The sequence below is a fragment of the Williamsia limnetica genome, from assembly GCF_003217475.1.
GTDB lineage: Bacteria > Actinomycetota > Actinomycetes > Mycobacteriales > Mycobacteriaceae > Williamsia > Williamsia limnetica.
Genome location: NZ_QJSP01000010.1, coordinates 57,672 through 114,808, shown reverse-complemented (window position 1 = coordinate 114,808; position 57,137 = coordinate 57,672). Strand labels below are relative to the sequence as shown.

Sequence of the window (57,137 nt, the reverse complement as noted above, 5' to 3'; positions counted from 1 at the left end):
GAACGTCAGCCCTTCGTGCTTCTTGCCGGATCGGTCGGTGCGGGCCACGAGCAGGATGCTCTTGGCGAAGTGGGCGTTGGAGCACCAGGTCTTCTGTCCGTTGATGACCCAGCCGCCGTCGACTTTCTCGGCCCGGCAGGTCAGGGCGGCGACGTCGGAACCGGCTTCGGGTTCCGACATGGATATGGACAGTGATTCGCCGGCCACGACGTCACCGAGGACCTCTTTCTTGAGCTGATCGTCGGCGAACTTCTGGTAGGCCCCTGCGGCGATCAGGGTCGGGCCGATGCCGCCGATGGGTGCGTTGCCCCGCATTGCCTCTTCGAGCAGGATGCACATCTCGACGTTTCCGGCACCGGCGCCACCGAACTCCTCGGGAACCAGGATTCCGGCCCAGCCCAGTTCGGCCATCTTCTTGTACAGCTCGACCGAGTGTAGTTCTGCACCTCCTGCGGTGAGGGCGTCGCGCTGCTCGCGGGATCCGGCCTCGCGCTGACAGAAGTCGGCGACCGACTTGGCGAAATCGGCCTGCTCGGGAGTGAAGGTTGTCATGACAGTGCTCCTAGATAAGAGTGTGCGGCTCGTTGCCGACGGTATCAGATCACATATATGTGATGGGATTCTTGAGGTGGCTAACAGCGTGCTCGGTAGATGCGACAGGTGTGGCCTCGGGCACAGGGCCTACATTGGCTGTCATGAGTCCGAAAGCGAAGGTGGCGCGAACCGGCGACGGTGACGACGCAACACCGGCCGGCGCCGCCTCCACCAGCCAAGATGAACACGAGACCGAGCTCGCGCTCGACCCTCCGGCAGCTGCGCCCTCGCCGGAGGAGGGCGGAAAGAAGTCGATCGCGGAGCCATCGCCGTTCGATGCAGAGGAGTTCTTGGAGGCGAATCGCCGAAATCGCGACAAGATGCGCGCCGCGGCTCAGGCCAAGCGTGCGAAAGAAGCCGCGCGGGCGCGGCGGCGTGAGTCGCCCTGGTGGAAGCGGGCACCTGGGGCAGACGCCGGCGCATCGCAGACACCGGTCGGAGAAACCGACGCCGTCGCGGCGCCACCCGAGTACGTCGATCCGGTCAGAACGCGCTCGCGATGGGTGGTTCCCGCGTTGTCGGTGTTACTCGTGGCGGCACTGGTGGCGGCGGGTGTTTTCGCCTATCTCTATCGGGAGGCGAACGACCGCGCGAACGCCGCGGATCAGATCAATCAGTTGCGTCCTGGCGCGGTCGAGAGCGCGAAGCAGTACGCCGGTGATCTCATGACCTACGACTCGGCGGACTTCGGCGCACTCGATTCGCGGATCACCGACATCTCGACCCCCGAGTTCGCCACAGATTTCATCGAAGGTTCGCGGCAAGCGCGCGAAGGTTCTGCGAACGCGCAGGCGGTTGCCACCGCGCTCGTCAAAGATGCCGGGGTGGTGTCGATCTCGTCGACCGAGGCGGTCCTGATCGTGGCCCTCGATCAGACGATCACGTCACCGCAGACGGCCCGCGAGCTCCCGGGCGGGATCCCCTATCAGTCGAGGGTGAAGATAACCCTGACGCGCGAGGGCGACCGCTGGCTCATCTCGGATTTCGAGGTCATCTGACCAGGGCGTCCTCGCCGAGCAGGATCACCGACATGACCGCCTGGATGCGATCGCGCGTCGACGGCCTCGGGTCGTAGCGCTCCCAGTTACCCAGATCCAGTACGGCATTCGATGCAGCATGCACCAGGTATCGGGCTTCCACCGAGTTCATTCCCGGACGTACCTGCACGACCAGCTGAGCCCATTCCTCCACGTTGCGACGTTGCTGATCGCGCAGGTCGACCCGCAAGGACTCCGGCAAGCTGCCGAGTTCCGACAGGTAGAGGTTGAGCAGATCGCTGTTGGCGAACGACAACTCGACATATCTGGTGACCAGGTTGTCCAAGGCCTCCCGGGGGGTCGCCGACTCGGCCAGCGAGTCGTGGATGCTCGCGGTGATCCGTTCACTGGCGCGCGCAAAAGCCGCGGTCAGCATCGCGACCTTGGTGTCGAAGTGTCGATAGACACCGGATTGGTTCATCCCGACGGCCGCACCGATCTCTTCCATCGTCACGTCGTGGAAGCCGCGGCCGCGCATCAGCCGGATCGCCTCGGTGAGCAGTGCCTCGCGCTTCGAGGCCATCTGCAAGCCAACGGTTCCCGTGGCGACCTCGGTGGCGGGTGAGTCGGCTGTCGCCGGTAGACGCGTGTACGCGACCGTCAGGCTCGTGCCGAGGATGACAGCCTCGATCCTCTTGCGTGGCAGCGACGCGCGGTGGGTGGTGATCGAGCCGATGACACTGAGGATCGAGCCCGCCAGGTATTTCGCGTCGTTGTCGAGGCGTCCGCCGGCGGTGGGCCGGGGCTCGGTCAGTTCGGGTCGCAGGCGCCCGAGTGGCGCCGCGAACCGATCGTGCATCCGGGTCACCAGCTCGCCGAGGGCGCGCCGGTCTTCGGTGTTGAGATAACGCGCTTCCCATCGGTAGAGCGCGCCCCGGGAGCGGTTCTCGATGGTGGTGCGGGTGAGTTCGGTGATCAGGGTGCGGAGCTCTTGCTCTGGATCATCGGCGAGTTCAGGGACGTCGGCCACCGCACGTTCGAGTCCGCCGCCGAGGGAACGAACCGTCTCGGAGAACAGGGCGTACTTGTTCGGAAAGTGGCGGTAAAGGGCAGGTCCGCTGATGCCGACCTGTCCGGCGATCTGGTCGACCCCGGTCGCGAAATATCCTTGTTCGCTGAACGACTCGGCCGCGGCCTTGATGATCTGCTCACGCCGGTCTTTCGGGCGCTGGCGAGTTTTCGGCGGCGCGCTGGTGGTCGTGTGGCCGCCATGTGTGCGCCCCTCGGCAGATGCCATTTGTCCATGTTAGCGGCAGTGCGCTGCGTCTCGCAGCCTGGTCGACAATGCCGGCGCGCTCTGCCGAGCGAGCGTTCGGTGAGCACTTGACGCGCGACGTCCGAATCTGACAAGTTAATGTGGATTCACGTGATCTGTGTCGCAATAGCCAGATCTGAGCCGAGGGTGGCATACATGCAAGCGCGCAATGGTCTCATCGCGACGATCGACGACAGGGGCGTCGCCCGAGTCCTCATCGACCGTCCGCACCGCAAGAACGCCATGGACGCGGCGACCAGCGAGGCCTTCATCGAACTGCTCGGTGAATGGGCGGGTGACGATGCCATCCGGGTGGTCGTGATCGGTGGGGGAGGCAGAGACTTCTGCACCGGCGCCGACATCGTCGACATGGCCACCGCGCCCGCGCCGCGATCGGACGCCGAGGCCGGGGATCGGGCGACCAAGACGATCGAAACCGGGTGCCGCGTCGTCCGGGCAATCCGGGCGCTCGAAGTGCCCGTGGTCGCGGCGGTGGGCGGCGCCGCGGTAGGGATCGGCGCGTCGATCGCGTTTGCGTCCGACCTGATCTACGCATCCGCCGATGCCTACTTCCTGCTGGCGTTCGTCAACATCGGGCTGATGCCGGATGGCGCTGCCACCGCAACGGTCGCGGCCGCAGTCGGCCGGGCGCGCGCAAACGAAATGGCGCTCCTCGGCGAGCGGTTGCCTGCGGCCCAGGCATACGCCGACGGTCTGGTGACCGCGGTCGTCGACGCAGATCAGTTGGACGCCAGGGTCGATCGCGTCGTCGACAAATTGCTCGGCGCCTCGCCCCGGGCTCTGAAGATCACCAAGAAGGCCCTCGACGCTCAGACCTTGGCAGGCTTCGACCTCGCGCTGGAGCTGGAGAGGAAAGGCCAGATCGAGTTGTTGCAATCACCTGAGTTCGCTGCGCTGATCGCGGCATTCGCTCGCGGAAAAGCGGCTGAACCGACACCCGTACCCCGGTAGACCGACTCACCACCGGCGCCTGCAAATGCAGGTGGTCGACAACAAGGAAGCGCACCATGACGAGTACCACGCTGACCCAGTCCGATCCCCTCCTCGACGAGCCGTTCCGGTCACGCCGGAACAACTGGAACACCCACATCCGTCGGCACGCGACGATGAAGCCGGACGCCACGGCGTTGCGATTCATGGGTAACGAGACCTCGTGGTCGCAGCTCAACGATCGATCCACCGCGTTCGCCGCGGCGCTGTACCGCCGCGGTGTGCGCTTCGGCGATCGGGTGTTGGTCCTGATGCTCAACCGCAGCGAATACGTCGAGGTGATCTTTGGTGCCAATCTGATCGGCGCGATCGCGGTACCGGTCAACATCAGGATGACGCCGCCCGAGGTCGGTTTCCTCGTCAAGGACAGCGGCGCGAAGGTGATCGTCACCGAATCTCTGCTGGCACCGCTCGCGGATGCGGTTCGCAAGAGCACCGACGGGGTCGAGAACCTGATCATCGTCGGCGCATCCGATGTCGATGACGCGCTCGATTACGACACCCTCATCGCCGAGGACGCGTCCGACCTTCCCCCGATCGACGTGCCCGAGAACTCGATCGCGTTGATCATGTACACCTCGGGGACCACCGGAAATCCCAAGGGATCCATGCTGTCCCATACCAACATGCAGGCTCAGGCGGTCACCTGTATCTCCGCGCTACAGATCCGGAACGACGATGTGGGATCGTGCGTCGCACCGATGTTCCACATCGCCGCGATGGGCGCGATGGCGCCGCTGTTCTACCTCGGGGTTCCGACGGTCATCCATCCGCTCGGCGCCTTCGACCCCGAAGCGTTGCTGAATGTGCTGGAGGCCGAGGGCATCACGTCGATCTTCCTCGTGCCCGCCCAGTGGCAGGTGGTGTGCGCGGTTCAGAAGGCCAAGCCGCGCGACGTCAAACTCCGGGTCATCTCCTGGGGCGCCGCACCGGCGTCCGACACCGTCCTGCATGCCATGGCCGAGACGTTCCCCGACGCGATCAACGTCGCGGTCTTCGGGCAGACCGAGATGTCACCCATCACGTGCGTTCTCGAGGGTAAAGACGCACTCCGCAAGCTGGGCTCGGTCGGCCAGGTGATCCCCTCGGTGCAGGCGCGAGTCGTCGACGCCGAGATGAACGACGTCAAGCCCGGCGACATCGGCGAGATCGTCTACCGCGGACCCAACATGATGGAGGGTTACTGGCAGAACCCTCAGGGCACCGCCGATGCCTTCGCGGGCGGCTGGTTCCACTCCGGCGACCTGGTGCGGATGGACGACGAGGGCTTTGTGTACGTCGTCGACCGCAAGAAGGACATGATCATCTCCGGCGGTGAGAACATCTACTGCGCCGAGGTCGAGAATGCGCTCTTCTCGCATCCGAAGATCGTCGAGGCCGCAGTGGTCGGGAAGGCGGACGACCGGTGGGGTGAGGTGCCGGTGGCCATCGTCGTCCTCGCCCCCGGCGAGGAGTTGACGTTCGAGGCGTTGATCGAGTTCCTGAATGACCATCTCGCACGGTTCAAGCAGCCCAAGGAGATGATCGTCATCGATGAATTGCCCCGCAACGCGTCCGGCAAGGTGGTCAAGCCGGCACTGCGCAAGGAGTACGGCGGCAAAGACGCCGGCCTGCAGCACTGACCTCCCCCGCCGGTTTGGAACCGATTCGCGAATTCGTTCCAAGGTCGTCGATCGATCGATAGAATCAGGGCCTGTCTCTACCGGCCGATCGAGAGGTCACCATGGTCACGCAGGCCGCATCGCGCGAGAGCGCCCGGCGGGCGAGCGATGTCCGCCCCGAAGTCATCGCCGAGTTCCGTAAACACACGGGAAGTGTGCTCGCCGGGGTCTTCGGCGGCGCGGCCTTTGACCAGGTGGCCCTGCCGCCCGTCGCGGCGGCTGTCGACCGTACGGGGCGCTTCGCGGAGAACTTCGCCGATCGGGCAGTGCGTAGCGGGTTCTCGGCTCTGTTGGCGGTGTGGGGCGATGCGGCCGATCGGGCCGACGAAGCGCGATGGCTCAAGATGCGGCACCGCGATGTGCGAGGTCGCGGCACCGGCGACTACGGCGACGTCCGCTACAGCGCACTCGATCCGGAGAATTGGAAGTGGATCGCGGTCAGCGGAATGATGCTCGTGCTCAACACATTCACCTTCTGCACCGGCACCGAGATGCGCCGCGGCGAACAGGAGGCGGCCTATGAGATGGTTCGGGAGAGTTTCGCCGACCTCGAACTGGAGAGCAAGGCAGGGAAGCTGCCCGACACCCTCGCCGATGCAGAGGCGTACTACGACCGTATGGTCGAGACCCGCTTGGCGTCGACGCCCTTCCTCGTCGATCAGTTCGCCGGCCTGAATCGATTGCCGTTGCCGACGCTGATGCTGCCGGCGGCCGCCCGTACGGCACTGACCCCGCTGTGGTGGATGGTGCGACCGGTGGCCGGACACGTCATCCAGGTGTGCTCGTCGAAAGCAATGAACCCGCGGGTGCAAGCGATGACGGGGTACCGGCTCACCCGGCGACACGACGCCGAGTTCGCCCTGTACGTGGCGACGCTCCAAACGATATGGCGGGTCCTGCCGGATCGGATGTTGTTGGCTCCGTTGGCTTACAACCGCCTCCAGTACGAGAAGTTGGTGCGCTTGCACCGCAGGGTCGCCCTCGACACCTTCGCTGCGCCGCAGCAGAAACGGGGCCGTTGTCCCGTCTGATCGATTGTCCGTGGAGCAGCGCTCGCGTGTCGACACGGTCCGACCGTTGGAGTTGAAACTGAAACACGTTACAATTCTGGGGAGCAGTGACTGATGTCACTGCGAACTCAAAATCCCGGTGAGCTGTTCGCCGGCGACGCAGGTTGTCGGTGCGTGACTCACGTGCCGCGAGTGGAGGGTTTCGATGAAGACTAAAGGCGCTTTGCTCCGGAATTTCAACGAGAAGTGGGCGGTCGAGGAGATCGAGATCGGTGACCCGCGCAAGGGCGAGGTCAAGATCCGGATGGAAGCCGCCGGGATGTGTCACTCCGACCATCACCTGATGACCGGTGGTATCCCGATGGCCGGCTTCCCGGTGCTCGGTGGCCATGAAGGCGCGGGCATCGTCGAGGAACTCGGCGAGGGTGTCACGGACTTCGAGGTCGGCGACCACGTCGTGCTCTCGTTCATCCCATCGTGTGGCAAGTGCCCCTCGTGTCGATCCGGTCTGAGCAACCTGTGCGACATGGGCGCGATGCTCTTGCAGGGTGAAGCGGTGTCGGACCACACTTTCCGCGTCCACACTGCCGCCGGCGAGAACGTCTACCCGATGACCCTTCTCGGCACCTTCGCTCCGTACATGGTGGTGCACGAGACGTCGGTGGTGAAGATCGATCCATCCATTCCCTTCGAGGTCGCCTGCCTGGTCGGCTGCGGTGTTCCGACCGGATTCGGTTCGGCAACGCACAGTGCGAAGGTGCAGCCGGGTGAAGACGTCGCGATCGTCGGTATCGGCGGGGTCGGCATCTCAGCGCTCCAGGGCACCGTGATCTCGGGTGCCCGCTACATCTTCGCCATCGATCCCATCGAGTGGAAGCGCGAGCAGGCGTTGAAGTTCGGTGCGACCCACGCGTTTGCCAGTGTCGAAGAAGCGGCGATGACCATCGCGGAGCTGACCGAGGGGCAGATGGCCAAGAAGGTGATCGTCACCGTCGGCGAGGTCCACGGCAAGGATGTCGATCTGTGGATGGGCATCACGGCCAAGGCCGGAACCTGTGTGCTGACCGGCATGGGCAGCATGATGGAGTCCGACGTGACGCTGAACCTTGCAATGCTCACGCTGCTGCAGAAGAACCTGCAGGGAACGATCTTCGGGGGTGCGAGCCCCAAGCTCGACATCCCGCAGCTGCTGTCGCTGTACAAGATGGGCAAGCTGAACCTCGACGACATGGTCACCCGTCAGTACCGCCTCGATCAGATCAACGAGGGGTACCAGGACATGCTGGACGGCAAGAACATTCGGGGAGTCATCCGTTTCACCGACGAAGATCACTGAGCCGATCGACTGATCTATCGGTGTCCCAGCGAAGCCGGCGAGCAATTGGGTGCTCGCCGGCTTTGCTGTCTGTGCTCGCGGTCGACAAGCCGTGTTTGCTCCGTCGGTGTCGCCCGTGATGCGATGAACCGGTGTTGAAAGAACTAGAGAACTGGCCGGCGGACAATGTGTCCGCGGCGATCGTTTCCGACACGGATGTGACGGAACAATTCGGCGACCAGGAACGCGTGTTTTCGCTTGCGTCGGTCACCAAGCTGCTCACGGCGCACGCTGCACTCGTCGCCGTCGAGGAAGGTGCCATCGCACTCGACCAGCCGGCGGGCCCACCGGGTGCCACTGTTCGACATCTGCTGGCACATGCCTCCGGGTTGAGCTTCTCCGGACCTGATGTGGACGCGGGTGTGGGGGAGCAGCGGATCTACTCCAGTGCCGGGTTCGAGGTCCTGGCCGATCTCATCGCGGCGGAGACCGGCATCGATTTCGGCGACTACCTGACTCAAGCCATCTGCGAGCCGCTGGAGATGACTGGGACGTCGCTGCAGGGTTCCGCGGGACACGGTGCGGAGTCGACGGTGGCCGATCTCAGTGTGTTCGCGCGGGAGATGCTGTCTCCGGTGCTCGTGTCCGGGGAGGTGCTGTCGGAGGCGACGTCGCTGCAGTTTCCTGGTCTCGACGGCTTCGTGCCCGGGTACGGAAAGCATCGCCCCTGCGACTGGGGACTCGGCTACGAGCTGCGGGCCCACAAGAGCCCACACTGGACGGGGTCGCAGAACAGCCCGCAGACATTCGGCCACTTCGGCCAATCCGGAACGTTTCTGTGGGTGGATCCCGCGCTGACTGCGGCGTGCGTGGTGCTCACGGATCGGCCTTTCGGACCCTGGGCGAAGCCCCTGTGGAGCGACTTCAACAACGCGGTGGTCAGTGCGTTGTCACATTGAAATCAGCCTCCACTAGCGCAACACGGGTCACTTAAGGCACAATAAACAACAAGAGTGTGATATCTGCCGTTGGTTTCGCCAGGCCGTTGGGGAAGACGTTCCTCGTCGAAACCGGAGGTGGAAAGTGCGCAACCTTAACCAGTTTGCGGACGTGACAGCAGGTGTGGTGTTCATACACTCCGCACCTGTCGCGTTGTGCCCACATGTCGAGTGGGCTCTTTCGTCGACCCTAGATGCTCGCGCGAACCTGAAATGGTCCGCGCAGGATGCAGGGCCGGGGTTGCAACGTGCCACGGTCGACTGGGTCGGCCCTGTCGGTACCGGAGCCCGTCTGGCCAATGCCCTGCGCGAATGGTCGACCCTGCGTTTCGAGGTGACCGAGAACGCCAGCGATGGTGTCGACGGCGAACGCTTCTGCTATGTGCCGGGGCTGGGGTTGTGGCGAGGTTCGATGAGCGCCAACGGAGATGTGATCATCGCCGAAATGCAGTTGCGGGCTTTGATGGAAGCGCACTCCAACGGCGCAGAACTCGCGGGAGCGCTCGACGCCGCGTTGGGCACCGCGTGGGACGAAGCGCTCGAAGACTTCCGCATGGGCGGCGATGGCGCCGAGGTCACCTGGCTGCATCAGCGCGTCGGCTGATTTCGATAGACAAACGAAACCGGCCCGGACTCAATGAGTCCGGGCCGGTTTCGTATGGCTACACGAAAATCACAACGGTATGTTCTTGTGGCGGCCCCGCCTTGCTGGTGCCGAAGCGAGTGCTTCGGCGACGATGCTGCGGGTCTTTGCCGGGTCGATGATCTCGTCGACAACACCGATCGACTGGGCGCGGCCGACGCCGCCGGCGATGGCTTCGTGTTCGACGGCGAGGCGTTCGTGCAGTGCTTCACGCTCGTCGTCGGGTGCAGCGGCAAGTGCCTTCTTGTGCAGGATGCCGACAGCGGCCTTGGCGCCCATGACGGCGACCTCTGAGCCGGGCCATGCGAATACCGCGGTGGCACCGAGTGCGCGCGAGTTCATCGCGATGTAGGCGCCGCCGTAGATCTTGCGGGTGACCAGGGTGACGCGGGGGACCGAGCACTCGGCGAAGGCGTGCAGGAGTTTTGCGCCGCGGCGGACCACGCCGTCCCATTCCTGTCCCACACCCGGCAGGTAACCCGGGACGTCGGTCATGACGATGAGTGGGATGCCGAATGCGTCGCACAACCGCACGAAACGTGCGGCTTTTTCGGCACTCTCGGAGTTGAGGCAGCCGCCCATGCGCAGCGGGTTGTTGGCGATGACGCCGACACTGCGACCGGACAACCGGCCGAATCCGATGGTGATGTTCGGAGCCCATTTTGCTTGCAGCTCTTCGAAACTCGAGATCTCGGTTTCACCGTCGGCAGCGACGTCGGTGTCGAGGAGGGCCCGCACGATGGGGTGCACGTCGTAGGCGCGGCGGTTCGACTCGGGCATGAGGGCGCGCAGGTCGGTGTCGCCGGCCTCGGCCTTCTGCCTGCTGAAGTGGCCCTGCTGTCCGAAGGTGCCGATCAGGCGCCGGGCCCGCCAGTAGGCGTCGGGCTCGGAGTCTGCGGTGATGTGCGAGACACCGGACTTCTTGCCGTGCGTCAACGGGCCGCCGAGCGACTCCATGTCGACGACCTCGCCGGTGACACTCTTGACCACGTCGGGGCCGGTGACGAACACGCGACCGGCCGGGGCCATGATCACGATGTCGGTCAGTGCCGGTCCGTATGCGGCGCCGCCGGCGGCGAAGCCGACGACGACGGAAATCTGGGGGATGTAGCCGGAGGCACGCACCATGGCCTCGAACACCTCGCCGACCGCGTGGAGCGCCTCGACGCCCTCAGCGAGTCGGGCACCGCCGGAATGCCAGATACCGACGACCGGTGCCTGTTCGGCGATGGCGGTGTCGATGGCGTTGACGATGTGCTTGCAGCCCACGATCCCCATGGCCCCGCCCATCACGGTGCCGTCGGTGCAGTAGGCGACGGTGCGGACACCGTTGACGCGGCCGACAGCGGCCTGCACGCCCGACTTGTCGCGGGGGTGGAGCAACGACATCGACGCTTCGTCGAAGAAGTTGGTCAACCGCAGCAAGGGATCTCGGGGATCGATGGACTCTTCGTGCTTGGTGATCGGGGCCATGGTGGTCATGGAATCTCCTAAAGGTAGATCTTCAAGCGCCAGGGGAGGCGACGGGATCAGTAGCGCCCAAAGGCGAGCGCAACGTTGTGCCCACCGAATCCGAACGAGTTGTTGATGGCGTAGTCGATCTGGCCGTAACGCGGTTCTCCGTGAACCACGTCAAGGTCAACTTCCGGGTCCTGATTGTCGAGGTTCAGCGTCGGGGGGATGACCCCTTCTTCGATGGCCTTGATGGTCAGGACCGATTCCAGCGCGCCCACCGCACCGATGGAGTGCCCGAGGGCGGACTTCGGTGCGTACACCGCCGCGTGATTACCGACGGCGATGTTGATGGCCAGGGCTTCGGCGGTGTCGCCGACCGACGTCGCAGTGGCATGTGCGTTCACATGCTTGATGTCGGATTTGCCCAGACCTGCGGTCTGCAGGGCCCGGGTCATCGCGCGCGCCGCTCCGGTTCCCTCAGGATCCGGCGCGACCAGGTGGAATCCGTCCGAGGTGATTCCGCTCCCGAGGAGGCGTGCGTGGATGTGCGCACCTCGGGCTCTGGCGTGGTCTTCGCGTTCGATGACCATCAGCGCGGCTGCCTCACCCATGACGAAGCCGTCACGGTCCTTGTCGAACGGACGTGAGGCTGCCGCGGGATCTTCGTTGCGCGTGCTCATCGCACGCATCATGGCGAAGCTGGCGATCGGCACCGAGTCGATGTGGCCTTCGACGCCACCGGTGACGACCATGTCGGCGTCACCCATGACGATCTGTCGCCATGCGTGTGCGATCGCCTCCGAACCCGACGAACAAGCGGAGACCGGGGTGATGACCCCGGCCCTCGCGCCGATCTCCAGACCGACGACTGCGGCCGGCCCGTTGGGCATGGTCATCGGTACCGCCAGCGGCGACACCTTGCGGTAGTTGCCGGTGGTGTGCATGACGTTGTACGCGTCGATCAGCGCATCACCGCCACCCAGACCGGTACCGATGACGACCGCGAGGCGTTCTTTGTCGACCTCGGGCTCGTCTGCCTGCGCCCACAGGCGTTTGCCCATGACGTAGGCGATCCGCTCGACGTAGCTCATGCGCCGGGCCTGAACCCGGGTGACCTCCGTCGAGGGATCGTTGACCAAACGCCCACCGAACCGGACCGGGAGATCGAACTCCTCGACCCAGTCATCGGTGAGCGTCTTGATGCCACTCTCTCCGGCGAGAAGACCTTTCCACGTGGAATCGAGGTCTTCGCCGATTGACGTGGTGGCGACCATGGAGGTCACGACGACGTTCGGGAAATTCCCGCCGAGGGTGGAGTAATCGCGAAGAGAGTTAGTCACTACTGGTCACTCACCGGTCTTGTCGGAGTCCAGCTTGGCGCGGATCGCGTCAGCGGCCTCGGAGTTTTCGGCTTCGAGCTTCTGGATGTAGGACACGGCGTCACCGACGGTGCGCAGTCCGGCGAGATCCTCATCGGGGATCTTCACGCCGTACTTGTCTTCGGTCTGCACCGCGATCTCGACCATCGACAGCGAGTCGATGTCCAGGTCGTCGACGAACGACTTCTCTACAGTCACCTCAGAGGGTTCAATGCCGGTGACCTCCTCGATGATCTCAGCGAGTCCGGCAATGATTTCTTCCTGGGCGGCGGCCACTATGTGGCTCCCTTCTTGTTCATGTATCGAGTGACTTCCGGAATCGCGACGCTTGCGCGCCGCTTTGGACGGGTGCAGACCAGATGGTGACGCGGCCGGTGCACCTTTCCGGGGATGTCGACGCAGGCGCGTCGACATCGCTATCCAAGTTCGGTGATGCCCTCGAGATCGTCGGGGGTCTTCAGCGCGCGGGTGGGGGTTCCCTTCAGTTCGCGCTTGGCAATGCCGGTGAGCGTACCGGCAGGTGGCAGTTCGATCAGGCCGGTGGTGTCATTCTCCCGCATGACCTGCGAGCACAGATCCCAGCGCACCGGGCTGGTGACCTGGGCGACGAGCTTGTCGAGCGCGTCGCGGCCGGAGGTGACCGGTCGGCCGTCGGAGTTCGACAGCAGCGTCTTGGTGGGCTGCTGCGGGGTGATGCCGGATGCGGCCTCGGCCACGGCGGCCTGTGCGGGCGCCATGTACTCGGTGTGGAAGGCACCTGCGACCGCGAGCTTGCGGATGCGGGCCTTCTCCGGTGGGTTGGCGATCAGTTCGTCGATGGCCTCGACGGAGCCGGCGGCCACGATCTGTCCTGCGGCGTTGCGGTTGGCCGGCACGAGGTCGAGTTCTGCGAGACGGGCCAGCACCGCGGCTTCGTCCCCACCGAGCACGGCTGCCATGGTGGTGGGCTCGAGAGCGCACGCCTTGGCCATCTCTGCACCGCGGACCGCGGCCAGCGATACGGCTTCGTCAGCGGTCAGCACACCGGCGATCGCGGCTGCTGCGAGTTCGCCTACCGAATGCCCCGCGATGAGCGTGTCGGCGGGAAGGGGCGAGCGCTTGGCCAACTCGTCGTAGGCGAGCAGCGCGGAGACGACGACCAATGGCTGGGTCACAGCCGTGTCGGTGATCTCGTCCGCCGTCGCGGTCGTCCCGAGGCGCTCGATGTCGAGCTGTGTCAGTTTCGACCAGGTCGAAACCTGGTCGCGGGCGCCGGGTAGCTCAAGCCAAGGGATGAGCATGCCGACGGTCTGGGAGCCCTGTCCGGGCGCAAGCAAGGAGAGCACCTGACAAGAGAACACCTTATTGAGCGTCGGTGAGGGTGTTGTACGGGTTAAACCTCAAGCGATGCCTTTGTAGGGTTCCCACAAAATTGCACGACAGTGTGGCTGCATCGTCACCGCACCGATATCCGTTACCCCAGTGTGAATTGATGCACAACTGTCACCTGTCGCCGTCGGAGCCTGTTGCACGAGTGACTGTTGTGAAAACTGTGCGCATGTCGTGTCTTACTCGTGTCAGTCTTCCTACCGTCGTCGCGATCCTCAGGACGTAGGCATCTCGCGGATTCATCGGGTCGCGGCCCGTGATGTCCGAAATCCGCTTTAGTCGATATCTAACAGTATTGGGGTGGACGAAGAGCTCGCGAGCGCACGACTCCACCGACCCTCCGGAATCGAGGTAGGCGTCGAGCGTGGTGGTCAACGTGTCGCCGCCCTTCTCGAGCGGCTTGATCAAGACGTCGTTGAGCGTCGTCATCGCAGCTTGATCGCCGAGCAGGGCGCGCTCGGGCAGCAGTTCCCAGGAATGGACAGGCCGCGGAGCGCTCGGCCACCCGGCGACCGCCTCGACCCCGGCCATGGCGTCGATCGCGCTCGTGTGCGCCATGCCGAGATTCGGCGTCGTCGGTCCGATGACGACCGGGCCATCGGCGAAAAGGTTGAGCAGATCGATGATGAATGGCTCGTCCAGGGACACGGGGCCGCTCACGATCGCGACGAGCAGGCTGCCCTGGACCACCGAGAGCGCCGCGCGATCGTGCTGTCGGGCGGTGTTGTGCACCGCCAGCGGCACCGACACGTTGCGTTCGGGCGGGGGCATGCCGACGAGCACGGTCGCGGTGACCTCGGCGTCCCAGTTCAGGGCCGCCGCGCGGGACAGCAGGGTCGGGCCGGTGTCGCCGCGGACCACCGCGTCCACGACCAGGGCTTCCAGACGCGAATCCCATGCACCCCGTGATTCGGCCGCCGACGCGTAGATCGAGGCGGCGGCGAATCCGATCTCACGGCCGTACCGCAGTACCGCCTCGGTCAGAGCCCGTAATTGAGCGTCGTTGCGGGCGAGCAGAGGGAGCCACTTCTCGAAGAACTCCATGGCCACGCGGACCATCTCGACCGTCTGCAACAGGCTGATGCGCCGCGCGAGATCCTGAGGTACGACCTGAAAGGCCTGGACCGTGAACTTGACGTTGCCATCGGGGTCCTGCAGCCACTCGACGAAGCTGACGACGGCCGTCTGCACCACGAGCTGCACACTGGCGCGCTGGCCGGCTTCGAGGTCGGAGAAGTAGGGGAGTTGCTCCTCCATCGAATGCACGGCCTCGGTCGCGAGCCGACCGCTGTACTGCTTGACCCGGCGCAGCAACGTGTCGGGCAGCGCGTCATGGACATTGGCCGGTGCCGGCACGTGCGCACCACGTGGCCCGAAGAGGTCGCCCGCGGACGACTCTGCCCCGCGTGACTCATTCATTGGTTCAATCTATGCCAGAGCTGACCTGGCGTGGGAGATTCTCGGTGCCCTGCACAAGCAGCCACCCACCCGTTGTCGGATGGCCCGCCGGAAATATCCGAGGGACCACGCGAGAACGGGTGGGTGGCAGACGCGGGGTTCAAGCGTTATGCGCCGGGGCCCGGGTCGCTGGTCTGCTTGGGTGCGGCCAACACGTCGTCTATCTGATATTTCGCCGCCGCATCGGCCGCGACCTTGATGTCGATGTGACCATCGCGGGCCAGCGCCGACAGGACGCCAACCGCGATGGACTCGCCATCGACGTTGAAGTACCGGCGCGCGGCAGGACGGGTATCGGAGAATCCGAAGCCGTCGGTGCCCAGGGTGAGGTAGGTGCCCGGCACCCAGGCCCGGATCAGCTCCGGTACCCCGCGCATGAAATCGGTCGCCGCCACGAAGGGCCCCTCGACGTCGGCGAGTGTCTCGGTCAGGTACGGCTGCGGATGATCGCGGCCCGGTTCACGCAGCGACGCCTTCTCGAACTCGATGCCGTCGCGGGAGAGCTCGTTCCACGATGTCACCGAGTAGATCGACGCACCCACGTTCCAGTCCTCGGCGAGCAGCTCCTGGGCCTTGAGGGCGCTTGCCATCGTGATGCCCGACACCAGGATGTTCGCCGGATACTCCTTGCCCTCGGGGGCGTCCGAGTACCGGTACAGACCCTTGAGGACACCGGCCACGTCGAGGTTGTCGGGCTGCGCCGGCTGGCTGATCGGCTCGTTGTAGATGGTTATGTAGTAGTAGATGTTCTCGGGGTCTTCCCCGTACATCCGGCGTAGGCCGTCGGCGATGATGTGCCCGAGCTCGTATCCGAACGCGGGGTCGTACGCCACCACAGCCGGGTTCGACGCCGCGAGAAGCAGCGAATGTCCGTCTGCGTGCTGCAGGCCTTCACCGGTGAGTGTGGTGCGCCCGGCGGTGGCGCCGAGGACGAATCCCCGAGCCATCTGGTCGGCCGCCGCCCACAGTCCATCGCCCGTGCGCTGGAAACCGAACATCGAATAGAAGATGTACAGCGGGATCATCGGCTCGTCGTGCGTGGCGTACGAGGTGCCGACAGCGGTGAACGAAGCAGTCGATCCGGCCTCGTTGATGCCCTCGTGCAGGATCTGGCCGACCGAGCTCTCCTTGTACGCGAGCATCAGCTCGGCGTCGACGGAGGTGTAGAGCTGCCCGTTGCGGTTGTAGATCTTGAGCGACGGGAACCACGAGTCCATACCGAAGGTGCGGGCTTCGTCGGGGATGATCGGCACGAGCCGCTTACCGATCTCCTTGTCGCGCATCAACTCCTTGAAGATGCGGACGACGGCCATGGTGGTGGCGACCTGCTGCTTGCCCGAACCCTTGGCGGCCAGTTTCAACGCAGGCGCGGTGTCCGGCTTGAGGACCTTGCTCTTGGTCCGGCGAGCGGGCAGGAAACCTCCGAGCGTCTTCCGGCGATCGAGCATGTACTGGATTTCGGGGGCATCGTTGCCGGGGTGGTAATACGGCGGCAGATAAGGATCCTTCTCGAGCTCGGCGTCGCTGATCGGGATGCGCGTGCTGTCGCGGAAGTCCTTCAGATCGTCCAGGGTCAGCTTCTTCATCTGGTGCGTGGCGTTGCGGCCCTCGAAGTGCTTGCCGAGCGTGTAGCCCTTGATGGTGTGCGCCAGGATCACCGTCGGCTGGCCCTTGTGCGCCAGTGCTGAGGCGTAGGCCGCATGCACCTTCTTGTAGTCGTGGCCGCCGCGCTTGAGATTCCAGATCTCGTCGTCGCTGAGGTCTTTGACGAGTTCCTTGGTACGCGGGTCGCGGCCGAAGAAGTGGTCGCGGACGTAGGCGCCGTCATTGGCTTTGTAGGTCTGGAAGTCGCCGTCGGGGGTGCTGTTCATCAGGTTCACCAGAGCGCCGTCGCGATCCTTGTGGAGCAGCGAATCCCACTCGCGACCCCAGACGACCTTGATGACGTTCCAACCCGCGCCGCGGAAGAACGACTCGAGTTCCTGGATGATCTTGCCGTTGCCGCGCACCGGACCGTCGAGGCGCTGCAGGTTGCAGTTGACGACGAACGTGAGATTGTCGAGGCCCTCGGTCGCGGCGACGTGCGCCAGACCGCGTGACTCCGGCTCGTCCATCTCGCCGTCCCCGAGGAACGCCCACACGTGCTGGTCGCTGGTGTCCTTGATGCCGCGGTCGTCGAGGTAGTGGTTGAACCGGGCCTGATAGATCGCATTCATCGGACCCAGGCCCATGGACACGGTCGGGAACTGCCAGAAGTCGGGCATCAGCCGGGGGTGCGGATACGACGGCAGGCCGCCGCCCTCACCGGCGTGGGAGTGTTCCTGCCGGAACCCGTCCATCCGCTTCTCGTCGATGCGGCCCTCGAGGTAGGCACGCGCGTAGATGCCGGGGGAGGCGTGCCCCTGGATGAAGATCTGATCGCCGCCACCCGCATGCTCCTGGCCGCGGAAAAAGTGGTTGAAGCCGACCTCGTACAGCGCGGCCGAGGATGCATAGGTGGAGATGTGTCCGCCGACGCCGACGCCGGGCCGCTGTGCGCGGTGCACCATGATCGCGGCGTTCCAACGGATGAACGCGCGAAAGCGGCGTTCGACTTCTTCGTCACCGGGGAACCAGGGTTCGCTCTCGGTGGGGATGGTGTTGACGTAATCGGTAGAGGTCAACGCAGGTATCGACACACGTTTTTCGCCGGCACGTTCGAGCAGACGCAGCATGAGATAGCGAGCCCGGCCGGGACCGGCATTCTCGAGGAGCCCATCGAACGATTCGAGCCACTCGTTCGTTTCGTCCGGATCGATGTCGGGGAGGTAGGAGGCCACCCCTTCACGGATCACCCGGACCCGCGGCTGATTCTTGGATGCTTGCGTGCTGTCAGTCACTGCGCTGCTCTTTCTCCTCGAGTCACTCGGCAGCGGTGGCTGCCGTAACCGAAATTGCGCCGGAACCGGGGTGTGGTGTCGGCGTTACCCCAATCGTGCCGTAAGTGATGTGTCTTGGCATCGGCAACCTCCCAAACGGGGACGAGCACGGCAAAGTCACCCTACCCACGGGCGTTTCGCACGAGGGTTTACGTACATTTCGTGCAAGATCGGCATGTGAACTGGAAGTGGGTGGGTGCGGCCGCCGTGTGCGGGCTGTTGTTCACCGGCTGCGCCACGACCATCGACGGCTCGAGCACGGTGGACGCCGGTCAGGTGAGTGCGTATCAGAGCGATGTGTCGGTGACGGCGGAACAATCCCGCATCGCCGAGTCGTCGCGGGCGGCCCAGGCGGCGCGCACGCTCACCCTCGCGCTGTGCTCGCAGTTCACGACGACTGTGGTGACCATGCTCAACAGTTACAACCAGTTCGTTACCAAACTCAATGAGTTGCAATCGTATTCGGCCATCGGCGACGGCGGGCAGGTGGTGATCGACCAGCTGACGGCCGGTGAGCAGGCCATTTCCGCCAAACTGGTGCCCGGAATCGAAGCCCCCGTCGAGGCGTTGGTTCGTACTTTCTTGACCAGAAACACCGAGCTCATCGCCGCGGTTCGCGGGGAGTTGCGGTCCGGTTTGAACGACCCGGCCGACCGGTGGATCGACGCCAGGAACAAGGCCGTGGAAGCGTGCGGAAAACTTGCCCCTTGAAAAATCCGGCATTCAGCTTGCAACTTGGGGGTTTACCCTGTTCGCTTGAGTGATCAAAGCGGGCACGAACAGTGTTCGCATAATTTCTTTGACAGGAGGTCGTCGCGTTGGTTGCCGCTTCAGATGGTGATCGCGTCCAAAAGCTAGGTGTGAGCGCGGGCATGATCGTGCAGGAGCTGGGGTGGGACGAGGACACCGATGACGACCTGCGTGCCGACATCGAGGATGTGATCGACGCCGAAATGGTGGACGAGGACACCGATGAGGTCATCGACATGGTTGTGCTCTGGTGGCGCGACGGTGACGGCGATCTCGTGGACGCTCTGATGGACGCCATCACCCCGCTCGCCGACGACGGCTTTGTATGGGTGCTTTCTCCCAAGACCGGAAGTGACGGTTACGTGGACCCCAGCGAGGTCGCCGAGGCGGCCCCCACTGCCGGGCTCACCCAAACCAGCGCGGTCAGTTTCGGGGACTGGCTGGGATCTCGGTTGGTGCAACCGAAGACGCGTGCCGGCAAAAAGGCATGACCACTTCGCTTGGACGGGAGCTTCCGGTGGGTACGGAAGCTCCCGACTTCACGTTGCGTGACCAGAACAATCAACCTCTCACGCTCTCGGAGTTCCGGGGCAAGAAGAATGTGCTGCTCGTGTTCTTCCCGATGGCATTCACCGGGACCTGCGAGGGCGAGCTGAGCATGGTGCGCGACCGCCTACCCGATTTCTCCAATGAGCACTCCGAGTTCGTTGCGGTGTCGGTCGGCAGCTCGCCGACCCACAAGGTGTGGTCGTCGGCGCAGGGTTATCTCTTCCCGATCCTCGCCGACTTCTGGCCGCACGGCGAGGTGGCGCAGAACTACGGCGTCTTCAACGACGACAAGGGCTACGCCAACCGAGGTACCTTCGTCATCGACAAGAACGGCATCATCACCTTTTCCGAGATGATGGGCGCCGGGCAGGTCCGTGACCAGTCGCTTTGGGAGAAAGCTCTGGCCGCGCTAGATTCTTGAAGGTGTCTGACGCCTTCGGGCGGTCGGACGGGCGGCGAGTCCTAACGTTTTCTCTCGCCGCCGCGGCTGGCGAACTCGCCTTCGTCCAGCCGCCCCATGCGCGTATAGCTCAGCGGTAGAGCTCTGGTCTTACACACCAGCGGTCGGGGGTTCAAATCCCTCTGCGCGCACCGTATTTCTACAGTCCTGCGACGATCGATATGACGGCGTCGCTCAGGAGCCACGCAACCAATCCCAGCACCGGGACGAGCGCGACTGCGACGACGACTCGCGGTCGGGGCGCAAGCTTGCCGAGGACGTGGCGGAAGGCCAGATACGCGACGTAGACGATCACCAGCGGTATCAGCGCGATCAGAAGGCCGCGAATGAGTTCGGCGGTCTCAGGTCTGCTGATGTACCCGGATCCGAGTGCGAACAGATACGCCAGACCGCCGGCCACCAAGGTGGCCAATGAGCGCGCGGCGACGTCGCGCCAGAACGAGTCGTCCCGGAACCACTGCGCCGGCCACTCCCACCACGGTCGCGCGGCGGGCTCCTCCTCGTTCACGCGATCATTGAATCATTGGGAGTGGGCGAACGCTGGGCACGATGGGTATCAAGCGCAGATGGCAGCGAACACGATCGGCAAGGTGGTTCGGATCGGGCAGTTCATCGGTCCATCGCCGGGGTCGAGTTCGGCCAGTACATGTGCGTAGTTCGGTAACTCGTCCACATTCATGTTCATCAAAGCCCGCTCTCGCTGTGTCGGGCGCGGGCCCACCAGTTGGGGATGGCGGTCGAGAAGCTCGCCTAGTACGAAGTGCCAGAGCATACCCAGCCGCGTGATCGCCTCTGACGCAGAGAATCCGAGTTCGAGAAGGTCGCCGATGGTCGCGTCGAGCGCCGCGAACGAGTTGGGTGGGACGAGATCTCCACGGACGAGTATGTGCAACACCCACGGCCGGGGAGCCAGGAGATCGTGTTGGCCGAGAAACCGCCTGGTGATCCGCTCCAGGGGGGTGGGTGCGTCGATCACGACCGGGAAGTCGGCCGCAACGGACTCGAGCATCCGGACGAGCAGATCCTCGCGATCGTCGACGTGGCGGTAGATGGCCATCGGTGAGGCTCCGAGGCGTTCGGCCACCGCGCGGATCGTCAGGGCGTCGACGCCACCTTCATCGGCGACCTCGAGGGCCGCCTCGACGACCTGCTGCGGGTTCAGGGAACCTCGTTTTCGCCGCTCACTCATGTCCGACCGATTCTAGACAATTTCCCCGATACCTCCACCATAAGTCTACTTAGTACGCTAATTTCGATATGGGTGGGACAGACTCTGGCGGCACCTGATTGGGGAAGATCGTGAAAAACACCGTCAAGCAACAACATCGATGCGACCTCGTACGTAAAATTCCGCCGCCGGGCCTCTCCGCCTTCCGGTTGATGGCCATCGGAGCAACCGCGGCCTGCGTCGCGGCGACCGCAACGTTTGCTACAGGCACCGCGTCGGCTGCGCCGTCGGGATCGGAACGGTTCCATATGACCCGCTCGGTCGAGTACTTCTGTGTGCCCACAGGGGTCACCACGATGACGATCGAAGCAGTGGGCGGCGCCGGAACCACACTGGACAATGGCGGAATCGGCGGGGACGGAGCTCGCGTGGTCGGGACCTTCCCGGTCGTGCCCGGCACGGAACTGGCAGTGACCGTTGGTCAATGGGGCCATGACGACGGAGGATATGGGGACGGCAGAGGTGGGCGGCACGGCACGGCCGACGGCCTGTCGGGTGCTTATTCGGGCGGCGGCGGCGGTGGGTCGACGGCAGTCAAATCCACGACGCATGCGTGCGGAGTGCGTGACGCCGATGGGGCGACATACCTGGTTGTGGCCGGCGGTGGCGGAGGCGCCGGGGGCAACAGCGACAACACCGGCGGTCGAGAAGGTGGGCATGGCGGCGACGCAGGCCGGGTGGGGTCTGCCGGACACAAGGGTGAAGCAGGTGGGGACGGCGGCTGCGGAGGACGCGCACCCGGAAACGGCTGCAACGAGTCCAAAGACGGTGGGCGTGGGACCGACGGCGCAGAGAATCCCGAAGGCGGCGCCGGTGGCGGTGGTGGCGGCGGCGGATTCAACGGTGGCGGCCGGGGTCACGCCGACGGTCTCAGTGGTGGGCCTGCCGGGGGTGGCGGCGGGGGCGCCTCGTACGCGGCGCCGACGGGCACAAATGTCTTCTTCAGCCCACAGGTCAACCCCCGCAGGAACTCCGACGGATTCGTGCGGCTCAGCTGGGGTGACGGCGCAACCGCCCCGGGATCCGGCGGCAGCAGCGTCATCTTCGATGGAATGTTCGGGAGCAGCTGATCATGGCTGACATCCATCCGTCTCCGGCGCCGCGGAGGACGCGACCGACGAATGAACACAACAAGCTTCGGAAACTGAGCGTAGCGGCGAGTATCGCCGTGACCACGAGTCTCGGCGTCCTCGCCGCGGGCGCAGTCCCAGCCCAGGCGGCACCAGGTGCGCAGCGGTTCGGCTACGTTCACAAAACCGAATACTTCTGTGTGCCCGCCGATGTGACTGCCATCGACATCACTGCGGTCGGCGGTGCCGGTGGGACCTTTCGGCACACCGGACGGGGTGGCGCCGGTGGGCTCGTCACGGGCACCTTCACCGTTGTACCGAACACTGAATTGGCCATCACGGTCGGCCAATCCGGTCGCGACAGCGGTGGCTTCGGTGATGGGCATGGCGGTGAGCACGGGACGTCTCCCGGAGTGTCGAGTGCCTACTCCGGAGCGGGCGGCGGCGGGTCAACAGCCGTCAAAGGCACCGGTAGAGCGTGCGGAGCGGCGCGCGTCGACGATGGCCCCTATCTGGTCGTCGCCGGTGGTGGTGGCGGTGGGGGAGGTGACTGGAGCTCGAACTCCAAAGGTGGTGCCGGCGGCGCCGGAGGCAATCCCGGTGGTCGAGGAGTCAACGGCGACGGCGTCGACGATCTGATCGGCGTCGGAGGTCACGGTGGATGCGGGGGCGAGCACCCGGGGCGGGGTTGCAACGGCAGCAAGAACGGTGAAAAAGGTTCGGACGCAGGCGGAACCATAGTGGCCGGTGGTGGCGGTGGTGGTGCGGGCGGCGGTTACAACGGCGGTGGCAAAGGCCACGGCGCCAGTGTTGTCGGGGGCGACCCGGGTGGCGGCGGTGGCGGTGGTGCCTCGTACGCGGTGGCCACCGGGGCCAACGTCGAGTACTCCGTCGGATCGGGCGAGAACACCGATGGTTACGTTCAGCTCAGGTGGGGCGGTGCCACAGCTCCCGGATCGGGCGGCAGCAGCGACATCGTCAGCGGATTGTTCGGTAGCAGCTAACCGTCAGGGCCGGCGGTTCAACCGGTACAGCTGCACGCCATTGAGGATGGCCACGATCGGCCAGCACACGATGGACAGCCATACGCTGACATTGCGCTCGCCGTTGGCGATGTCGTAGATCGCCATTGCCGTCAGCAGGACGGCGATGATGGTCGCCAACCAGATGAGGTTTCTGCGCAGCGAGTCGTTGGTGGATGAGTTCGTAGTCGACACCGACTGAATATAACCGGCGCTATCGAAGTGGCCTTATAAACACCGCCAATTGTCGCCGACACCTGAACATCGGAGTTACGAGAATTGGCGATGTAGCACTGGTGTCGTGCGTCATCGAGGAGTGTCTGTACGCGGCCGGGATTCAGTGCCGCTGGCAACGAGGATGTCGGCGCGAGTTTCTTCGATGCCGAATAGTCACCAGTATCGTCCCCGAGAGGCCTGGCCGAGGGCGCATTTCCCTCGGCGCCCCTACCAGGGGACGAATTTGGTGACGAGAATGTGTAACGCTGCGACCACCTGGCGCTATAGGTGTGTGAATCTCGCATCCGGTGGTGAATCTCGCTGGTGGCAGGCGATTTTCGTTACCTCGTGAAAGGTTCTCCTTACCCATGACGCAGCAATTCTCCATGCCCGAAAGCTGGGACCGGCCGTCTTCGGGATCGCCATACCCGCAGCCACCGAAGAAGAAGCGAAAATGGCCCTGGGTGGTCGCCGGGTGCGTGGCGTTGCTGATCATCATCGGCCTCGTGGCACCGGGATCGGAAGAGAAGGAGGAGCCGAAGGCTGTCGTCGAGACGTCGACCATTGCGACGACCACGGCGCCAACGCCGACGTCGACAACCATGAAGACGCCGACCTCGACGACTGTCGTGACGTCAGTGGTCACGTCGATCGTCGAGGTCCCGCCTACCCGCGACGAACCGGGTACCGCGACCCAAACACCTATCCCACTGGTTCCGCAGACGTCCACACCCGTTTATGTTCCGCCGGCGCCTGAGCCTGATCTACCGTCGGCGTCATTCTCGAACTGCACTGAGGCAAAGGCGGCCGGGGTGGCACCGATCTACAAAGGCGAACCTGGTTACAGCACCAGCCTCGACCGTGACCGAGACGGCATCGCCTGCGACAAATAGTCGCCAGGATCGTCCCCGTGAGCACTCACCGAGGGCATACTGCCCTTCGACCCCTCAGAATCGGACGATCTCGGGGCGAACCCGCTCAGCGGCGCCACTGATAGCGGATCTTGGGTCGTCCGGCGTTGCCGTAGTCGGTGTGGCGCAGCAGTGTTCCGTCGTCGGCGAGGCGTTCGAGATAGCGCCAGGCGGTCACCCGCGACACACCGACTACCTTTGCTGCATCGGCAGCGGTGATGCCGTCGACGGCGTCGCGGACCACACGTGCGATTTCATCGGTGGTTGCCGGTGCAGCGCCTTTGGGTGCAGCGGATCGATCTGTGCCGGTACGTAATTCGGCGAAGGCGCGGTCGACCTCGGCCTGGCTGGCCGCATCTGTCCCGGCGGGAAGCGCCTCCCGGTATCGCTGGTAGCGCTCGAGTCGGTCGCGGAACGCCGCGAAGGTGAACGGTTTGAGCAGATAGGCCAGTGCCCCGTTGGCGACTGCGGCCCGAACCACCTCGAGGTCGCGCTCGGAGGTGATGGCGATGATGTCCGGCGCGGGCCGAAGCCCTGACAGCGCGGACGCCAGATCGATACCGCTCGCGTCGGGAAGTCCGATGTCGAGCAGCACCAGGTCGACGGGGGCGTCGCTCGCTGCCGCGCCTGCGGCAACGCGCATCGCTTCCCGGGCGGTATTGACGGTAGCGACCGCGGTGAAACCGGCGATCCTTCCGAGATAGGTATGGTGCGCCTCGGCGATCAATGGTTCGTCTTCGACGATGAGAACGTTGATCACCGGTGCTCCTTACCAACTCTCACGGTCACGACCGAACCGTAGGTCATCTCGGCGGTGAGCGTGCCGTGATGACGATTTACCACCTGTGCGACGAGCGCCAGGCCCAGCCCCCGTCGACCCTGCTCACCTCCGGACTTCGTCGAGTATCCGCGTTGCATGGCCCGGGCGAACTCGTCGGGGTCCATTCCGTGGCCGCTGTCGGCGACCTGGATCAACAGCTCGTCTTTTTCTTGTCGCACAGTCACTTCCACCCAGGGGTCGTCGCGGTCGCAGGCATCGAGGGCGTTGTCGATCAGGTTGCCGACCACGGTGATCAGCTCTTGCCCCGAGAGCGGCACATCTTCGGCATCGGCAGACAGTTCGGTGTCATCGGTGATGGTCAGATTGATACCGCGCTCGTCGGCCTGCGAACTCTTGCCGAGCAGCAGAGCGGCCAAGGCAGGTTCGCCCACTGCCTCCGACATACGGTCGACGAGCCGTTGGGACAGTTCCAGTTCGGTGGTCGCGAACTTCACGGCCTCGTCGCCGCGGCCCATCTCGACCAGGGTGACGATCGTGTGCAGGCGGTTGGCGGATTCATGGGCTTGCGAGCGAAGAGATTCGGCGAACACCTTCATCGAATCGAGCTCGCCGAGTGCTCCCTGCAACTCGGTGCGATCACGGATCGTGACCACTTCGGTGTCGGGAGAACGCTCGCCGGGAACGTGCGACCGGTTGACCACCAGCACGCGGTCGCCGGTCACGTGTACCTCGTCGCGTGCGCCGGGGGAGAAAGAGCGCAGGAAGGGCGGCAAGACGTCCTTGTCGATGTCGCCGTCGGGTAGTGACAGGAGCCGGCGGGCCTCGTCGTTCGCCAACGCGACCCCGCGACGGTCGAGAACGATCAGGCCTTCGGACACAGAGTGCAGGATGGCGTCGTGATGCTCGTACATCACCTGCAGTTCCGTCGGCCCGAGCCCGTGGGTCTGCCGGAGCACTCTGCGCCGGATCGCCCAGATGCCGATCAATGAGACGCCCAACGCTGCGAGGGCGATGAGGATGATCTGCGGGAGTTCGTCGCGCCAGCGCTGGGCGAGTGTCTGCTGCGTGATACCGGCGGACACCAGGCCGATGATCTCACCGGACGACGAGCGGACCGGCGCCACCGCGCGGACAGACGGTCCGAGAGTTCCGGTGTAGACCTCCGTGAATGTCTCGCCCTGCAACGCCGGTTCGATGGTGCCGAGGTAGTCCTGCCCGATGAGGGTCGGGTTCGTGTGGGTGAAGCGGGTGCGGTCGGGCGCCATGATGGTGATGAAGGCGACGCCGGTGTCTTCCCGGACGTCCTCGGTGACCGGTTGCAGAACCGGCGTGGCGGCGCCTGATTCGATCGCGGCGGCGGTCGAGGGCGATTGGGCCAGGGCGCTGGCAATCCCGACCACCTGCTGCCTGGCAGCGGAATCGCCATCACGACGGGCATCGAGCAGGGCCAGGGTGCTGCCGGCGATCACGATCACCGCGACCACGACGAGCTGCAGCACGAACGCCTGACCCGCCAGTGAGCGCGGCACCAACTTCGTCATGAACAACTCCGTCTGAACGAAATGAACTTAAGCGTGACCTGGCTCACTCTGGGTATCACCATTCTTTCAGACCCGTTCCTTCCGCATTCACAAAGGAAGTCGATCATGACTACAGCAGCAGACCGTTCGACAGCCGCGCAGCCGCCGGCTCCAAAGAAGCGTGACCGCACGCACTGGCTCTACATCGCGGTGATCATCGCGGTCGTCGCCGGTGTGATCGTCGGCCTGGTGGCGCCTGGTGTGGGCGAGGACCTCGGTGTGCTCGGCACCATGTTCGTGAGCCTGATCAAGATGATGATCAGCCCGGTGATCTTCTGCACCATCGTGCTCGGGATCGGGTCGGTGCGGGCGGCCGCGACGGTCGGCAAGGTGGGGGGACTCGCCTTCGGCTACTTCTTGCTGATGTCGACGGTCGCGCTCGCCATCGGACTCGTGGTGGGCAACCTGCTCACCCCGGGCAGCGGACTCACGATCGATCCGTCAAAGATGGGCACCGGCGAGGACCTGGCAGACAAGGCCCACGAGGCCGGCGGCACCCTCGACTTCCTGCAGGGGATCATCCCCACCTCGATGTTGTCCGCACTGACCGAGGGCAGCGTGCTGCAGACCCTCTTCATCGCGCTGCTCGTCGGCTTCGCCATCCAGGCCCTGCCCACCAAGAGCGGTGACCCGATCCTGCGGGCGATCGAGCTGATCCAGAAGGTCGTGTTCAAGGTCCTCGGTATGATCCTGTGGCTGGCCCCGATCGGTGCGTTCGGTGCCATCGCCAACGTGGTCGGGCAGACCGGCTGGAGTGCGATCACCGAACTGTTGACGCTGATGCTCGGCTTCTACGTGACCTGCGCGATCTTCGTCTTCGTGATCCTCGGGCTCCTGCTGCGCATCGTCTCGGGAATCTCGATCTTCAAGCTGGTCCGCTACCTGGCCCGCGAATACCTGCTGATCTTCGCCACCTCGTCGTCCGAGTCGGCCCTGCCACGACTGATCGCAAAGATGGAGCACCTCGGCGTCGAGCGCACCACCGTCGGAGTTGTTGTCCCGACCGGTTACTCGTTCAACCTCGACGGCACCGCGATCTACCTGACCATGGCCTCGCTGTTCGTCGCCGAGGCGATGGGCGACCCGCTCTCGCTGAGCGAGCAGATCTCCCTGCTGGTGTTCATGATCGTCGCCTCCAAGGGAGCGGCCGGCGTCAGCGGTGCCGGACTCGCGACCCTCGCCGGCGGCCTGCAGAGCCACCGACCGGAACTGCTCGAGGGCGTCGGACTGATCGTCGGAATCGACCGGTTCATGTCCGAGGCCCGCGCGGTCACCAACTTCTCGGGCAATGCTGTTGCCACCATGCTGGTCGGTTCGTGGACCAAGACAGTCGACATGGACAAGGTCAACGGCGTTCTCGCCGGCAACGACCCGTTCGACGAACTGTCGATGGTCGATGACGGAGACGACCGGTGGGACAAGGTCGAGGTCGACGACAAGAAACCAGTCGCCACGGTCTGACCGAACGCTCCACTGTGCCGTGGATCCCCACCGGATCCGCGGCACAGTGCTGTCCGGGTGTCTGAGTTCACCGATCACCGCCAGATGAGCCCTGGGCTGCGGTGTACTGACGCATCGACAACCGAGGGGAAGACGATGAGCACCGACACCGATCGTGTCTCGCACACGCGGCCGGCGATGACCCAGGAGCGATGGATCGCGCTCACCGAGTGGCCGCTGGCGGCCGTCGGCGTCCTGTTCATCGCGGCCTACGCCGTCGAGGTGCTCGACGAACCGGTAGGCCTCAACGGCCGACTGCTCGACATCACGATCTGGGCTTCCTGGGCGGTGTTCGTCGTCGACTACGTGATCCGGTTGGTCTTGTCGGACAACAGGCCGCGGTGGTTCATCCGGCATCTGCCGGAGTTGCTGATCGTCGCGCTGCCGGTCCTGCGTCCGCTGCGGCTGCTGAGATTGCTCGCGGTGCTGGCGGTGCTACATCGCGTGACCGGACGGGCCATCCGTGGACGAGTGTTGATGTTCACGGTGGTGACCGTCGTCGTCCTGATCTTCGTTGCCTCGCTGGCGATCCTCGACACCGAACGCGACCAGGCCGACGCGACGATCCGAACCTTCGGGGATGCGCTGTGGTGGTCGATCACGACCATCACCACCATCGGGTACGGCGACTATTCGCCGACGACACTGACCGGTAGGTTCATCGCTGTCGGGTTGATGATCGGGGGGATCAGCCTCATCGGCGTGGTCACCGCGACCATCGCGACCTGGATCGTCGAGCGAGTGAACGAAGAAGACGAGGCGAACATGGTGGCGACCCGCAAACAGATCAACGCGCTGCATTCAGAGATCAGGGAATTGCGCGCTGACCTCGCGCGCGAGCCGGGCGTCTCGGCGAGTTCGGACGATTCTGCGGTCCCTGCCGTCGACGGCCGCGCAACGTAGTGGTCGCGCGCGGTTTCGACTCACCCGTCTGGGGGTAAGCCACCTCACGAGTGGCGGCTGTGCCTGACGAGCCCTGAAGGTGCATTGCCGGTACGCCCGCGAGACCGTCGGCCCACTTGCTTCGACCGGCGGTCCCACCTGGACGACGACGGTCGGAGGCCGATATGCCAGATGAGCAGATTTACACCACCACGGACGCCGGAGCGCCTGTATCGAGTGATGAGCATTCGCTGACGGTGGGCGCCGGCGGACCCATTGTGCTGCACGACCACTACCTGATCGAGCAGATGGCCCAGTTCAACCGCGAGCGGATCCCGGAGCGTCAGCCGCACGCCAAGGGCAGCGGAGCCTTCGGTTCGTTCGAGGTGACCGGCGATGTATCCGGTTACACCAGCGCCGCGGTGTTCCAGCCGGGAACCACCACCGAGATGGCGGCGAGATTTTCCACCGTGGCAGGCGAGCGCGGCAGCCCCGACACCTGGCGTGACCCGCGCGGCTTCGCGCTGAAGTTCTACACCACCGAAGGCGTGTACGACATGGTCGGCAACAACACGCCGGTCTTCTTCATCAAGGACCCACTGAAGTTCCAGCACTTCATCCGATCGCAGAAACGACGCGCGGACAACAATCTTCGCGATCACGACATGCAATGGGACTTCTGGAGTCTGTCGCCGGAGTCTGCGCACCAGGTCACCTGGTTGATGGGTGATCGCGGCATCCCGCGCACCTGGCGGCACATGAACGGCTACAGCTCGCACACCTATCTGTGGGTCAATGCCGAGGGCGTCAAACACTGGGTGAAGTACCACTTCATCACCGATCAGGGACACCAGTTCTTCACGCAGGACGAAGCAGACCAGATGGCCTCGGCCGACACCGATTACCACACGCGTGATCTGTTCGAGCACATCGACAAGGGTGAGTTCCCGTCCTGGACCATGAAGGTGCAGTTGATGCCGTTCGACGACGCGGCTGCGTATCGGTTCAATCCCTTTGACCTGACCAAGGTCTGGCCGCACGGCGACTACCCACTCATCGAGGTCGGCAAGATGACGCTCAACGAGAACCCGACCGACCATCACACCCAGATCGAGCAGTTGGCGTTCGAGCCGAACAACCTCGTTCCCGGAATCGGATTGAGCCCGGACCGGATGCTTCTGGCTCGCGGATTCGCGTACTCCGACGCCCATCGCTACCGCATCGGCGTCAACTACAAGCAGATCCCGGTGAACGCGTCGAAGTCGCCGGTACATTCGTACTCGAAAGACGGTGCGATGCGAGTACAGGCCGTCTCCGATCCGGTGTACGCACCGAACTCCAAGGGTGGTCCTGCCGCGACGCAGGCCTTCCAGGTGGACCCTGGCTGGGCTGCCGACGGTCAGATCGTCCGGAGTGCCTATGTCGATCATCCCGAGGACGACGACTTCGGTCAGGCGGGCACCCTCGTGCGGGAAGTGCTCGACGACGGCGAGCGAGAGCGGCTGGTCGACAACATCGTCGGGCACCTGCTCAACGGTGTGAGTGAACCGGTACTCGGGCGGGCCTTCGAGTATTGGAACCGTGTCGATGCCGACCTCGGCAAGAAGATCCAAGAAGGGGTGCGCGCCAAAGCCGACGAGACCGATCCGAAGGCTGCGGATCAGGGGAACCCGGCACGCAGCGGCATGCAGGAGAAGGCATAGGCGTGAGCGATCGGGTCGCAATTCTCTTCGATATTGATGGCACACTTGTCGATTCGGTATATGCCCACGTGATCGCGTGGCGCGACGCCCTGTCCGGAGTGGGACTGACGGTGCCCCTGTGGGAGATTCACCGACGGATCGGAATGGACGGATCGATCCTGATCGACGAACTCCTGCAGATCGCGGGGGTGGACGACAACGCCCCAGGTCGCTCCGACCTCGCGGACTCGGCGTCATCGAAGCACAAGGAGGCCTACCTGGCACGCGGGGACACGCTCGCATTGCTTCCCGGTGCGCGGGAGGTCGTGCGACGGTCGAAGGAACTGGGATTCGTCACGGTCTTGGCGACGTCGGCGCCTGAGGCGGAACTGGCGTTGCTCCGAGACCTGCTCGACGTGGAGGAGCATGTCGACGCTGTGACGTCCGGAGAGGATGTCGACACCGCCAAACCTGATGCGACAGTGGTGAAAATCGCCATCGAGCGCGCCGGCGTCCAGCCTGCGAACGCCATCATGGTGGGCGACGCGACCTGGGACTCGATCGCAGCCACGAAGGCCGGTGCCCGGTCGGTGGCAGTACTGACCGGTGGGATCAGTGGTGATGCGTTGCGTGGCGCCGGTGCCAAGCGCGTATTCCAGGACAGTCTTCATCTCGCACACGATCTCGACGCGACAGTGGAGAGCCTGATCGGTCGGCCCGGACGAGGACCGAGTTGACGGAGAAGGGTCGAAGACCTGACAAGATCGTCGTGGTGGTGCCTGCTCACAATGAGCAGGCACTATTGCCCTCGTGCCTCGATTCGATCAGTGCCGCTGTCGCGGAAACCGCCATCCCCGCTGAGGTGATCGTGGTGCTCGATGACTGCTCAGATGGCACCGCCGCGTGCGTGATGCCGCCGACGACTGCAGTGGTGGCGACTGGCCGATCGGTCGGACAGGCCCGAAAAGTTGGTTTCGAGTCGAGTAGGTGGACCGACGAAACGTGGTTTGCGACCACCGATGCAGACTCGGTGGTCCCCATACATTGGCTCACTGCGCAAATCGAGGCTGTCGCCGGAGGTGCTGATGCGTATGTCGGCACCGTGGTCGGCGACGACTGGGCGCGCTGGCCCGCCGAGGTGGCCGACCGTTTTTCCGCTGCGTATCAGGCGACTGACGGACACCGCCACGTCCACGGCGCCAATCTCGGATTGTGGGCGGACGTGTACTTCGGTGTCGGTGGCTTCGCACTGGTCGACCACGACGAAGACGTCGACCTCGTCAACAGGTTGCGGGTCGCCGGGGTGCCCATCGAGTGGAGTGCACGCGCACCGGTGATCACCTCGACCCGGCCGCACGGACGTCTGTCGGGCGGGTTCGCAGACCACCTGCGTGGACTCGCGGGCGAGGAGGCATCGTGACGCCATCGGCGGCGTACCGGGCCTTGCAGATCGTCGATTCAGACGACATCGTCGCCCCTCTACCGGGTTCCGGCGACACCGCGACCCGCTTCCGTACCTTGGCCGAGCTCACGCGATCCGACATCAGCGTCGGACGGATGGTCGAGGCCCACCTGGACGCCGATGCAATTCTGGTTGAGATCACCGGGTGCAGGGCCGGGCAGGGCGAGTTGTGGGGTGTGTGGGCGGCAGAGCCGCCGACTCACGTCGTCACAGCCCACCGGGACGGCAATCGGTGGAGGCTGCACGGCACCAAGCCATGGTGCTCGGGAGCGGTCGGCTGCACACACGCACTGGTGACCGCCCGCGACGGTGACCGACGCCGACTCTTCTCGGTGGATCTGGCTCAGCACGGGATCCATCCGCAATCGGGCGGTTGGCGGTCTGCGGGCATGTCCGGAACCGACACCGAAGCAGTCGAATTCGAGAACGTGGCTGCGCGGCCGGTCGGTGAACCGGGGGACTACCTGGCGCGTGCGGGATTCTGGCACGGAGGTGTCGGGGTCGCCGCGTGCTGGCTCGGTGGCGCGGCGAAGGTCGCTGACGCGCTGTACAACAGGGCCCGCACCGGGGGCGACGACATCCTCATGATGCACCTCGGCGCCGTCGACGCTCTGCTGGCCGACGGCTGGTCGCAGCTGGTCTACGCCGCCGACGCCATCGACAAGGCTCCACGCGAGGAGGCTGCGGCGCGGCGCCGGGCGTTGCGCGTGCGGTGGGCGATCGAACAGATCGCGACGGCGGTGATCGACCGGGTGAACAGGGCGCTGGGACCGGCGCCTCTCGTGCACTCTGGAGAACACGCGCAGGCGGTTGCCGACCTCGCGGTGTACATCAGGCAGTCCCACGCCGACAACGATCTGATGGCGCTGGGCCGACTCGTGGCGGGCGACACGCCCGACTTCTTCGGAGACCGATCATGACGAGTACGGAACGATTCGAGGCGTCACCCGTGGCTGACCGCGGAACCGACGAAACACAATGGCAGCAGTGGTTTTCAGTCTGCGGTGATCTCCCGAGGCTCGAGATCGACGTCGAACGCCTGGTGGTGCTCGCGGCGCACCCGGACGATGAGATCCTCGGTGCGGCAGGCGTGATGATCGCCGCCGCGGCTGCCGGCGTCGACGTGGTCACCGTGTGCCTGTCCGATGGCTCTGGGTCGCATCCCGGATCGCCGACCCACTCACCGCACGATCTGGCGGCGATCAGGCGCGCGGAGCTGGACGCGGCCACCGACATCCTGGGTTTGGAACGTTCGGTCTGGGGCGGGCTCCCCGACGGTGCGCTCTCCACTGCGGATGCCGCGATGACACGCATCGTCGAAGCTGTTCTCGATGAGCGAACCGACACGGTCACAGGTGTGTTGTCGGTCTGGGAAGACGACGGCCATCCTGATCATGAAGCGGTGGGCCGATGCGCGTCGCGGATCACCGCCGAGCGCGGGATGATGCTGTGGCAGTATCCGATATGGATGTGGCACTGGGCGATTCCGGGCGAGGAGACGATCGCCTGGGACGCACTGCGGGCGCACGGTCTCGACGATGCGGCATTGGCAACGAAGAAGGCGGCAGTGCAAGCGTTCTCCTCCCAGATACATCCCTTGTCCGAGGCCGATGCCGATCAGGTCGTACTGCCGCCACACGTGCTCGAACGGCTGCTGCGTCGCGACGAATACGTGTTCGTGCGGTGACACCCATGGAGGAGAGTTACTTTCATGAGATGTATCGCGACAGCGACGATCCCTGGGGTTTCACCAGCCGCTGGTACGAGCAGCGCAAATATCAGGTGACCATGGCGGCGCTCTCGGCACCCCGATATCGCAGGGCGTTCGAGGCGGGCTGTTCGATAGGCGTACTCAGTGAGCAGTTGGCAAGCCGATGCGAGCAGCTGCTCGCTGTCGACCTCAGCGACAAGGCGGTCCAGATCGCGGCCGAGCGGTTGAAAACTGCAGGTGGGCAAGCCATTGCCGAAACCCGTGACTTCGTCGCCGACTGGCCGCCGGGTTCTTTCGACCTGATAGTCCTCAGCGAGGTCCTCTACTATCTCGACCACGCGCAACTCGACGCGGTCATCGCACATGCGTCGGCTGCCTTGACCGACGACGGCGAGCTGATAGCGGTTCACTGGCGATGGCCGGTCGAGGAGTACCCGCAGACCGGAGACCAGGTCCATGACCGACTGCGAGACTCCGACCTGGTCCACACCGCCGGATACCTCGACACCGATTTCCGTCTGGACGTCTTCGCACGGGTGGCCCGGCAGTCCGTGGCGCAGCGAGAGCACCTCGTCTGACCCTTGCGTATGGTCAGGCGTTGCGGTAGCGGTCGGCGATCTGCAGGTGATGGTCGGCCAAACCGGTGCACTCCTCGCGGAGCTCGACGGGGCTGATCACGGTGAAGTCGGCGTCGAACGCGTAGAGCCACCGCGCTATTGCGCTCACGGATTGTCCGAACAGTGACACCTCGCAACTGTTCGCGTCACCGGTCTCGACCACACCCCAATCCGCGTCGACCATCTCGGCGACCCGCTCGAGCGGGCTGTGGATCTCGACGCGCGCCGTGGCCTGCCGGTACACCGACCCCAAGCTCCGGGCAATGTACGCGGCAGCACCGCCTTCGGGCAGATCTCGTGGGACGAACCGAGGGCCGGTCGGGATCTTCGGGGTCAACCGGTCGACGCGAAACGACCGCCAGTCGTCCCGGCTGAGATCCCACGCGAGCAGATACCACCGTAAACCACTGCGTACCAATCGATATGGTTCGACCTCCCGGCGACTCGCAGCGCCGTCGCGGGCCAGGTAGTCGAAGCGAAGGCGTTCGTGGCGGTGACATACCGCCGCGACGTCGGACAGCACGGCAGCCTCGACCTGTGAGATCGGTGCCCGGGTCGGGGTGGCATCGACCTGGAGTGAGTCGAGCCGGTGCCGCAGCCGCGACGGCATCACCTGGCGGAGTTTCGACATGGCCCGGACCGACGCCTCGTCGAGTCCGGCCACCGAGCCGGTGGCGCCCGCGCCCAGCCCGAGCGCCACGGCCAGTACTTCCTGGTCGTCGAGCAGCAGCGGCGGCATCTCGGCGCCTGCGCCCAGCTGGTACCCGCCACCGACGCCGACACTGGCCTCGACCGGGTAACCGAGCTCGCGTAATCGGTCGATGTCTCGGCGCACCGTTCGAGTGGTGATGTCCAGTCGCTCCGCCAGATCTGCGCCTGACCAGTCTTTACGGGTTTGCAGCAGGCTCAGGAGCCGAAGCAGTCGCGCTGAGGTGTCCAACATGTTTTCAACAATGCCAGAGATTGAGGACCGTTTCTGTCCTCGATCCGTCATAGCTTCATGTCGACGCATTTCACGGGCACCACATCGGAGGGAAATCATGACGATTACATCCAGCAGCACCGCACCGGCCATCGAGGTAGCGGGGCTGACCAAGACCTTCAAGCAAGGCAAGAACACCGTCGAGGCCGTCAAGGGCATCGACCTCGCGGTGGCGGAAGGGGAGCTGGTGGCCTTCCTCGGACCGAACGGCGCCGGTAAGTCGACGACGCTGCGGATGATCACCACGCTGCTCCGGCCCACCTCAGGGTCAGCGTGGCTGGCCGGCCACAACATCGCAGAGGATCCTGATGCAGTCCGGCGCAAGATCGGCTACGTCGGCCAGGGCAACGGCGGAGGGAACAACCAGCGCGTCCGTGAGGAATTGGTGACCCAGGGTCTGTGCTACGGCATCAAGAAGTCCGAAAGTTCGCGTCGCGCGGACGAACTCATCGCAGCGCTCGATCTGACGGGGATGGAGAGCCGCAAGGTCAGCACCCTCTCCGGTGGGCAACGTCGTCGCCTCGACATCGCGCTGGGCATCGTGCACCGGCCAACGGTGATCTTTCTCGACGAACCGACCACGGGCATGGACCCGCAGAGCCGGGCCAACCTGTGGGCCCATATCCAGCGGTTGCGCGCCGAGACGGGCGCGACGATCGTCCTCACCACCCACTATCTCGACGAGGCCGACGCGATGGCCGAACGCGTGGTGGTGATCGACAAGGGCACCGTGATCGCGGACGACTCCGCGGCTGCGTTGAAGGACAACCTGGCAGGCGATCGTGTCGAACTGTCCGTCGGCTCGGTCTCCGACGCCGACGAACTGGTGCGTCTGGTCGCAGGTCTCGAAAATGTCCACGGAGCAGAGGTCACCGGCACTTTGGTGGATCTGCAGGTCGCCGGCGCCGATGTCATGTTGCCGCGCCTGATCACGGCGGCCGCCGAACGAGGTATCACCGTCACTGCGGCGCGCTCGTCGCGCCCGACCCTCGACGACGTCTTCCTCACCCTCACCGGTCGCAGTCTGCGCGAAACCGCGGCGGCCTGAAGTCCTTCGAGATCACACCCCCGAGATCGCACCCCCCGAGACCAAACCCACGAGAGTGAAGGAAAACCCCATGCTGACCACCATTGTTCGAGACAGCTCCATAGTCATGGTCCGCGAACTGCGGCCCACCATCCGTGATCCGTTCACCGTCATATTCTCGCTCGTCCAACCGCTGATCCTGCTGGCGCTGTTCGGTCCACTGCTCAAAGATGTCCCTGGTGCCGGTGATTCAGGCAATGTATGGAACTGGTTCATCCCCGGCGTGCTTGCCATGATCGCGATCTTCGGGACCTCGATGACGGGTGCGAACCTGCTTGACGAGATGCATACCGGGTCGCATGAACGGATGTTGGTCACGCCGCTGCGCCGCAGTTCCCTGTTGCTCGGTCGGGCGCTGAAGGAAATGGTGCCGTTGGCGGCGCAAGCGGTGATAATTTTGCTCATCGGGTTACCGTTGGGCTTCGACATCGATCTCGGTGGCGCGGCGATCGGGATCGTCATCCTCGGAGTGTTCGGGATCGGCCTCGGTGCGTTGTCCTACAGCCTGGCATTGGCCGTCCGCGAACAGGATTGGGTGTTCTGGACCGTTCAGCAAACGCTGATGTTCCCGCTGCTGATCCTGTCCGGCACGATGCTGCCGCTCGGTGATGCACCGCGGTGGATGCAGTTCCTCGTCGACATCAACCCGCTGCACTACGTCGTCGAAGCCGAACGAGTCCTGTTCGTCGGGGACTTCGACGTCCAGACGGTGATGAGCGGTGTGCTCGCTGCAGCCCTGATGGCATGCGGCGGACTCGCAGTCGGTGTCCGAGCTATGGGCAAGGCCTCCCGCGCCTGACCCGAAACCCCGATCTTGGGGCCTTTTGGCGAAGCCCACCTGGGCGTTTGTTCGCCAAAAGGCCCCAAAATCGGGGTCAGGGGAGGATGTTGGCGCGTGTGGCCGCGGCGAGCCAGTCCGGGAACTCGGAGAGCAGCCGCTTGTACAGTTCGTCGTCGGATACCTTGTCGATGTCGTCGAGAGCGAAGAATCCGGCGTTGTCGACGGTGCGGCCCTCCATCTCGTCGAGTTGTTCGAGCACACCGTAATTGGCCTTGCCGATGCCGACGAACTGCCAGAAGACCGGTGCCGCCGACGCGGCCCGCATCAGCTGTCCGATCGGACCCTTCTTTCGGAAGCCCCCGTCGGTGAAGAACAGCACCAACACCGGCCGGCCGGGGACCACGGAGCTGAGGATCTCGTTCATGATCGGCAGCTCGTCGTTCGACTGCCCGATCGCGTCGTAGTCGATGCCGCGGTGCGTGCCGGTGAGATGCAAGAACTCCTCGGTCCACGACTCGACGTTCTCGACGCTGATGTCGGGCACCCGCGCGAAACCTCGGGCGTACATGTACGGCTCGAGCTGACCGTCGTCGTCGATCTGGGTTGCGACAGCGAGCATGCGCTCGACCACCCGATGCACCACCTTGCCCCGGTACTGGGCGGTCATGCTGCCGGTCTTGTCGATGACGATGATCACCCGGGCCCGTACTCCGGTCGCGTTCTTGCTCAGCAGGACCTTGTGGACCTCACGCTTGCGCATGTCGAGCTTTTGTCGCTTCTCGAAGGAGAGCTTCTCTTCTCCGGCAACAGTTCTCACTGCCGGCTCCGATGACGCCGTGCCCGCCGTGGCGGGAGCTGGTTCGTCGTCGACGCTGACACCGTGCTCGCGCACCAAGTCTGCGAACCCCCGATCCCATCCTGCGCTGACGTTGCGGACCTTCCATTGACCGCCGCGCCGGTATATCTCGCCGAGCACCGCGGCCCGCTCGGTCGTCAGACCACTGACCGGCAACTCCACATCGACGCCGGCACCGCTGATCGTCGAACCCAGCCCCGGCAGGGCAGCCAATGTCGAGGTGAAGCCCTCGTCGCAGGCGACCGCGAACGCGATGGTGTCGACGTCCGTGGGGACTCGCGCGAGATCCACAGTCAACGTGGTCCCTGCGGACAGGACCACACCACCTTCAGGGGACCTCGGCTGATTGAAGAAGATGAAGTCGGCATCGGTGCGAGTTCTCCGATTGTCCGCCAGCTGAAACGCCATCACGTCCACCGAACCGGGCGCAGCGCCCGAGACGGCGACGCTGAGCAGACCGGTGGGGATCGTGGTGTTGGCGCCACGCGAAAGAGAGACCATCGCCCCATTATCTATCGGGGATCCGGAGCCACACCGACATGTGTCATTCAGGCGGCAGGCAGACCCGCGAGCGGTTGCACGGTCTTCGCGATGCCGTACCCCGCACTCCACGGGTATTGACCGGCAGCATCGGGCCACACCAGCTGCCACGCCGACACCGAGCCGTACACCGATGTGGCAACCCGCAGATCCGAGGTGGTCAGGGCATCGATGACCATCAGATCCCGATCGCCGTCGATGAACCCGGACAGGAGTTCGCCCTCGACGAGGCGGCCCCCGCCACGCGCGATCCGGTGGCCGACCGTGTTGAGAATCGATCCGGCCACGCCGGGCTCGAGACCATAGATGATGAGCTCGGGATGGCCGAGCGAGGTCAGCCCGGTGGTGTAGGCGAACGACGGGAACCCGGCCCGCTGCGCGGCACGGACGGCGGTGACCGTCCAGTAGCGCTTGGCAATCGCCCGATGTGCGAACTCGACGGGATCGGACTGTGTGCGCATGGTGCCCCCTTGTGGCTGGTGGTGCAGAAATCGATTGTGGCGAGAGGCTAGCGCGAGGCACCGACACGCTCCCGGCCCGATAAAGTTCGTGGATGCGCGACGTGGCGGTGGTGGTCGGACTACTGGCGCTGATCAACGTGCTGGCCCACTTCACCGTGGAGCACGCGATCTCGGTCGCGGTACCGCTCGGCGCCCTGGTAGCGCTGCTGTACGTGCGCCGACGCGGGTTCTCTTGGAAAGAACTCGGTCTCGCCCGCAGCCAGCACCGCCGGGGTGTGCGATACGCGGCGGTGATCCTCGTGCCGGTGGTGGTCATGGCGATAGGCGGTGCACTGCTGCCGCTGACCAGATCGCTGTATCTCTCAGACCGCTACGACAGCGTCTCCGTGGCGTTGTGGGGTGCCCTGGTGATCATCCCGCTGCAAACGGTGATCCCGGAAGAATTGCTGTTCCGCGGCGTCCTCAACGCTTCGCTCGTCCGCGTCGCCTCGGTACGGGTGGTCTACCTCGTCGGCGCCGGGCTGTTCGGGCTGTGGCACGTGGCATCGTCCACCGGGCTCACCGCCGGGAACAGTGGTCTGACCGACCTGCTCGGCGCAGGGATCGTGGCCCAGATCGCCGGGATCGCCGGTGCGGTGGTGGTGACTGGCGCGTCCGGGCTGCTGTTCATCTGGCTCAGGCGGCGCAGCGACAGCCTGCTCGCCCCGATGGCGCTGCACTGGGCGGTCAACGCGAGCGGGGCGCTGGCCGCCGCACTCGCGTGGCAACTCTCAGGCTGAGGAGTTCTCCGCGCGGGCTTTCGCCTCGGCCGGATACCACCGTGCGAACACGTCGGGGTGCGCGCGGGTCCGGCTCTTCCACGTGTTCTCGCCGTACGTCGTGAACAGCGGATTGGCCGGGTCCTGTTCGACTCCACGGGCTTTGTCCGCCAGCGCCCTCGGTAGCTCGATGGTGGGGATCACCGCGTCGAGGGCCGGGCTGTAGAAGTACGGGATCGACAGACGTTCGGCCGCGCCCGGCGGGGTGAGCACCCGGTGGCGGGTCGCCCGGAGGTAGCCGCCGGTGGCGACTTCGAGCATCTCACCGACATTGACGACGAATGCGCCCGCGCGCGGTGGGGCGTCGATCCAGCTGCCGTCCGTGGCCTCCACCTGCAGACCCGCCGAACCGGGTTCGAGGAGCAGCAACGTCAGGACGCCCGAATCCTTGTGTGCTCCAACGCCTTGATCGCCGGCGACCGCGGCCTCCGGCCGGGCGGGATAGCGAACGAGTTTGATCAGGGTCGCCGGGAGCTCGGCGAACGCATTGTCGAAGATGTGCCGGTCGGCACCGAGACCTGCTGCCCAGTTCTGCAGCAACCGCAGGGAGACGTCGGCGAGCGCATCACTGTATTCGTTGACCGCAGTGCGCAATTCGGGGAGCGCTGTGGGCCACTGATTGGGTCCCTGTAGGCGCAGGTACCCGTCTGCGCCGGGGACGGGTTGGCGTTCGGGCCCGATGTCGATCTGCTCGCGCCAGTCGACCTGACCGTTGGTGAACTCACCGCCGAGCCTGTTGTATCCCCGGAAATGCGGGCTGTTGATCATGGCAACCGAGAGCTTGTCGGCCTCGGGTAGCGCGAAGAACGCCCGGGCCGCGGCCTGGACCTGCGAGATCAGATGCTCGTCGATGCCGTGGCCGACGAGGTAGAAGAACCCGACCTCGTGCGTGATGTCACGAAGGCGTGCCCGGCCCTCTGCGGTGGCCAGCTCAGCGAGGTCTATCACGGGAAGCACGGTTTTCACCCTAGTCACTCACCCCGGTCGTCGCCCGGGGTCAGTCCCGCAGGACCTTGGCCGACGCCGCGAAACTGCGCACCTTGGGATCGAGCCAGACCTGAGCCGGGACTCCACCGAGGAGATTGCGCGTGAGCGTGGGGGAGTCGCCGAACGGCACGTCACTGCCTGCGATGACAATGTTGCCGTAGCGACGTCCCTTCAGCATGGCGGGATCGGCGATGACGGTCAGCTGCTCGAAGACCGCGCCGAGGGTGGCGGCTTCGGCGCGGGCCAGCGAGAGATCGCGGGTGTCCCCGCAATTGATCACGTAGATGCCGCCGGGCGCGAGAACCCTGCGGACCTGCTGGGTGAACTCGATAGTGGTCAGCGCCTGGGGGGTGCGGGTTCCGGCGAAGACGTCGCGGATGATCAGGTCACGCGTGGAATCGGTCAGCGACTCGGTGACGGCGCGGGCGTCGCCGACCCGGAGCCTCAGCAGCGGGGCCCGCGGCAGGTCGAACCACTCACGGACGAGTTCGGTCAGCCGCTGGTCGATGTCGACCGCGACCTGCCGGGCGTCGGGGTAGGTCGCCGCGATGTACCGGGCCAATGTGCATGCTCCGGCACCGAGATGCAGGGCACGCAACCGGGCATCCGATTGCCAATGCTCTTTCGCGAGTTCGGCAATCCACTGCATGTACTCGAAATCGAGTTGGGCCGGGTCCGCCAAGTTGATGTGCGAACTCTGAGCCCCGTTGACGGTGATTATCCAGCCATCGGTGAGATGGTCGCGGATCAGCTCACAGATGCCGGTGTCGATCGGATAGGTGCCGGCCACCGGGCCGGCGGCGTCGCTGCCGGAGCCGCGGGTGCGCGAAGCCTTACGTGCCCCTTGATTCTTTCGTGAACTGGCCACCGGCGAACTCAGTACACGTCGCGCAGATAACGCTTTTCGCGTTTGAGAGTGTTCACATAGTCCTCCGCGGCTTCCTCGCCGAGGCCGCCGTGTTCGGCGATCACGTCGTGAAGCGCGGAATCGACGTCCCGCGCCATCTGCGCGGCGTCACCGCACACGTAGAAGTAGGCGCCGCCCTCGATCCAGCGGAACAACTCTTCGCCGTGCTCGCGCATCCGGTCCTGCACGTAGATCTTCTGTTCCTGATCGCGCGAGAACGCGAGGTCGAGGCGATGCAGGACGCCGTCGCGCTGAAACTGCACCAGTTCGTCCTCGTACATGAAATCTGTTGCACGGTACTGATCTCCGAAGAACAACCAGTTGGTACCGGTGGCCTTGCGGGCTTTGCGTTCGTAGAGAAAAGAACGGAACGGCGCGATTCCGGTGCCCGGGCCGACCATGATGACCGGAGCGGCATCGTCCGCAGGCAGGCGGAACGAGCGGTTCTTGGACAGGAACACACCCGCGGTGTTGCCTGCGCCGACCCGGTCGGCGAGATACGTCGAACACTGTCCGCGTCGGTCGCGTTGGGCGGAACGATGCCTGACCGCGGCGACCGTCAGGTGCACCATGCCCTGATGTGTGAGGGGCGACGACGAGATCGAGTAGACGCGATGTGCCAGCGGCCGCAACAACTCGAGGAGTTGGGACGCGGTCATCTCGAGATTCGGATCGAGGTCGAGCAGGTCGAGGACATCTTTGCCCCACAGCCAGCCCTCGAGCGCTTCGCGCTCCTCGGTGGAGAGCACGTGCACCAACTCCGCGTCGCCGGTGCGGTCGGCCACGTGATCGATGAGCTCGCGCGTCGGTAGCGAGATCTCGTAGTCGTAGGTCAGCAGATCGAGCAGTGTCGACTCGCCGGTGCGGGTGGTGATCGACTCCTCGGGATCGGCGCCGATCCGGGCGATCAGAGCTGCGACGAGATCAGGATCGTTGACCGGGCGGATACCCAGCCCGTCGCCCGCCTCGTAGTCGATGGCGCTGTCGCCGAGGTCGAACACCACGTGCCGGACGTCTTTGCCCGATTGGGCGCCACGCAACGGCCGGTTGGCTACGAGCTTGGCGGGATAGGGATTCTTCCGGGTCCACGGCGATCGTTTCGGCTTGTCCGAGACGCCGGGGGACTCGTCGGCCGGCGCGACCTCCGGAGCAGCTACTGTGTCGAGTTCGCGGAGTGCCTCGAGCGCGGTGGCCAACACATCGTCGCGGTTGGCCCCGGCAGCGGCCGAGTCGAACCCTGCCAGAAATCCCGACAGCCACAACCGCTGGTCCCCGGTGTACTGGGCGTCACCGGGCAGATTGGAAGTTTTCATATGCCTGCCATTGTTCTCGATGTGTTCGCCCGCATCTGCAGTGGGCCGGGCACCGCTGCGACGTTGAAGCGGCACCAGGCGAGAATGAGGGTACCCTCACCGGCCGGCGATGGTTCGCGCCCGTGGCGGTCGGAGCGGGTGGTCGGCGTCTGAGATATTGACCTACATGGCATCAGTTGCATGGACGCGAGCCGCAGGTATGGCCGCCGGTTATCTGCTGGACCGCGGGTTCGGTGATCCCGTGCGACTGCATCCCGTCGCGGGGATGGGGATGGCCGCCGGGTACCTGGAAAACCGGATGTACCGCGACTCCCGCTGGTCCGGAGTGGTTTTCACCACGATCTGCGTCGGCGGCGCGATCGGTACCGGTTACCTGTGCCGCCGCGGCGGCGTCGTGTCCACCGCGGTTGCGACCTGGATCGCCCTCGGTGGCACCTCGCTCGCAGCGGTCGGTGAGCGACTCGGTGACGCCCTGGCAGCAGACGAGGTCGAATCCGCGCGTGCCCTCATCCCGAGTCTGTGTGGGCGCGACCCGGCAAGCCTGGACAGCGCGGGGATGGCGCGGGCGACCGTCGAGTCCGTCGCGGAGAACACCTCCGATGCTGCCGTGGCACCCCTGTTCTGGGGTGCGGTCGCCGGCGTGCCGGGACTGCTGGGCTATCGCATGGCCAACACCCTCGACGCGATGGTCGGCTACCGAAGCGACCGCTACCTCCGGTTCGGCTGGGCCAGCGCCCGATTCGATGACGTCGCCAACTACCTGCCGGCCCGGTTGACCACCTTGCTCGTACTCGCGGTCGGGCCCGATCGCCGCGCCGGGGTGGCCGCCGTCCGACGCGATGCCGCCGCCCATCCGAGCCCCAACGCCGGCGTGGTGGAGGCATCGTTCGCCGGTGTCCTCGGGGTGAGTCTGGGCGGGATCACCGTGTACCGGCACGGTACGGACTCGCGACCCGTGCTGGGCAGGGGCGGTCCCCCGTCCGTTCAGGATGTGCACCGGGCGGCGATGCTCTCGCGCCAGGTGCAGCTAGGTGCGCTCGCGGCCGTAACGGTCGGTCAGCTTCTGGTTCGCACCGTGCTCGCCCGTCGGGCCCGAACCGATGACACCACGCGCGGCCGCACTCTGATGGTGCGTCGACGAGGCCGCGAGCGCCTCCCTGGTCTGCTTGCCACGTTCCCGCGGCTTACGGGCCGGCACGTCGGTACCGCTCGCACTCGCCCGGCGCTGCTTGACCTCTGACCACGCGAAATATCCGAGCCCCAGCGGCGCCATCAGCCCGAAGGCCAGCCACTGCAACCCATAGGACAGGTAGGGGCCGGTCTCGAGTTGGGGGAGCGAGATCACCCCGAGCGCGCCCGGCTGTCCGTCGGTCAGCTGGAGATAACCGGCGGCCAACGGTTCGTCCACCGTGCGGCTGATCAACGCGGGATCGATCGAATAGACCTGTAGCGCCCCGGCCTCGACGCGGGGCTCGCGGCCCGGCATGGTGCTCTCGGACGCCCTGATCCGCGCTTGCACCGTGACCTGCTGCTCCGGCGCCGGTGTGATGGGCGGCAGTGCCGTGCCCTGCACGGGGCTCACATAGCCGCGGTTGACCAGGTACGTATTGCCCGAAGTCTCGACAAACGGCGTGAGGACCTCGTATGCGGGGGAGCCGTCCACCGACCGCAGCCGGACCACTACTTCCTTGTCGGGCAGATACGTCCCGGTGAGCAGGACCCGACTCCATTCGGCGTCGGTGATCGGACGGCCATCTCGATACAGTTCGTCCACCGGCACCGGCTCCGCCGATTCGGCCCGCTTGATCAGGTCGTTCTGATGTTCGTTCTGCGAATTCTTACCGAGCTGCCAGGGAGCGAGCACCCAGAAGCAGGCGGCGGCAAAGCCCACGACCACCAGGGCGAGCGCAATCCAGCCCGGACGTAGGAAGTTCCGCAGGGTTCGCACACCCACACGGTACCGAGCGCACCGAGGTGGAGTTGTCAGGTGGCTGTCCCAGTGCGGCTCGGTTGCGTAGCGACGTCCGATGCGCAACCGAGCATGGTTATTGTTGACCGCAGTGGGGCAGTCGAGAATCTGCCGTCCCCCGGCGGGCGACCGTTGTCGCGCCACCCCTCATCATCTGATCGGAGAGTCCTGATGCGCGATCTGGTCTGCCGCAAGTGTGGCCAAAAGTTGTCGTTCGAGAACACCCTTTGCCTCAATTGCAAGAGTCCGCTCGGGTTCCATCTTCCCGCGCGGACCATGTACGTGCTCGATGAGAACGCCGTCACCGAGGTCGACGGTGAGACGTTGGTGCGCTGCGCCAACTTCGACCTCATCTCGTGCAACTGGTTGATCCCTCCAGTCGAGCCCGGTGCGAGTACGCCTGAGGGAGAACCGGACCCGTCGGCGCTGTGCGAGTCGTGCCGGCTGACCCGAACCCGCCCGGCCGACACAGACACCGATGCGATCGCCGTCTTCGGGGACGCCGAGACCAACAAGCGCCGGGTGATCCTCGAACTCGACGAGCTGGGCCTGCCGATCCGGGGCCGCGACGTCGACCCGCAGACGGGGCTGGCATTCGACCTGCTCTCGAGTGCGGTCAATCCGGTCATCACCGGACACGCTGACGGAGTGGTCACGCTCGACCTGGCCGAAGGCGACGACGTCCATCGCGAACAGCTGCGGGTGTCGATGGATGAGCCGTACCGCACCCTCATCGGACACTTCCGGCACGAGATCGGGCACTACTACCAGATGGTGCTGGTCGGAACCGGCGAGCATCGATCACGTTTCGAGGAGTTGTTCGGGAATCCGGACGACGACTATCAGGCAGCGCTCGATCGCCACTACAGCGAGGGGCCGCCGGACAACTGGAAGAGCGACTACGTCTCGTCCTACGCCACGATGCACCCGGCGGAGGATTGGGCGGAGACCTTCGCCCACTACCTGCACATTCGTGACACCCTCGACACCGCAGCGGCCTTCGCCATGGCGCCGAGCGGGGCGACGCTCGACAGCGTGCTCCTCGGCGACGTGGGTTTCGACCAGATCATCGATCTGTGGCTACCCCTGACCTGGGCGCTGAATCAGATCAACCGGTCGATGGGCCATCAGGACCTGTACCCGTTCGTGCTCCCCGCGAAGGTCTTGGAGAAGATGCGGTTCATACACGGCCTCATCTCCCCGGCCATTCTCTGACCCTCGATCACAAACCCACCCGCTCCCGGCACAACCAGTTGTTGCAACAACTGGGTCTGCCTGGGACGGGTGGGTTTGTCGTCGGGGGCGCCTAGAGCCGGGCGCGAACCCAGTCGAGTAGCCCGGGCATCGCTGCCTCGATTTGTGTGCGGACATCGGTGAAGTCGGCGTCGGACCCGAAATAGGGGTCGGCGACGTCGTCGCTGTCGGCGTCGGGATCAAAACTGCGCAGGAGTGCCGAACGGTCCGCAACCCCGGCATTCCGCAGCGCCGTGAGGTGGCCGGTGTCCATGGCGAGCAGCAGATCCGCGGACAGATGTTCGCTGCCGAGCTGGGCGGCTACGTGGTCGTCGTCGTATCCGGCGGAGGTCAGTTCGGTTCGGGCGCGGACGTCGGCGCCCTCGCCGACGTGCCAGTCACCAGTCCCGCAACTGCTCACGCGAACCTGATCGGCCAGGCCGGCATCGGCGAGGGCGTGTCGAAAGATGTTCTGCCCCATCGGTGATCGGCAGATGTTGCCGGTGCATACGAACGTGACGTGCAGCGGCTCAGACATTGACGAGCTCTCGCAGCGCCGCCACCGATTCGACGGTCCAGGCAGCGTCGGTGTCCTCGTCGTCCAGCGCATATCCCCAGGTGACGAAGACCGCCGGGATGCCGAAATCGGCGGACCCGTGCACGTCGTGGTGGCGATCGCCGATCATCACGACCGGACGTTCCGAGACGTCGGTGATCCCGAGCGAACTCAGCGCGTGTTCGATGACGTCGGATTTCGTTCGCCGGCTCCCGTCGTCCGACGCCCCCGCGATGTAGTGGAAGTGACCGTCGAGGCCGAAGTGTTCCAGGATCCGGCGAGCCGTCGTCTGGTTCTTCGAGGTGGCCACGGCCATGGGCCGGCCGGTGGCGGCCAGGTCGGCCAGCAGGGACGCCATCCCGTCGAACACAGAGTTCTCGAGCCATCCGGTCGCGACATAACGTTCGCGGTAGGCCAACATCGCTGCGTCCACATCGGCGTCGGAGAGCTGGAGGCCGCGCAAGCTGTCCACCATCGGCGGGCCTGCGATGCCCGCCACCAGCGCACTGTCGGGCTCGGGGGCTCCGACTACGGCCAAAGCGTGCCGGAAGCTGTTCTCGATACCGGCGAACGAGTCGGTGATGGTGCCGTCGAGGTCGAACAAGAGGACGGTCGCGGGGTCGGCGGGGTCGGGCAGGGAAGGAATGTTGGGCGAACTCACCCGGCCCATCCTGCCCGTAGGCTCGACAACTGTGAAATCACCGAAGCCAACCGTGGGACAGGAATGGACACCGGACTCGCTGGCGGACCTCGGAAGGCATGGCGACGTCGACGCGGAACCCGGTTTGGTCGACTTCGCGGTGAACGTTCGTGGTTTGACCCCCGGCTTCGTCCGGGAGGTACTCGCGAGCCGCCTCGACGACCTGGCCGGCTACCCGTCCGCCGACGATCAGCGCAGAGCAGTCGCCGCCATCGCAGACCGCCATGGCCGAGACCCCTCCGAGGTGCTGCTGCTGTCCGGGGCGGCCGAGGGATTCGCGTTGTTGCCGCAGCTCCAACCCCGGCGTGCCGCACTGATCCAGCCCTCGTTCACCGAGCCGGAAAGGGCCCTGCGCGCGGCGGGTGTCGAGATCGAACACGTGGTGCTCCCGCAGCCGTGGGAGCTCGAACCCCACCTGGTTCCCGACAGCGCGGACTTGGTGGTGCTGGGCAATCCGACGAATCCGACGTCGGTGCTGCATCCGCGTGCGGCCATCGAAACCCTGCTGCGGCCCGGCCGGGTCGTGGTGGTCGACGAGGCGTTCGCCGACGTCGTTCCGGGCGAACCGGAGAGCCTGGCGGGCGGTGCTCCGGATGGCGGTCGCCGCAGCGGATTGCTGGTGCTGCGCAGCATCACCAAGACCTTCGCGCTCGCGGGGTTGCGCGCCGGGTATCTGCTCGGGGATCCGGCTCTGCTGCAACGATTGTCGGCTCGGCGTCCGCACTGGCCGCTCGGGACCCTGCAGTTGGCGGCCCTCGAGCTGTGTGCGGGCGTGCAGGCATCGACCTACGCGCACGAGCAGGCGTTGTCCGTAGCCGCCCAACGATGCTCGATGGTCGACGCGCTGCGATCGGTCGGTCTCGACGTGGTCGGGTCGCCACAGGGGTCATTCGTGATCGTCGCCGTTGCCGACGGCACCGCAGTCAAGAACGGTTTGCGTGAGCACGGTTACGCGGTGCGCAGTTGTGCGAACTTCGTCGGGTTGGGCCCAGACCACCTCCGACTTGCCGTCCGAGACGAAGACACTGTCGCCGGTTTGATCACGGCACTGAGAAAGGTGATGTGATGACCGACCTCGCTGAGGTGATCGACGTTCTCGAGCGCGCCTACCCGGTCCGGCTCGCGGAGAGTTGGGATTCTGTCGGCCTGGTGTGCGGCGATCCCGCCGAGTCCGTTGACCGGGTGCTCTGCTGCGTCGACGTCACCGACGAGGTCGTCGACCGCGCGATCGCCGATGGCGTGACACTCATCGTGGCGCATCATCCGCTGCTGCTGCGAGGCGTCGACACGGTGGGCGTCCACACCGCCAAGGGGCGCTTGGTGCATCGATTGATCCGCAACGGGTGCGCGCTGTACACGGCCCACACCAACGCCGACTCGGCTAACCCGGGGGTGTCCGATGCGCTGGCCGACCTGCTCGGTCTCACTGCGGTCCGGCCGCTGGACCCCAAGTCCACTGCCCCGATGGACAAATGGGCGGTGTTCGTGCCGTCCGCGGATGTGGGGACCGTTCGCGAGGCGATGTTCGAGGCCGGGGCCGGTGAGATCGGGGACTACAGCCACTGCTGTTGGAGTACCGCCGGCACCGGGCAGTTCCTGCCGGGAACGAGTGCGAATCCGGCAGTGGGAGCGACCGGGAAAGTGACCCGGGTCCCCGAAGATCGCGTCGAGATGGTGGCTCGCACGGCCGTGCGCCGCGACGTCCTCGCCGCTCTCCGCCGCTCGCATCCCTACGAGGAACCCGCGTTCGACCTCCTGGAGCTCGCCGCAGCCGACAGCGATGAGGGACTGGGCCGGATCGGCGAACTCGCCGAACCGATGACGCTCACGGACTTCACCCACCTCGTGTCCCGGTCACTGCCCCACGCGCCGGTCGGAATCCGCGCTGCAGGTGATCCGCAGCAGATCGTCCGGACCGTCGCGGTGTGCGGTGGGGCGGGGGATTCGCTGCTCGACACCGCGCGCGCCGCGGACGCAGACGTCTACGTCACCGGCGACCTCCGGCATCATCCGGTGGACGAACACCTGCGCGTCGGACCGCCCGCCCTGATCGACGCCGGGCACTGGGCCACCGAGTTCCCGTGGTGTGCGCAGGTGAGCAGGTTACTGGCGGAGACCGTGCCCGGCTTGCGGACCGAGGTGTTCGATGTCCCGACAGACCCTTGGACGATTCACACCAGTCGTGGGTCCTGACATGCGACGCGAGCGCCGCGATGATCGGCCGGGGGCGCAGACCGCGTACCGTTGCACAATGTCATCCTGGCGACAACAGTCGGACTTGGCGACGATCCGGCCACGGGGCCGGACAGCAGAGGAATGAAGAGACACTGGTGAAAGCAGACCCGGCCGCCCAACGATTGATGTTGGACATCGCCGACATCGATTCCGAACTCTTGCGTATCGATCACCGGCGGGCGATGTTGCCCGAGAACGCCGAATTGGCAGCGCTCGCAGAGCAGCTGCAGACGCAGCGCGATGAAGCAGTGCGTGCGCAGATCGCAGCCGAGGACCTGCTGCGCGAGTCACGCAGGCTGGACAACGAGATCACGTCGATGTCGTTGCGTGAGCAGAAGGACAACCAGCAGCTCGCTGCCGGCAACCTGCCTGCAAAAGCGTTGAGTGAGTTGGAACATGAGGTCGTCGGGCTGATCAGGCGGCGATCCATGCTCGAAGACGAGATGCTCGAGGTGATGGAGCAGCAGGAAGCGGTGTCCGCCGATGAACAACGCGCGTCGGCGATGACCAACCACTCCGAACGTCAGATCGAAGACGCCACCGCGCGACGTGATGCTGCGCTGGCGAAGATCGCCGAAGACGAGGCCGAGGCCAAGGCCAAGAGGGCGGCGTTGATCGAGAACGCCGACGAGGCTCTGATGGCGATCTACGAACGCCAGGTCGGCAACGGTCACGTGGGCGCAGGCCTGCTGCGCGCCGGCCGCTGCGGCGCATGCCGGATGGAGTTGGATCGCGGCCTGATCGGTCGTATCACCGCGACCGCGAGCGACGAGGTCGTCCGCTGCGACGAGTGCGGTGCCATCCTGGTCCGCACCCACGAATCCGGCCTGGCGTCGAAGTGAGAGTTGTCGTCGAAGCCGATGGCGGCTCGCGAGGTAATCCCGGCCCGGCCGGGTACGGCGCAGTAGTCTTCGCCGACGATCGCTCGGCAGTGCTCGCAGAGCGCAAAGAAGCCCTCGGAATTGCGACCAACAACGTCGCCGAATACCGCGGACTGATCGCCGGCTTGTCCGCCGCCGCCGAACTCCGGGCCGACGACGTGCTGGTCCGCATGGACTCCAAACTCGTCGTCGAGCAGATGTCGGGGCGCTGGAAGATCAAGCATCCCGACATGATTCCGCTCGCGGCTCAGGCCAGGAAGCTGGTCGAGCGATTCCAGAGTGTGCAGTTCAGCTGGATCCCCAGAGCTCAGAACTCGCACGCCGATCGGCTGGCGAACGAGGCCATGGATGCTGCAGCAGGGCTGGGCCCGAGTCCGGCTGAAGAAGCTGCTGCGCACGCGGATGAGAAGGTCAAGCCCTCGCCGGGCTGGACGGGAGCGCGGGGAGAACCCACCCGTCTGCTCCTGCTGCGGCATGGTCAGACACCCCTGTCGATCGAACGACGCTATTCCGGACGCGGTAATCCGGAGCTGACGGAGCTGGGCCGCGATCAGGCCCTGCGTGCCGCGAAACGGTTGGCCGCACGCGCTCAGCGCGACGCCGATGGTCCCGGTATCGCGGCAGTCGTGTGCTCTCCCTTGTCCCGCGCCCGCGCGACGGCAGAAGCGGCCGCCGCCGAACTCGGTTTACCGGTGCAGATCCACGAAGGGCTCACCGAGACGGACTTCGGCCGCTGGGAAGGGCTGACGTTCCGAGAGGCGACCGAGCGTGATCGCGAACTGCACACCAGCTGGATGGGCGACACCTCCGTGGCACCGCCGGGTGGCGAGAGCTTCGACACCGTCACGCGACGAGTACTGGACGTACGATCCGAACTCGTCGATCGCTACGCCGGCGGCGAGGTACTCGTCGTCTCGCATGTCACGCCGATCAAGGTGATGCTCCGGGACGCGCTGGGAGTCGGCTCGTCATTCCTGTATCGCATGCATCTGGATCTGGCGTCGCTCAGTGTTGCCGAGTTCTATCCCGACGGTGGCGCGTCGGTGCGCCTCGTCAACGACACAAACCACCTCGGCGAGTTCTGACCTCACACGCCAACGCGCCCGCACCCGAGGGGAACTCGAGTGCGGGCGCGCCGCATGAGCATGGGTGTCAGCTGGCCTTGGGCTCGCGCCTGGCCTCGGATTCCACCTTGTCCGCCTGCGCGAACCCCGGTCGATTGCTGCCGATGAAGGCGAACAGCCAGGAGGCGATGGCGGCGAAGCGGTTCCGGAACCCCACCAGGTAGAACAGGTGGACGGCCAGCCAGGTCAGCCACGCGATGAACCCGCCGAAGCGAACCCGTTCGTTGAGCGCAACGACCGCACTGAAACGATTGATCACCGACATGCTGCCCTTGTCGAAGTACTCGAAGGGAGTGCCCGGGAGCTTCTTTCGGCTGATCACGTCAGCCGCGTGACGGGCCTGCTGCATGGCGACCGGGCTCTGTCCCGGGTAGCCGTTCAGCGATGTCATGTCGCCGATCGCATACACGTTCGCGTACCCGCCGACGGTCAGGTCCTGATTGATCAGGAGTCTGCCCGCCCGATCGGTGTCAGCGCCGGTGGCCTTCGCGAGCACCGCGGCAAACGGGCTCGCCTGTACGCCGGCCGACCAGACGACCGTGTCCGCAGCGATACGACGGGTGGCAGCGCCGCCGACCTTGATGGTGACGCCGTCGGAATCCATCTCGGTCACCAGCGAATCGAGCAGTACCTCGACGCCTCCGCGTTCGAGGGCCTTCTTGGCGTAGGCGGAGAGTGAACCACCGTAGACGGGAAGGGCGTTGCCTGCGCCCTCCACCAAGTAGACCGAGACGTCGTCGAGTTTGTAGTAGCGCGTGGCCAGTTCACGGATCTGGCCTGCGACCTCCACGCCGGTCGGGCCGGCGCCGACGACAACGAAGCTGAGAAGGCGGCGGCGCAGGTCGGCGTCGTCGGTCTTGGCTGCTTCTTCGAAGCAGCGACGGATCTGGGTTCGCAGGTTGGTGGCGTCGTCGATCGTCTTGAGCGAGTACGAGTGGTGAGCGAACTCGTCGCGGCCGAAGTACGACTGCGTGGCACCGGTCGAGGCGATCAGATAGCGAAACGAGACTGTCTGCGTCGGACCGTCGTGGCGGTAACGCAGGATCCCGGCGTCGGGGTCCACCTCGGTGACCGTGCCGAGGAGTACCTCGACGTTGCGGTGTTTGCGCAGGATCCCGGCGACGTCGGGCGCGATCTCCTCGCTGTTCAGCACACCGGTCGCCACCTGGTAGAGCAGCGGCTGGAACAGGTGCTCGGGGGTACTGGAGATCAACGCGACGCGCAGGCCGGTCTTGGCCAGCTTCTGAGCAGCCGTCAACCCGCCGAATCCGGATCCGACGATGGCGACGTCGACGTCCAACTGGGTGGGCACGCTGTGAGGTGCGGGCATTGTGTTCATGATCCTTTTATCTCCTGTTGGCGACTACTGCCTAGTACAGCGCGCACCTAACAACAAGTAATCCCTCATCAGCGCCTGATCAAACACATTGTTTAGATAGAACTTATCTGCATCGCTCATATATCCTGGTCGCGTGGAACTACGCCAGCTGACCTACTTCGTCACCGTCGCCGAGGAACTGAGCTTCAGCAGGGCCGCAGCGCGGTGCTTCATCTCCCAATCGGCCATCAGTCATCAGGTGGCGCGCCTCGAACACGAACTCGGAGCGAAACTGATCGAGCGTTCGACCAGGCTCGTTCGGCTCACCGACCTCGGCGCCCAGGTGCTCCCGCTCGCTCAGCAGATGCTCCAGATCGAGTCGATGATCACCGCGACCGCCCGTACGCCCAGCGGCCGTGTCCGGATGGCGGCGAACATGTCGTTCGCCCAGCAGTCCCTCGCCGCGATCGCGCAACTTCGCAATGAGCACCTCGACGTCGAGATCGAGTTCATCATCAAGAGCTTCGACCAACGTATCGAGGCGGTCCTGGGCGGTGACGTCGACCTCGCGCTCATCCGAGGCGGCCTCGATCGCCCGGGCCTGGCGGTGCAGCAATTGTGGGTCGACGACCTCGTGGTGGCCATGTCGCAGAGTCATCCACTCGCCGGTGCCGAAGAAGTCGGGCTGGCAGAGCTCGGCGGTTATCCGTTGCTGTTGCCCTCGGCCCGAGATCAGGTGCTGCTACACAACGTGATTCGCGATGCTTTCGACCGGCACGGACTGGAGCGGCCGCGGCAGGCGCCACCCTTGCCGGTTGATCACACCGCCACCATGGAACTGCTCAATCACCCCGAAGAGTGGACGGTACTCTACGAGCGCACACCGCTGGCCGGAATCGCATTCACCCGCGACAGGGAGCGGGCGCTGCGGGTGTCGGTGTCGGCGGTGGTGAGGTCGCCGGCCGCGCATTCGGAAATCGTCGGCGACCTCATCGCGGCGTTGCAGTCGGTGCGCAGCGCCATGCCGGGTCACGACTGACAGATCCTCAGGTGACGGCCCACAGCGCCACCACCGACATCACCAACGTCACCGGCACGGTGACCATGCCGACCGTCGTGAACTCCCGTACGGTGACCTTTTGCCCGTCGAGCTTGACGAGCTTGAGCCACAACAGATTCGCCAGCGATCCCAGGTACGTCAGGGTGGGTCCGATGTTGACCCCGAGGAGCATGGCGAGCACCAACGGCGCCGGGGCGCCCGACCCCAGTGCGGCCAGCATCAGCAGGGCCGCGGGGATGTTGTTGATGAGATTTGCGATGACCGCCGAGATCGCGGCCACGATGAGCAGATCGTAGAACCCGGTTCCGCTCGGCAAGATGTCGGCGAGTCCGCTGCCGATCCCGCCATCGGAGATGCCTGCGACCAGGACCCCCAGCGCGAACACGAACAGCAGGAAACCGGGTTTTGCCGACAGCGCAAGTCTCAGCGGGGAACTCGTCCGCGCGCGCAGGGCCAGCGCGGCCATCACGACGGCTCCGACAACCGCGCACCACACCGGTTCGATGCCGATGACAGAACTGAGGCCGAAAGACACGAGGGTTATTGCCAGCAACATCAACGGTAGCCGGGGCGCGGGGCCGGGATCCTCGATGTGGTCGGGGTGCGGACGCTGACGCAGATCGCCGCAGAAGCAGAGGCAGAACACCATGAACTCGACGACGAGCGTGATCAGCCACGGCAATGCCATCAGCAAGGTGAACTCGACGAACCCTAGTCCGGTCGCCGCAAACGCGAGCAGGTTGGTGAGATTGGAGACGGGCATCAACGTGGACGCCGAATTGGCCAGGGTCACCGTGGCGTAGCTGTACGGCCGCGCCGACACCCGCAGGGACCGGGTCATCGACAGGAGCACCGGGGTCAACAGCAGCACGGTGGCGTCGAGGCTGAGCGCCGCGGTGGTCAGCGCGGCAGCGCCGAACACCAGAGCCAACAGCCGATGACCGCTCGCGCGCTTGTCGCCGCCAGGGGATCCGGATTCATGTCCGGGAGAGGCCCGACGCGCGATCACCGCTGCCAGCCACGTGAACACCCCCAGCACCGAACAGGCATACGACAGCACCAGCAGCGCCGCGAGAAACAGGACCGTCGAGGCAAGCGCCGTGATCTCCGACCAGGCCCGATCGGCGTCGACAACCCCGAGAGCGACCACCCCGAGCGCGGCGGGAACCGCGACGGTGGCTTCGGGGAGACCTCGCGGACGCCATACCGCGAAGGCCAAGGCCGCGACGAGCAACAGCAGCGACACGACATCCACGCGTCGATTGTTCCCTGCGGATGCCCATGGGTGCGAACCGCTGTCGCCGAGAACGTAGAGTGATGGAGCGAACGAGTCGGCCGGGCGGCCGCGATCGCGGGGACAGTCGCTTACGCGCACCTGCCCGCGTTCGAGGAAAGTCCGGACTCCACAGAGCAGGGTGGTTGCCAACAGCAACCCGGGGCGACCCGCGGGACAGTGCCACAGAAAACAAACCGCCGGTGCAAACCGGTCAGGGTGAAACGGTGCGGTAAGAGCGCACCAGCACCACGGGTGACCGTGGTGGCTCGGTAAACCCCACCCGGAGCAAGGTCGAAGGTCGCACCTACCGGTGCGACTGCGCAGGTGTTCGAGGGCTGCTCGCCCGAGCCTGCGGGTGGACCGCTCGAGGTACCCGGCGACGGTGTGCCCAGATGGATGGCCGCTACCGCCCACCGAGAGGTGGACGGCACAGGATCCGGCTTACAGGCCGGCTCGTTCGCCCCGCTCGGTGTGCCCGCGCAACACCTCTGGGCTGCGCCCAGATACTTTTGGACGTGTGCAACGCAGACTTCGCGCCGCAGACATAGATTTCGGTGCCATTCGGACTGACCTGGGGTTGTCCGAGGAGTTCGGTGCTGCCGCCCAGCAGGAGGCCGAGAACGCGGTCGACCGACATGCCGATGCCCGGATCGATCGCACCGACCTCGCGTTGGTCACCATCGATCCGCCCGGTTCGGTGGACCTCGATCAGGCCGTGCACATCGCCCGCGACGGTGCAGGTTTTGTCGTGCACTACGCGATCGCCGATGTCGCGGCCCTGGTGACGCCGGAGGGCGCACTCGATCAGGAGACCAGACGCCGCGGGCAGACCATCTACTTTCCCGACGGGAACGTGCCGCTGCACCCGCGGGCGTTGTCGGAGAACACCGGGTCGCTGCTCCCGCAGCAGGTGCGGCCGGCGGTGCTGTGGCGGATCGTCGTGGATGCGGAGGCGAGGCCGCTGTCGGCGGAGCCGGTTCGGGCCCTCGTGAAGTCACAGGCGCGTCTCGACTATGCGGGCGTCATGGCGGACCACACCAGCGGCACCCTGCATCCCTCGATCGAGGCCCTTCCCGACTTCGGTGAGCGCAGGCAGATGTTGTCGATCAGTCGGGGAGCCATCGAGCTCGGACTGCCCGAACAGGATGTGATTCGCGACGCCGACGGCAACTGGGAGTTGTCGGTGCAGCCGCGCACGCGTGCGGACATGTGGAATTCGCAGGTCTCGCTGCTCACGGGTATGTGCGCAGGCGCGCTCATGCTCGACCACGCGACCGGCCTGTTGCGAACGCTGCCCGATGCGCAGGACGGCGCGGTGGTCGCTTTGCGCACAGCGGCGGTCGCACTGGGGGTGCCGTGGCCGGCATCGATGTCACCCGGGGCGTTCCTGGCCGGGCTCGACCCGCAGTCGCCCACCACACTCGCGCTGATGTCCGACGCCACCACGCTGCTGCGCGGCAGCGATTATCTGGCGTTGCTGGGGGAGATCCCCGCCGGTGCGGTGACCACGCACGGTGGGATAGCGGGGGT

55 protein-coding genes, 1 tRNA gene, 1 other RNA gene and 1 pseudogene (2 of these 58 cut by a window edge) are annotated in these 57,137 nt (G+C 65.2%); 34 read left to right on the top strand and 24 right to left on the bottom strand.

Going from position 1 to position 57,137, the window contains the following annotated elements; genetic code table 11:
* On the bottom strand, positions 1-552 hold the start of the coding sequence (locus tag DFR67_RS17540; protein ID WP_110470793.1) for an acyl-CoA dehydrogenase family protein. The gene continues 588 nt to the left of window position 1, outside the view; only the first 552 of its 1,140 coding nucleotides appear in the window; the start codon lies at positions 550-552; the stop codon falls past the left edge of the window.
* Between the two features lie 143 nt (positions 553-695).
* On the opposite strand from DFR67_RS17540, the gene DFR67_RS17535 reads away from it, so the two are divergent.
* Positions 696-1,592 (top strand): hypothetical protein, encoded by an 897-nt coding sequence (locus DFR67_RS17535; protein WP_110470792.1) that lies wholly within the window; start codon positions 696-698, stop codon positions 1,590-1,592.
* On the opposite strand, the gene DFR67_RS17530 is transcribed toward DFR67_RS17535, so the two are convergent.
* Positions 1,585-2,868: a TetR/AcrR family transcriptional regulator gene (locus DFR67_RS17530; protein WP_110470791.1), complete on the bottom strand. Its 1,284-nt coding sequence runs from the start codon at positions 2,866-2,868 to the stop codon at positions 1,585-1,587. The genes DFR67_RS17535 and DFR67_RS17530 overlap by 8 nt on opposite strands.
* Before the next feature lie 174 nt (positions 2,869-3,042).
* Between DFR67_RS17530 and DFR67_RS17525 the strand changes: the two genes are divergently transcribed.
* The 6 genes from DFR67_RS17525 to DFR67_RS17500 all read left to right on the top strand — a co-directional run bounded on the left by DFR67_RS17525 (position 3,043) and on the right by DFR67_RS17500 (position 9,485).
* The gene (locus DFR67_RS17525; RefSeq protein ID WP_110470790.1) at positions 3,043-3,858 is read left to right on the top strand and encodes an enoyl-CoA hydratase-related protein; all 816 of its coding nucleotides are present in this window, start codon (positions 3,043-3,045) and stop codon (positions 3,856-3,858) included.
* A gap of 56 nt (positions 3,859-3,914) precedes the next feature.
* Complete coding sequence (fadD5, locus tag DFR67_RS17520; protein WP_110470789.1) at positions 3,915-5,519, top strand: fatty-acid--CoA ligase FadD5; 1,605 nt, start codon at positions 3,915-3,917, stop codon at positions 5,517-5,519.
* A 101-nt stretch (positions 5,520-5,620) separates the two neighbouring features.
* Positions 5,621-6,589 carry an oxygenase MpaB family protein gene (locus tag DFR67_RS17515; protein ID WP_110470788.1) on the top strand — a complete coding sequence of 323 codons (969 nt, stop codon included), beginning with the start codon at positions 5,621-5,623 and terminating at the stop codon, positions 6,587-6,589.
* A 184-nt stretch (positions 6,590-6,773) separates the two neighbouring features.
* On the top strand, positions 6,774-7,904 hold the full coding sequence (locus DFR67_RS17510) for an NDMA-dependent alcohol dehydrogenase (protein ID WP_110470787.1): 1,131 nt from the start codon (positions 6,774-6,776) through the stop codon (positions 7,902-7,904).
* Positions 7,905-8,035: 131 nt separating this feature from the next.
* Positions 8,036-8,842 (top strand): serine hydrolase domain-containing protein, encoded by an 807-nt coding sequence (locus tag DFR67_RS17505; protein WP_110470786.1) that lies wholly within the window; start codon positions 8,036-8,038, stop codon positions 8,840-8,842.
* Positions 8,843-8,966: 124 nt separating this feature from the next.
* Complete coding sequence (locus DFR67_RS17500) at positions 8,967-9,485, top strand: DUF3145 domain-containing protein (protein ID WP_084835316.1); 519 nt, start codon at positions 8,967-8,969, stop codon at positions 9,483-9,485.
* A 69-nt stretch (positions 9,486-9,554) separates the two neighbouring features.
* Here DFR67_RS17500 and DFR67_RS17495 read toward each other — a convergent pair whose 3' ends face one another.
* From DFR67_RS17495 to aceE, 6 genes are all read right to left on the bottom strand, one after another.
* Positions 9,555-11,006 (bottom strand): acyl-CoA carboxylase subunit beta, encoded by a 1,452-nt coding sequence (locus DFR67_RS17495; RefSeq protein WP_110470785.1) that lies wholly within the window; start codon positions 11,004-11,006, stop codon positions 9,555-9,557.
* A gap of 47 nt (positions 11,007-11,053) precedes the next feature.
* Positions 11,054-12,319, bottom strand: a complete 1,266-nt coding sequence (locus DFR67_RS17490; protein WP_110470784.1) for a KasA/KasB family beta-ketoacyl-ACP synthase — start codon at positions 12,317-12,319, stop codon at positions 11,054-11,056.
* A 6-nt stretch (positions 12,320-12,325) separates the two neighbouring features.
* The gene (gene acpM, locus DFR67_RS17485; protein WP_110470783.1) at positions 12,326-12,634 is read right to left on the bottom strand and encodes a meromycolate extension acyl carrier protein AcpM; all 309 of its coding nucleotides are present in this window, start codon (positions 12,632-12,634) and stop codon (positions 12,326-12,328) included.
* A 140-nt stretch (positions 12,635-12,774) separates the two neighbouring features.
* Positions 12,775-13,683 (bottom strand): ACP S-malonyltransferase, encoded by a 909-nt coding sequence (locus DFR67_RS17480; protein ID WP_110470782.1) that lies wholly within the window; start codon positions 13,681-13,683, stop codon positions 12,775-12,777.
* A gap of 157 nt (positions 13,684-13,840) precedes the next feature.
* Positions 13,841-15,145 carry a PucR family transcriptional regulator gene (locus DFR67_RS17475; RefSeq protein WP_110470781.1) on the bottom strand — a complete coding sequence of 435 codons (1,305 nt, stop codon included), beginning with the start codon at positions 15,143-15,145 and terminating at the stop codon, positions 13,841-13,843.
* Positions 15,146-15,291: 146 nt separating this feature from the next.
* Positions 15,292-18,063 (bottom strand): pyruvate dehydrogenase (acetyl-transferring), homodimeric type, encoded by a 2,772-nt coding sequence (gene aceE / locus DFR67_RS17470; protein ID WP_110470780.1) that lies wholly within the window; start codon positions 18,061-18,063, stop codon positions 15,292-15,294.
* 216 nt (positions 18,064-18,279) lie between these two features.
* Here aceE and DFR67_RS17465 point away from each other — a divergent pair, with 216 nt between their 5' ends.
* The 4 genes from DFR67_RS17465 to DFR67_RS17450 all read left to right on the top strand — a co-directional run bounded on the left by DFR67_RS17465 (position 18,280) and on the right by DFR67_RS17450 (position 19,992).
* Positions 18,280-18,813, top strand: a complete 534-nt coding sequence (locus DFR67_RS17465; RefSeq protein ID WP_146240470.1) for a hypothetical protein — start codon at positions 18,280-18,282, stop codon at positions 18,811-18,813.
* 107 nt (positions 18,814-18,920) lie between these two features.
* Complete coding sequence (locus tag DFR67_RS17460) at positions 18,921-19,343, top strand: DUF3052 domain-containing protein (protein WP_084835309.1); 423 nt, start codon at positions 18,921-18,923, stop codon at positions 19,341-19,343.
* On the top strand, positions 19,340-19,822 hold the full coding sequence (locus DFR67_RS17455; RefSeq protein WP_110470778.1) for a peroxiredoxin: 483 nt from the start codon (positions 19,340-19,342) through the stop codon (positions 19,820-19,822). Before DFR67_RS17460 ends, DFR67_RS17455 begins: the two co-directional genes overlap by 4 nt.
* Before the next feature lie 98 nt (positions 19,823-19,920).
* Positions 19,921-19,992: transfer RNA gene (locus tag DFR67_RS17450), tRNA-Val, on the top strand.
* 8 nt (positions 19,993-20,000) lie between these two features.
* Here DFR67_RS17450 and DFR67_RS17445 read toward each other — a convergent pair.
* Together DFR67_RS17445 and DFR67_RS17440 are read right to left on the bottom strand one after the other, a co-directional pair.
* Positions 20,001-20,369 (bottom strand): hypothetical protein, encoded by a 369-nt coding sequence (locus DFR67_RS17445; protein WP_110470777.1) that lies wholly within the window; start codon positions 20,367-20,369, stop codon positions 20,001-20,003.
* 48 nt (positions 20,370-20,417) lie between these two features.
* The gene (locus tag DFR67_RS17440) at positions 20,418-21,050 is read right to left on the bottom strand and encodes a TetR/AcrR family transcriptional regulator (protein ID WP_110470776.1); all 633 of its coding nucleotides are present in this window, start codon (positions 21,048-21,050) and stop codon (positions 20,418-20,420) included.
* A gap of 110 nt (positions 21,051-21,160) precedes the next feature.
* Between DFR67_RS17440 and DFR67_RS30550 the strand changes: the two genes are divergently transcribed.
* A complete protein-coding gene (locus tag DFR67_RS30550; RefSeq protein ID WP_158539982.1) occupies positions 21,161-22,159 on the top strand; it encodes a hypothetical protein in 999 nt (332 codons plus the stop codon).
* Between the two features lie 98 nt (positions 22,160-22,257).
* On the top strand, positions 22,258-23,163 hold the full coding sequence (locus DFR67_RS31390; protein ID WP_158539981.1) for a hypothetical protein: 906 nt from the start codon (positions 22,258-22,260) through the stop codon (positions 23,161-23,163).
* A 3-nt stretch (positions 23,164-23,166) separates the two neighbouring features.
* On the opposite strand, the gene DFR67_RS17420 is transcribed toward DFR67_RS31390, so the two are convergent.
* Positions 23,167-23,376 (bottom strand): hypothetical protein, encoded by a 210-nt coding sequence (locus DFR67_RS17420; RefSeq protein ID WP_110470774.1) that lies wholly within the window; start codon positions 23,374-23,376, stop codon positions 23,167-23,169.
* A gap of 389 nt (positions 23,377-23,765) precedes the next feature.
* On the opposite strand from DFR67_RS17420, the gene DFR67_RS17415 reads away from it, so the two are divergent.
* Positions 23,766-24,290 (top strand): excalibur calcium-binding domain-containing protein, encoded by a 525-nt coding sequence (locus DFR67_RS17415; protein WP_245938012.1) that lies wholly within the window; start codon positions 23,766-23,768, stop codon positions 24,288-24,290.
* Positions 24,291-24,375: 85 nt separating this feature from the next.
* On the opposite strand, the gene DFR67_RS17410 is transcribed toward DFR67_RS17415, so the two are convergent.
* Positions 24,376-25,068, bottom strand: coding sequence for a response regulator (locus DFR67_RS17410; RefSeq protein ID WP_110470773.1), 693 nt, complete (start codon positions 25,066-25,068; stop codon positions 24,376-24,378).
* Positions 25,065-26,630, bottom strand: coding sequence for a sensor histidine kinase (locus DFR67_RS17405; protein ID WP_110470772.1), 1,566 nt, complete (start codon positions 26,628-26,630; stop codon positions 25,065-25,067). Before DFR67_RS17405 ends, DFR67_RS17410 begins: the two co-directional genes overlap by 4 nt.
* A gap of 105 nt (positions 26,631-26,735) precedes the next feature.
* On the opposite strand from DFR67_RS17405, the gene DFR67_RS17400 reads away from it, so the two are divergent.
* The 8 genes from DFR67_RS17400 to DFR67_RS17365 all read left to right on the top strand — a co-directional run bounded on the left by DFR67_RS17400 (position 26,736) and on the right by DFR67_RS17365 (position 34,484).
* Complete coding sequence (locus DFR67_RS17400; protein WP_110470771.1) at positions 26,736-28,130, top strand: cation:dicarboxylate symporter family transporter; 1,395 nt, start codon at positions 26,736-26,738, stop codon at positions 28,128-28,130.
* 135 nt (positions 28,131-28,265) lie between these two features.
* Positions 28,266-29,072: a potassium channel family protein gene (locus DFR67_RS17395; RefSeq protein ID WP_245938011.1), complete on the top strand. Its 807-nt coding sequence runs from the start codon at positions 28,266-28,268 to the stop codon at positions 29,070-29,072.
* A 164-nt stretch (positions 29,073-29,236) separates the two neighbouring features.
* Complete coding sequence (locus DFR67_RS17390) at positions 29,237-30,754, top strand: catalase (RefSeq protein ID WP_110470770.1); 1,518 nt, start codon at positions 29,237-29,239, stop codon at positions 30,752-30,754.
* A 2-nt stretch (positions 30,755-30,756) separates the two neighbouring features.
* Positions 30,757-31,470 carry an HAD family hydrolase gene (locus tag DFR67_RS17385; RefSeq protein ID WP_245938010.1) on the top strand — a complete coding sequence of 238 codons (714 nt, stop codon included), beginning with the start codon at positions 30,757-30,759 and terminating at the stop codon, positions 31,468-31,470.
* Positions 31,467-32,153, top strand: a complete 687-nt coding sequence (locus DFR67_RS17380) for a glycosyltransferase family 2 protein (RefSeq protein ID WP_245938009.1) — start codon at positions 31,467-31,469, stop codon at positions 32,151-32,153. The genes DFR67_RS17385 and DFR67_RS17380 overlap by 4 nt, the downstream gene beginning before the upstream one ends.
* Positions 32,150-33,115: an acyl-CoA dehydrogenase family protein gene (locus DFR67_RS17375; RefSeq protein ID WP_110470769.1), complete on the top strand. Its 966-nt coding sequence runs from the start codon at positions 32,150-32,152 to the stop codon at positions 33,113-33,115. The genes DFR67_RS17380 and DFR67_RS17375 overlap by 4 nt, the downstream gene beginning before the upstream one ends.
* Positions 33,112-33,882 carry a PIG-L deacetylase family protein gene (locus tag DFR67_RS17370; RefSeq protein ID WP_110470768.1) on the top strand — a complete coding sequence of 257 codons (771 nt, stop codon included), beginning with the start codon at positions 33,112-33,114 and terminating at the stop codon, positions 33,880-33,882. Before DFR67_RS17375 ends, DFR67_RS17370 begins: the two co-directional genes overlap by 4 nt.
* A 5-nt stretch (positions 33,883-33,887) precedes the next feature.
* Positions 33,888-34,484 carry a class I SAM-dependent DNA methyltransferase gene (locus DFR67_RS17365; protein WP_110470767.1) on the top strand — a complete coding sequence of 199 codons (597 nt, stop codon included), beginning with the start codon at positions 33,888-33,890 and terminating at the stop codon, positions 34,482-34,484.
* Between the two features lie 13 nt (positions 34,485-34,497).
* Here the strand turns inward: DFR67_RS17365 and DFR67_RS17360 are convergent, their stop codons facing one another.
* Positions 34,498-35,466 (bottom strand): helix-turn-helix transcriptional regulator, encoded by a 969-nt coding sequence (locus tag DFR67_RS17360; RefSeq protein WP_110470766.1) that lies wholly within the window; start codon positions 35,464-35,466, stop codon positions 34,498-34,500.
* A gap of 97 nt (positions 35,467-35,563) precedes the next feature.
* Between DFR67_RS17360 and DFR67_RS17355 the strand changes: the two genes are divergently transcribed.
* Together DFR67_RS17355 and DFR67_RS17350 are read left to right on the top strand one after the other, a co-directional pair.
* The gene (locus DFR67_RS17355) at positions 35,564-36,553 is read left to right on the top strand and encodes an ABC transporter ATP-binding protein (protein WP_110470765.1); all 990 of its coding nucleotides are present in this window, start codon (positions 35,564-35,566) and stop codon (positions 36,551-36,553) included.
* Positions 36,554-36,623: 70 nt separating this feature from the next.
* The gene (locus tag DFR67_RS17350) at positions 36,624-37,391 is read left to right on the top strand and encodes an ABC transporter permease (protein WP_211325092.1); all 768 of its coding nucleotides are present in this window, start codon (positions 36,624-36,626) and stop codon (positions 37,389-37,391) included.
* Positions 37,392-37,467: 76 nt separating this feature from the next.
* Here the strand turns inward: DFR67_RS17350 and DFR67_RS17345 are convergent, their stop codons facing one another.
* Both DFR67_RS17345 and DFR67_RS17340 read right to left on the bottom strand, forming a co-directional pair.
* Positions 37,468-38,730 carry a VWA domain-containing protein gene (locus DFR67_RS17345; RefSeq protein WP_110470764.1) on the bottom strand — a complete coding sequence of 421 codons (1,263 nt, stop codon included), beginning with the start codon at positions 38,728-38,730 and terminating at the stop codon, positions 37,468-37,470.
* A 47-nt stretch (positions 38,731-38,777) separates the two neighbouring features.
* On the bottom strand, positions 38,778-39,230 hold the full coding sequence (locus DFR67_RS17340; protein WP_110470763.1) for a DUF4262 domain-containing protein: 453 nt from the start codon (positions 39,228-39,230) through the stop codon (positions 38,778-38,780).
* A 92-nt stretch (positions 39,231-39,322) separates the two neighbouring features.
* On the opposite strand from DFR67_RS17340, the gene DFR67_RS17335 reads away from it, so the two are divergent.
* Positions 39,323-40,009 (top strand): CPBP family intramembrane glutamic endopeptidase, encoded by a 687-nt coding sequence (locus tag DFR67_RS17335; RefSeq protein ID WP_110470762.1) that lies wholly within the window; start codon positions 39,323-39,325, stop codon positions 40,007-40,009.
* On the opposite strand, the gene DFR67_RS17330 is transcribed toward DFR67_RS17335, so the two are convergent.
* The 3 genes from DFR67_RS17330 to DFR67_RS17320 are packed head-to-tail and all read right to left on the bottom strand — an operon-like array spanning position 40,001 to position 43,255.
* The gene (locus DFR67_RS17330; protein WP_110470922.1) at positions 40,001-41,005 is read right to left on the bottom strand and encodes an isopenicillin N synthase family dioxygenase; all 1,005 of its coding nucleotides are present in this window, start codon (positions 41,003-41,005) and stop codon (positions 40,001-40,003) included. The genes DFR67_RS17335 and DFR67_RS17330 overlap by 9 nt on opposite strands.
* 40 nt (positions 41,006-41,045) lie before the next feature.
* Entirely contained in the window at positions 41,046-41,903 is an 858-nt protein-coding gene (locus DFR67_RS17325) for a spermidine synthase (protein ID WP_110470761.1), read from the bottom strand.
* A gap of 8 nt (positions 41,904-41,911) precedes the next feature.
* A complete protein-coding gene (locus tag DFR67_RS17320) occupies positions 41,912-43,255 on the bottom strand; it encodes a sulfite reductase subunit alpha (RefSeq protein ID WP_110470760.1) in 1,344 nt (447 codons plus the stop codon).
* A 109-nt stretch (positions 43,256-43,364) separates the two neighbouring features.
* Here DFR67_RS17320 and DFR67_RS17315 point away from each other — a divergent pair.
* Positions 43,365-44,285, top strand: a pseudogene (locus DFR67_RS17315) (cobalamin biosynthesis protein); the annotation flags it as partial.
* Here DFR67_RS17315 and DFR67_RS17310 read toward each other — a convergent pair.
* Positions 44,283-45,203, bottom strand: a complete 921-nt coding sequence (locus DFR67_RS17310; protein WP_425451294.1) for an SURF1 family cytochrome oxidase biogenesis protein — start codon at positions 45,201-45,203, stop codon at positions 44,283-44,285. The pseudogene DFR67_RS17315 and the gene DFR67_RS17310 overlap by 3 nt on opposite strands.
* A gap of 192 nt (positions 45,204-45,395) precedes the next feature.
* On the opposite strand from DFR67_RS17310, the gene DFR67_RS17305 reads away from it, so the two are divergent.
* Positions 45,396-46,439 (top strand): zinc-binding metallopeptidase family protein, encoded by a 1,044-nt coding sequence (locus DFR67_RS17305; protein WP_110470758.1) that lies wholly within the window; start codon positions 45,396-45,398, stop codon positions 46,437-46,439.
* 91 nt (positions 46,440-46,530) lie between these two features.
* Here the strand turns inward: DFR67_RS17305 and DFR67_RS17300 are convergent, their stop codons facing one another.
* Positions 46,531-46,995 (bottom strand): low molecular weight protein-tyrosine-phosphatase, encoded by a 465-nt coding sequence (locus DFR67_RS17300; protein ID WP_110470757.1) that lies wholly within the window; start codon positions 46,993-46,995, stop codon positions 46,531-46,533.
* Positions 46,988-47,683 (bottom strand): HAD-IA family hydrolase, encoded by a 696-nt coding sequence (locus DFR67_RS17295; RefSeq protein ID WP_110470920.1) that lies wholly within the window; start codon positions 47,681-47,683, stop codon positions 46,988-46,990. The genes DFR67_RS17300 and DFR67_RS17295 overlap by 8 nt, the downstream gene beginning before the upstream one ends.
* 22 nt (positions 47,684-47,705) lie before the next feature.
* Between DFR67_RS17295 and cobC the strand changes: the two genes are divergently transcribed.
* The 4 genes from cobC (at position 47,706) to DFR67_RS17280 (ending at position 51,914) form a co-directional block, all read left to right on the top strand.
* Entirely contained in the window at positions 47,706-48,779 is a 1,074-nt protein-coding gene (gene cobC / locus DFR67_RS17290) for an Rv2231c family histidinol phosphate aminotransferase CobC (protein ID WP_245938008.1), read from the top strand.
* A complete protein-coding gene (locus tag DFR67_RS17285) occupies positions 48,779-49,906 on the top strand; it encodes a Nif3-like dinuclear metal center hexameric protein (protein ID WP_110470756.1) in 1,128 nt (375 codons plus the stop codon). Before cobC ends, DFR67_RS17285 begins: the two co-directional genes overlap by 1 nt.
* A 137-nt stretch (positions 49,907-50,043) precedes the next feature.
* Positions 50,044-50,790: a zinc ribbon domain-containing protein gene (locus tag DFR67_RS31160; protein ID WP_245938007.1), complete on the top strand. Its 747-nt coding sequence runs from the start codon at positions 50,044-50,046 to the stop codon at positions 50,788-50,790.
* Complete coding sequence (locus DFR67_RS17280; RefSeq protein WP_245938006.1) at positions 50,787-51,914, top strand: bifunctional RNase H/acid phosphatase; 1,128 nt, start codon at positions 50,787-50,789, stop codon at positions 51,912-51,914. The genes DFR67_RS31160 and DFR67_RS17280 overlap by 4 nt, the downstream gene beginning before the upstream one ends.
* 67 nt (positions 51,915-51,981) lie before the next feature.
* Here DFR67_RS17280 and DFR67_RS17275 read toward each other — a convergent pair whose 3' ends face one another.
* The gene (locus DFR67_RS17275; RefSeq protein ID WP_110470754.1) at positions 51,982-53,292 is read right to left on the bottom strand and encodes an NAD(P)/FAD-dependent oxidoreductase; all 1,311 of its coding nucleotides are present in this window, start codon (positions 53,290-53,292) and stop codon (positions 51,982-51,984) included.
* A gap of 133 nt (positions 53,293-53,425) precedes the next feature.
* Here DFR67_RS17275 and DFR67_RS17270 point away from each other — a divergent pair, with 133 nt between their 5' ends.
* Positions 53,426-54,310 carry a LysR family transcriptional regulator gene (locus DFR67_RS17270; protein WP_110470753.1) on the top strand — a complete coding sequence of 295 codons (885 nt, stop codon included), beginning with the start codon at positions 53,426-53,428 and terminating at the stop codon, positions 54,308-54,310.
* A 7-nt stretch (positions 54,311-54,317) separates the two neighbouring features.
* Here DFR67_RS17270 and DFR67_RS17265 read toward each other — a convergent pair whose 3' ends face one another.
* The gene (locus DFR67_RS17265) at positions 54,318-55,586 is read right to left on the bottom strand and encodes an SLC13 family permease (protein WP_110470752.1); all 1,269 of its coding nucleotides are present in this window, start codon (positions 55,584-55,586) and stop codon (positions 54,318-54,320) included.
* A 72-nt stretch (positions 55,587-55,658) separates the two neighbouring features.
* Here DFR67_RS17265 and rnpB point away from each other — a divergent pair.
* Both rnpB and DFR67_RS17255 read left to right on the top strand, forming a co-directional pair.
* Positions 55,659-56,067: RNase P RNA component class A (gene rnpB / locus DFR67_RS17260), an RNA gene on the top strand.
* 57 nt (positions 56,068-56,124) lie between these two features.
* Positions 56,125-57,137, top strand: partial view of an RNB domain-containing ribonuclease gene (locus DFR67_RS17255; RefSeq protein WP_110470751.1) — the 5' portion only. Its footprint extends 406 nt past the window's final position; the window shows 1,013 of its 1,419 coding nt (coding positions 1-1,013); it begins with the start codon at positions 56,125-56,127; its stop codon lies beyond the right edge, outside the window.

Excerpts from the sequence above, each read along its gene's own strand:
- DFR67_RS17535 (WP_110470792.1), top strand. The coding sequence starts at position 696 with ATGAGTCCGAAAGCGAAGGTGGCGCGAACCGGCGACGGTGACGACGCA.
- DFR67_RS17530 (WP_110470791.1), bottom strand. The coding sequence starts at position 2,868 with ATGGCATCTGCCGAGGGGCGCACACATGGCGGCCACACGACCACCAGC.
- DFR67_RS17525 (WP_110470790.1), top strand. The coding sequence starts at position 3,043 with ATGCAAGCGCGCAATGGTCTCATCGCGACGATCGACGACAGGGGCGTC.
- fadD5 (WP_110470789.1), top strand. The coding sequence starts at position 3,915 with ATGACGAGTACCACGCTGACCCAGTCCGATCCCCTCCTCGACGAGCCG.
- DFR67_RS17515 (WP_110470788.1), top strand. The coding sequence starts at position 5,621 with ATGGTCACGCAGGCCGCATCGCGCGAGAGCGCCCGGCGGGCGAGCGAT.
- DFR67_RS17510 (WP_110470787.1), top strand. The coding sequence starts at position 6,774 with ATGAAGACTAAAGGCGCTTTGCTCCGGAATTTCAACGAGAAGTGGGCG.
- DFR67_RS17495 (WP_110470785.1), bottom strand. The coding sequence starts at position 11,006 with ATGACCACCATGGCCCCGATCACCAAGCACGAAGAGTCCATCGATCCC.
- DFR67_RS17475 (WP_110470781.1), bottom strand. The coding sequence starts at position 15,145 with ATGAATGAGTCACGCGGGGCAGAGTCGTCCGCGGGCGACCTCTTCGGG.
- DFR67_RS17455 (WP_110470778.1), top strand. The coding sequence starts at position 19,340 with ATGACCACTTCGCTTGGACGGGAGCTTCCGGTGGGTACGGAAGCTCCC.
- DFR67_RS17440 (WP_110470776.1), bottom strand. The coding sequence starts at position 21,050 with ATGAGTGAGCGGCGAAAACGAGGTTCCCTGAACCCGCAGCAGGTCGTC.
- DFR67_RS17415 (WP_245938012.1), top strand. The coding sequence starts at position 23,766 with ATGACGCAGCAATTCTCCATGCCCGAAAGCTGGGACCGGCCGTCTTCG.
- DFR67_RS17405 (WP_110470772.1), bottom strand. The coding sequence starts at position 26,630 with ATGACGAAGTTGGTGCCGCGCTCACTGGCGGGTCAGGCGTTCGTGCTG.
- DFR67_RS17400 (WP_110470771.1), top strand. The coding sequence starts at position 26,736 with ATGACTACAGCAGCAGACCGTTCGACAGCCGCGCAGCCGCCGGCTCCA.
- DFR67_RS17395 (WP_245938011.1), top strand. The coding sequence starts at position 28,266 with ATGAGCACCGACACCGATCGTGTCTCGCACACGCGGCCGGCGATGACC.
- DFR67_RS17390 (WP_110470770.1), top strand. The coding sequence starts at position 29,237 with ATGCCAGATGAGCAGATTTACACCACCACGGACGCCGGAGCGCCTGTA.
- DFR67_RS17370 (WP_110470768.1), top strand. The coding sequence starts at position 33,112 with ATGACGAGTACGGAACGATTCGAGGCGTCACCCGTGGCTGACCGCGGA.
- DFR67_RS17365 (WP_110470767.1), top strand. The coding sequence starts at position 33,888 with ATGGAGGAGAGTTACTTTCATGAGATGTATCGCGACAGCGACGATCCC.
- DFR67_RS17360 (WP_110470766.1), bottom strand. The coding sequence starts at position 35,466 with ATGTTGGACACCTCAGCGCGACTGCTTCGGCTCCTGAGCCTGCTGCAA.
- DFR67_RS17355 (WP_110470765.1), top strand. The coding sequence starts at position 35,564 with ATGACGATTACATCCAGCAGCACCGCACCGGCCATCGAGGTAGCGGGG.
- DFR67_RS17350 (WP_211325092.1), top strand. The coding sequence starts at position 36,624 with ATGCTGACCACCATTGTTCGAGACAGCTCCATAGTCATGGTCCGCGAA.
- DFR67_RS17345 (WP_110470764.1), bottom strand. The coding sequence starts at position 38,730 with ATGGTCTCTCTTTCGCGTGGCGCCAACACCACGATCCCCACCGGTCTG.
- DFR67_RS17340 (WP_110470763.1), bottom strand. The coding sequence starts at position 39,230 with ATGCGCACACAGTCCGATCCCGTCGAGTTCGCACATCGGGCGATTGCC.
- DFR67_RS17335 (WP_110470762.1), top strand. The coding sequence starts at position 39,323 with ATGCGCGACGTGGCGGTGGTGGTCGGACTACTGGCGCTGATCAACGTG.
- DFR67_RS17320 (WP_110470760.1), bottom strand. The coding sequence starts at position 43,255 with ATGAAAACTTCCAATCTGCCCGGTGACGCCCAGTACACCGGGGACCAG.
- DFR67_RS17305 (WP_110470758.1), top strand. The coding sequence starts at position 45,396 with ATGCGCGATCTGGTCTGCCGCAAGTGTGGCCAAAAGTTGTCGTTCGAG.
- DFR67_RS17300 (WP_110470757.1), bottom strand. The coding sequence starts at position 46,995 with ATGTCTGAGCCGCTGCACGTCACGTTCGTATGCACCGGCAACATCTGC.
- DFR67_RS17295 (WP_110470920.1), bottom strand. The coding sequence starts at position 47,683 with ATGGGCCGGGTGAGTTCGCCCAACATTCCTTCCCTGCCCGACCCCGCC.
- DFR67_RS17285 (WP_110470756.1), top strand. The coding sequence starts at position 48,779 with ATGACCGACCTCGCTGAGGTGATCGACGTTCTCGAGCGCGCCTACCCG.
- DFR67_RS17275 (WP_110470754.1), bottom strand. The coding sequence starts at position 53,292 with ATGAACACAATGCCCGCACCTCACAGCGTGCCCACCCAGTTGGACGTC.